Source organism: Neobacillus pocheonensis (assembly GCF_050477905.1).
Taxonomy (GTDB): Bacteria; Bacillota; Bacilli; order Bacillales; family Cytobacillaceae; genus Neobacillus; species Neobacillus pocheonensis_A.
Window position 1 is genome coordinate 346,030 of the sequence record NZ_JBCNAD010000008.1, and the last position, 57,671, is coordinate 403,700.

The window sequence follows — 57,671 nt, forward strand, 5'->3', positions numbered from 1 at the left end:
AATCGTCGATTATCACAATATCGATCTTTTTATCAGTTTTAAGAATTTCCTTGATCGCTAAGTTGGATTTTGAGCTCCATCCAATTAGAATGATATGATTTTTTCCTGAATATTTCATTTTTCCTCCAACTTTTAGTTTTTCAATTAAATAATAGGAATTAATCACTTTTCCAAATACCAAACTGATAAGTCCAATTCCTGTAATATAAAGAATGATCGTGAACGCTTTTCCCAGATCCGTTACGGGTGCATAGTCGCCAAATCCAACTGTCGCCAACGTTGTTAGTACCCAATAAACGGAAGTTAAGTAGGATTCAAATGTTTTCGGCTCTAATAAATAAACCGCCAAAGCTGTCAAAAGGATATACATAAGGACAAAAGGAATAAAGATTTTATCCCTTAATTTTACAAGGTGATAGAGTAATTTTTTTAATTTCATTCCCACGAGCGTCCAACCTAACCTTTCGAATATGAATATCCTTATAATTCCCAATATCAAGAAATTATTTAAATTGGAAGAAATGTGTTAGGAGGCAGTATCATCCAAGGGTTTAAAAAGGGAAGGGGAGGAAAATAAAAAAAGAAAGTGGCGTAACCACTTTCCAAAGAAGGAAAACTTTTATGGGTAATACATCATATGAACAAGCATGGACTTGCATGTAGTGAACATGTCCATTTTAAAAAGATTTTTTCAACAAATTTTCTGAATCAACTCAACAGAGTTATTTTTAGGAGAATTGACCAGCGCAGAAACTTCGTAAGCCTCCATAAGGTTCTTATCAAAAGGGACCAATAATTGATTTAAAAAATGAACATCGGAAATCGAGGGATCCAACCACGTTTTTTCGTTTTCTGGCTTTAAAATGACAGGCATGCGATCATGAATGTCCGCCATTAGTTCATTAGGATTGGTTGTGATTACAGAGCAAGAAAAAATTGATTTACCCTCCGGTGATTTCCACTGCTCCCAAAGTCCAGCCATCGCAAATAATTCTTCATTTTTTAGCTTAATCCGCATCGGAGTCTTCGTTTTATCTTCCTGACGCTTCCATTCATAAAAGCTATCGGCGATGATTAAACAACGCTTCTTCTTAAATGCATTTCGGAAACTTGGCTTCTCGGATAAGGTCTCCGCTCGAGCATTAATCATTTTATTCGCAATCGACATGTCCTTTGCCCAAGGTGGAATTAATCCCCATTTTAAAAATCCCATTCTGTTTGATTTTCCATCATTGATTACCGCTAAAACGGACTGGGAAGGGGCGATATTATAGCTGGGGGAGAAAGCTTCTTCTTCTAAAAAGGAATCAATCAGAAACCGTTCGATAATTTCTTCCATACTTGCCGTTAACGTAAACCGGCCACACATATCCATCCCCCCATTAAGTAACTAATATCTACTATTTTACAAAAAAAGCATTATTTTTTCAAAATTAGTAAAAGAACTAGGAAAATTTAACCTATTTATTTTCCGAATATTTTGGTAAAATTTTTCCTTAGAGATGCTAAATAAATAGGAGTTTGAATGTAAGGATACACATAATTTCTTTATACAGAAAGGGTATTTTGACTGTGAAGGACAAGTATCAAGAGCAGGTAGATAGTAATAATCATTTGAGCCAGCTGGCATCAGTAGGACAAATTGCTGCCGGAATTGCCCATGAAGTTCGAAATCCGTTAACTGCAGTGAAGGGATTTTTACAACTCCTTGAACATGAGAACAAGTCAGATTATATCAGTATTGCACAATCAGAATTAGATAATGCTTTAACCACTTTAAATAATCTTCTTCAAGTTTCTAAACCGGATCAGGAAGAAGAAGAAATGCAATCCTTTTTCATTACAGTTGAGCTAGAGTCCATCCTGAACCTATTTCAGGACAAATTATACCGTATACATGTAGTGACTCAATTTAAAGACACGGACAATATGTTTTACGGTAAAAAGAACCAATTTAAAAAAGCTTTCTTCAATTTGATAAAAAATGCAATTGAATCGATTGAAGGGAAGGGCACGTTAACGATTAGTCATTTGGCTACTAGGGACGAGCTTATTGTACGTATTAAAGATACTGGAGTTGGAATACCAGCAGAAAAATTAACACTACTTGGTACTCCTTTTTATACCACAAAGGATCATGGAACAGGGATGGGGCTAACTCAAGTTTTTTCAGTTATTTATCAACATGGTGGAAAAATCATTGTAGACAGTGAAGAGAAAAAAGGGACAACCTTTACCATTCGACTGCCCAAACAATATATCCCACAAAAAAGAGGTGTGAAAAGGTTGGAACTAGATGTGGAAGAAAGAAGTACGATAAAGGATTTTTTTATCGCTAATAGAGACAAGTTTGAAAAAGGTTTATTAAGTGAAGCGATTAACGTGAGAGACAAAATTGAAGAAATACATACAATGGGTAATATTAATCTATTGAATAATGCACATAAGCTAGCCATGTTTGTTGTCGAAGAACATGAGCATGAATTAATCTCCTTTGCCAAACAGGAGGGAGTGGCATGGGCAAAGTATTCCTTAACCATTGCCTTCAAGCTTGAGTGGGTTCAAGCGATACGAAGAACTCTTTGGGATTTTCTTTATAATTATAAATTAGCAACGAATTCCAATACTAGTTTAGAAGAATTTTTCACACTTGAAAAAAATATTAATCAATTGATTGATCAGTTCATGAACTATTTTTTCATCAGTTATACGAAATATAAAGATGATCTGCTCTATTCGCAAAGAAAATTGGTAGAAAATCTTTCTGTTCCGATCATCCCTATCTCTTCCAATATTTGTATCTTACCGCTAATTGGCCAGATCGATCATAATCGTGTCGCAACAATCGAAGACAAAGTCATTTCAGAGATTGGAAATTCACATATTCAAACACTGATCATTGACTTCTCTGGTGTTGCTGACATGGAGTCAGAAGTCATCCGCTCGTTACTTAACCTTATTAATGGTATAGCCATGATGGGATGTAAAACGGTATTAACGGGCTTGCGAGGGGAGATTATCAAGAAGGTGATTCATTTGGGTATTAAATTGGATCAGGCAGCTGATTTTAAAGGTACGTTACAATTCGCATTAAAAGATTATCTGGCTGTAAATATTACTTAAATGGAACACTAAGAACATTGAAAAAGGAGATCTCTGCAAAAATAGCAGGGATCTCCTTTTGAATTACCGGGATCTTCGAGCAAAGTCGACAAAACGAAATTTATCAGGGCGGTGCCGTGATTCTGTGTATTGAAAAAGGCTTGCATCATCTAAGTAAACATAGTTTTTGATGACAACAATATTATGAAAGCCTTCAAAATCTAAAAGGTCGAGGTCTTCGCTTGTAGGCTCCTCCACGACAATTTCCTTTCTTGCGAAGCTGATATTCAAGTTTAAGTCGTCTTCGAGATACTGATAAATCGAATCCGCACAAATTTCTTCCGTTAAAGAGGGGACATACTTTTTACTTAAGTAGTCTTTATCTAAAATAATTTTTTCTCCGCCCATTTCACGCGTTCTAACCACTTTCCAAACAAGGTCTTTGCTAGAAAGGTGAAGCTGTTGCCTAATATAGCTTTCCGGTTTTATTAAAGAAAACTCATTGACAATTGTTATTGGTTTGCGGCCCATTTTTTGGGCCAACTCTTTAAAGCTGACTAGGCCGGAAACCGGAAAATCAAATTTTGAAATATCGATTACAATCGAACCTTTGCCTCTAACTTTTTGAATATAGCCATTTTGCGAGAGTAAATTCAACGCCTTCCGAATCGTTTCCCTTGAGGTATTGAATTGTTCTGATAATTCATGCTCAGAGGGAAGAAGCGTTTGTGGGGGAATTACCCCGCTTTTAATTTCCTCGACAATGGTGTTATAGATGGTTAGATACTTGTTCGTCATTAGATAATCTCCATTTCATTTTTTCAAATGGTACACAATCGACTCATATGGCCGCAACTGGATTTCCTTGCAAAGGGAAGGGGAATCCGTATAGTTAGAGATTAACATCTCACTCGTATATTCATCAAGGTGTAAATACGACGGCAAGACTGCGAGTTTCTCATTTCCATAAAAATTGTTGATGACAAGTAATTTATCCGTTCCGCTCGTTCTAACATAAGCAAAAATTTCTTCATCCTGATTTAAAATGATTTCAAAATCGCCTTCTGTAATAATTTCATATTTTTTCCTTAATTGAATTAGCTTTTGATAGTGATAGAAAACAGAATCTGAATCCTCAAGTGCGTTTTCCGCATTAATTTGCTTGAAATTTGCTGCCGTTTCAATCCATGGAGTACCCGTTGTAAAACCTGCATTTTCACTGGTATTCCATTGAACTGGAGTTCTCGAATTATCACGGGATTTTTGCATAAGGATTTCGATTATTTCTTGTTCATCCATGCCTTCATTTTTTTTGATGTTAAATATATTTAATGATTCAACGTCGCGGTAATCATCAATTGCGTCAAAGTTTGGGTTCGTCATCCCGAATTCTTCCCCTTGATATATATAAGGAGTTCCTTGCATCATATGAAGCACGGTTGCCAGCATTTTGCCCGATTCTTTGTGAAAGTTTTTGTCGTCTCCAAAACGAGAAACAGCACGCGGTTGGTCATGGTTGCACCAGAAGAGGGCGTTCCAACCGCCACCTTCGTTCATTTCCACTTGCCATTTGGAAAGAATTTGCTTTAAGGATTGAAAATCAAACGCCGCTTTTGTCCACTTGTCTCCATTTGGATAATCCACTTTCAAATGATGGAAGCTAAAGATCATGTTTAACTCTTTATGTTCAGGGTTGGTATAGCGAATACAATTATCAATGGAAGTAGAGGACATTTCACCAACTGTCATAATATCGTATTTCGAAAAGACCTTTTCGTTCATTTCATGCAGAAACTCATGAACACGCGGTCCATCTGTATAAAATTTTCGACCATCACTGTCATCCTGTGGGAACTGCTGGTCTTTGGAAATAAGGTTGATTACATCGAGGCGGAAGCCATCGACGCCTTTGTTTAACCAGAAATGCATCATTTCGTATAAGGTGTCACGAACCTTTTCATTCTCCCAGTTTAAATCAGCTTGAGTAACATCGAATAAATGGAGGTAATATTGCTCCGTTTTCTCATCAAATTCCCAAGCGGGACCTCCAAATTTCGATTCCCAGTTAGTAGGAGGCTCACCATTTGAGCCGTCCTTCCAAATGTAGAAATCGCGGTAAGGATTATCCTTAGAGGACCTGGCTTGCTTAAACCATTCGTGTTCTGTGGATGTATGGTTAATGACGATATCCATGATGATTTTTAGACCGCGTTTATGAGCTTCTTCTAGCAGACGATCGAAATCTTCCATTGTTCCATATTCATCGTGAATGCTGTAATAATCACTAATATCATACCCGTTATCACGCTGTGGCGATTGATAGATAGGGGTGAGCCATAAAACGTCGACACCTAATTCTTTTAAATAATCTAGCTTTTCAATAATTCCATTGATATCCCCAGTACCTTTTCCTGTTGTATCAAAAAAGCTTTTTGGATAAATTTGATAGACTACTGATTTTTTCCACCATGCGGATTCCATTTTTTTACACCTGCCAAATTTTTTTAGATTCTAATGTCAAAAAGGAGGGAGTCGGTCTCCCTCCTAATGGAGTTTTATTTTTTAAATGAAAGCTTTTTAATGCCTGTTTTTGCAAAGATTGTGGTTAAAACAAACGGAACGACAATCGCAATCACCATACATACTGCAAATAATGCCATATATTTTGGCTGAATGGAGAGGATGCCAGGGAGTCCGCCGACACCGATTGAGTTAGCCATAACACCGCTTGCTACTGATACCACACCGGCAATCATTGATCCGATCATGGCGGCTAAGAAAGGAAAGCCGTATTTTAGGTTAATCCCGAACATCGCAGGTTCTGTTACACCTAGGTAACAAGAAATTGCCGCAGGGATAGAAACTTGTTTTTCTTCTTCATTTTTACGGTTGATAAAGATCATCGCAAGAACGGCCGAACCTTGAGCGATATTAGATAAAGCAATCATTGGCCATAGGTTTGTCCCACCAAGTTCACTCATTAATTGAAGGTCAATCGCATTTGTCATATGGTGTAAACCAGTGATAACAAGTGGTGCATAAGCAAATCCAAAAATAGCCGCAAATAACCATCCAAATGCTGAAGTTAAGCTAGAATAAACCACATGGGAGATACCTGAGCCAATGGACCAGCCGATAGGTCCTAAAATGGTGTGTGCAATTAATACAGTTGGAACTAATGCAAAGAACGGTACAACAATCATTGAAATCGAATTTGGAACAATTTTACGTAATCTGGTTTCTAGGAAACCTAATGTTAATCCAGCTAAAATCGCGGGAATAACTTGTGCTTGATATCCAATCATTTTAATGTGAGCAAATCCGAAATCCCAAGTAGGAATTTCCTTTGCTCCTGCGACAGCGTAAGCATTTAATAATTGAGGTGATACTAATGTAATACCTAGAACGATTCCTAGAATTTGAGATGCGCCCATTTTCTTAGCAACGGACCAGGTGATTCCGACTGGAAGAAAGTGAAAGATTGCTTCACCAATCAGCCATAAGAAGGAGTGGACTCCTGCCCAGAACTGAGATACTTCAATGATGGTCTTTGTTCCGTTATCTAAAAGTTTAATGTCACCGATAATATTTCGGAAGCCAAGGATTAAACCGCCGACTACAAGAGCAGGTATTAATGGTGTAAAGATTTCAGCTAAGTGGCCCATCATCCGCTGAATCCAATTTTGATTTTGCTTAGCTGCTATTTTCGCTTCTTCTTTAGAAGTGCCATCTACACCAGCAATTTTTACAAACTCGTTATAGAAGCTTGGAACTTCGTTTCCAATGATAACTTGGAATTGTCCTGCTTGAGTAAATGTGCCTTTCACTAGTCCGATTGACTCGATTTCTTTTACATTTGCTTTACTTGGATCGTTTAACACAAATCGCATTCTCGTTACACAATGGGTTACAGCTGCAATGTTTTCTTTACCGCCAATGTGTTTCAATAAATCCTTTGAAGGATCTATATACTTCGTCATTTGACTTTCCCCCTGATGAATGGGTATTAGACCCATACTATATTATTTTATTTTTATGGATATACAGGATATGTTGCCGTTTTCATTAAACGTCCGATAACCTGTATATACAAGTTTTGATTCCGTTTTCATTCTAGCTTGTATATACAAGTTTGTCAACGATGAATTTTGAAAAATAAAAAAGCCTTCGTAGAAAGGCTTTAACCTTTTCGATATATGGAAAGTAAGTCTTTTGAACCACTTTTACTCTTTAAAGCTTTAAACTATTGATAGAATTTTAAAAAAATGGTAAAATAATGATGTTTAAATTCTTCTGAGTTTAGACCTCCTAATGAGGGAACTTAGCCTTGACCACTAAGTTTTCGTTGGACCTTTGACTTTGTTCAAAGGTTTTTTTTTCGTTTTAGCCTGTTTTGTCCTCCTTAATGCTTTTGTTAAAATGGTCTTATAGTCACATACGGAGGAAACCACATGGAATTTAAGACGCTGTATCACTGGGATGATAAGATATGGGAATTGGTAAGCCCGATTTACCATCAGGCATTTGCTGAGAAGGGGGCAAAACCGGAGAAAATTATTAGAAATATGTTCCAAAAAGGGATCTGTTTTTTACATTTAGGAATTAAAAATGGGAAGGTCGTGTCGATGGCATTGACTGGAAAGCTAAAGGGAATTCATGCATTGCTCATTGATTATATAGCTGTCCATGAAGACTGGCAAAATCATGGCTATGGTTTAAGAATGATGAATGGTATTAAAGATTGGGCCTTATCCTCCGGCACTTTTGATAGTTTATTAATTGAAGTTGAGTCCGAAGTAACTTCCGAAAATTTGGCTAGAATTAACTTCTGGAAAAAATGCGGCTTCAAATTAACCGATTACATCCATCATTACATTTGGGTCCCTGAGCCCTATCAAGCCATGTATTTGAAGCTCCAGACAGATGCTGAAATAAATGGCGATGGGGAACTGCTTTTTAAGTATATTGGCCAATTTCACAAGGTTTCTTATCAAGGTTCTTAAATACATATTTAATATTTAACGTATTAGAAATTTATTTCTTTCTAGGAAAAATAATATATTGTTGATTTCAAACTGTATTTTGGTTAAAAAGGATTTTTCTTAAGTTGCGTCGAATTAGTAAGGGTTAAGGTTAAAAATAGAGGAGTGTTCAATTTGAAGGGACAAGCTACACCTTATTTAATGTTCGATGGTAATGCAAAAGCAGCATTAGAGTTTTATCGGGAAGTATTTGGAGGAGAAGTATCCAACCTGCAAACTTATGGTGAAGCAGATTATCCAACACCTCCTGAGGCATCAGATCGCATTATCCACGCACAATTTAAAAAAGACGATTTATTTTTAATGGCCTCAGATGCATTTCCAGGAAATCCGATAACAGTGGGGAACAACATCTCCTTGACACTTGAGTTTGAAAGCGAGGAAGAAATTCAAAATATCTATCAAGCTCTTAGTGAAAAAGGTACGGTTTTTATGGAATTACAGGATACTTTTTGGGGAGCTACATACGCAAAAGTTAAAGATGCCTTTGGAGTCATTTGGGATCTTAATTATACAAAGTCTTAATAAGGACAAAAATAAAACGCACCATTTTTGGTGCATTTTATTTTTGTCTTTTATATAAATCAATCCAAAAATCTGCTTTTCCATTCTGGAGAGGGAAGCATGCAGCTTTCTTTTTGGCCGAACCATTTATAGCGGTTTTTAGCAATTATGTCATAGACGAAATCTCTTATAAATCTAGGAATGACAAGGAAGGCGGAAAGTATGCTCCATGCTCCCTTCAGTCTCATGCAAACACGTAAGGCAGCCGTTGATTTTAAATAGGCTTGGTTGTTTTCGATTAATACAAAACTATTCATATCAGTCGATAAGCCGAATTCTTTTAGAAGCAATTGTCCTTTTACTCCCTGGAGCGAGGCAAATTTAAATGAGGAACTAGCATCTCGCTTTAAAATAAAGTGAACACTGTTATTGCAAAGATTACACACACCATCAAATAAAATAATCCGCTCCATATATTCACCAACCTATTTGTTGTACCAATGTATAATTGGGTTAATCATATCACATTATTAAACTAGATTTTATAAAATGGGGTGTATTCATCTTGTGGAAAAATGAATTAACAAAATTGTTAAAGGTTCAATATCCAATTATTCAAGCGCCGATGGCAGGGGGAATTACTACATCTGAATTAGTGGCAGCAGTTTCAAATGCAGGAGGACTAGGGATGATTGGTGCTGGCTATATGAATCCAGAGCAAGTCCTGCTTCAAATAAAGGAAGTAAAACAATTAACAGATAAACCTTTCGGAGTTAATCTATTTGTCCCCTCACCATTTGAAGTTGATAAGGAGAAGCTGCAATATACGAAAACATTATTACGTCCAATAATCGAAGAACTCGATGCTGAGGTGGAGAGGGAGTTGCCAAATTTTGAAGAAGAACAACATGCTTTCCATAAACAACTAAATATTTTAATGGAAGAAAAGGTTCCGATTTGTTCTTTTACTTTTGGTGTCCCACCAATTAATGCGATAAGAAAACTCAAGGAAAAAGGAATTGTCCTAATTGGAACCGCTACAACGGTATCAGAAGCCATACTTAATGAAAAGTCAGGAATGGATGCAGTTGTTGTCCAAGGATCAGAAGCAGGGGGGCACCGCGGAACATTCCACCATGAAAATAAAAATAGCTTAATAGGGCTAATGTCATTCATACCACAGGCAGCTGATCATCTCATGATTCCGATTATCGCGGCAGGGGGGATTATGGACGGAAGAGGATTGATGGCAGCGAAATGCCTCGGGGCTCGAGGAGTACAAATGGGATCTGCTTTTCTTGTTTGTGATGAAAGCGGGGCAATCCAAGTTTATAAAGAGGCAATCCTTCATGCAACCGAGGATCAAATCGTTTTGACCAAGGCATTTTCAGGTAAAATGGCTAGGGGAATTAACAATCACTTTATCGAGAAAATGAAATATGATGAGATTAGATTACCAGATTACCCAATTCAAAACGAGTTAACGAAAGCGATTAGAAAAAAATCTGCGACTATGGGGAATCCTGAAAATATGTCCCTTTGGTCAGGCCAAAGCCCAAGGCTTTCCAAGAAAATGAAGGCAAGTGCACTGATAAAGTCCATCATTAGCGAGGTGGAAGGGATACGAGCTAAACTATAAAACAATGAAAAATGATCCAAAACTTCTAATAGTGGAAAATTTATGCATTTATTTGTTATGATGATAATATGAAGTGATGAACGACAATTTTTATGAATAGTAAACTTGTAAAATCGTAATATTTTTGGGGGTGACAACGTGAGAGAACATTTGAAGAAAACACCCTATTTGCTATTCATGTTGGTAATTCCTCTCCTTGCCAAGATTTATCAATTATTAAATGAACGTGCACAAAAGGGAGTAGACATATCCACTCCCATTGATCATGCAATACCTTTTTTACCGATTTTTATTATTCCCTACATCCTGTGGTATGGATATATATTTTATTATTTAGTCTATTTTTGTTTTAAGGATACCACGATTTATCTTAAAACCCTAATTCTAATTGTGGTTGCTGAATTCATCTGCTACATTATTTTTTTCTTTTTTCAAACAACCGTTCCAAGGCCCACACTGGTGGGTAATAATCTTTTAACGAACCTTGTTCAATGGATTTACACGAATGATCGTCCTTTTAATTGTTTTCCGAGTATTCATGTTTTGACAACATTTGCGATAATGCTAGCTTCACTGCTGATAAAAAATAAACATCTGTTAAACCGTTTATGTATTCATATTACAGGTGGCTTTATTATCATCTCAACCTTGTTTGTCAAACAGCATGTTATTTCTGATATGATGGGTTCAATGTTTCTAGTTACCTTCCTGTTTGGAATCATATTTGAGCGTTCATACTACCGTGTTCCTCAAAAGTCCGAAACCGTTTATGTAAAGAATAAATAATTTTCTTTTAAAAAGAGTGTCTTTTTGACACTCTTATTAGGTTATGCAGGTTTAAAAAAGCTTGTTTAATTCATGTCCAAAAATAAAGGGCGAAGGTTATGTCATATGAACTGTTTTAATATGTTGAAGATTAACATAAACTGGATCTTCTTTGGCACTAATTAATTCCACAAAATTATTCTTTATTCCTTGTATTTTTCCAATTACATTTTCATTTTCCCCGATATTGAAAACAATCAATTCTCCGGTTAATTTTTCAATTTGGACTTCGAACGATCTAGCAAAAGTGAGGTTGCTAGGGTTTACCGGGAGACTTGCATTGCTCAATCCATATGGTCGTTGATTATTAGTATAGGGAATCAACCATTTTAGGTGGTTAAGGGAGATAAACATCGTTTTATAGATAGGGGAGTAAAAAACAAAGTAGTTATTCATGATGCTAATAATATAACCATGCAATGCTTGGTTACTGGTTACATATATTTCTGAAAAAATTCCCTTCGCTGCTGTAAGTGTTTTTCTTAATGAAATTTCTTCATTATGATTGTAGATCGGCGTCAATTCGTCACTAACGTGTATTTCATCAATCTCGTCTTGCTTTAAAAAATGCCAATTTTGGCAATGAATTGTTGGAATGTAAAGGTAGTCATAACCATTAAAAACAACCCATAGATCACTGCCAATATCACAAAGTAATCCCTTAATAAATTTTCTTCCTGATATTTCCAGTTTGATATATTTGCCGATATTATCTTTTAGATTCATCAACTCACATCCTTTCCTCATTATTTCAATTTACAAATAGAGCTGGGCTGACATGGATTACGGCAAATAGACTTTATTTCATACCCAACTCACCTTTGTAAATGTCTTAGGATGTTAAAAGGTTTAGTGAAATCGTTGTGATTTATGAGGTATTTCCACATTGGTTTCATTCATTCATGAAGTTCGATGGATTAAAATCTTGTTCTGTTGCTTCGATTTGGCCAACCGGCGAAGAATGACGTTTTTTCGATTTCACGTTGGGTTACCGGTTCACCTGTAAAGCGGAAGCCTCTTACTGGCTGCTCTACTTTTCTCGTTTCATCCTTTTTAGTTTCAGTGGTTTCATTCTTTGTAGCCTGTTTTTGTACAGAAGCTATTTCCTTTGACTTATCTTTTGTAGCCTGTTTTTGTATAGAAGCCATTTCCTTCGGTTTATCTTCTGTAGCTGGTTTTTGTACCGAAACCATTTCTTTTGACTTATATACTGGCGCTATTGGTTCTTGTTTTTGCGTTACGGTTACTTCTTTTGCTTCTGCTACCACTTTTTGAATGACTGGTTTTTCTTCTTTGGTGTTTTTGTTCTCAGGAGCTTTTTGTTTTTCCTGTTTAATGCTGTTTAAAAATGGTTCAACTTTTTGTTTTTCCTGTTTAATGCTGTTTAGAAATGGTTCAACTTTTTGTTTTTCCTGTTTAATGCTGTTTAGAAATGGTTCAACTTTTTGTTTTTCCTGTTTAATGCTATTTTGAACTGGTTCATCTTTTTGATTTTTCAATTCATTATTAATTTTTTGCGTGGTAACTTCATTTAACTTTTGTGTTACGTTTCTGATGGATTGTGACCAAACTTTTATTTGTTTTTCTTTTTCTCCTTGAATGACTTTTACGTTTTCTTCAGAGTTTTTCTCAACTTTGTTCTCAACCTTGTTCTCAACCTTGTTCTCAACCTTGTTCTCAACTTTGTTCTCAGATTTGTACTCAGATTTGTTCTCAGATTTGTTCTCAGATTTGTACTCAGATTTGTTCTCAGATTTGTTCTCAGATTTGTACTCAGATTTGTACTCAGATTTGTTCGCTTTTGATGAAGAAACCTCAGATTGTTTGGCATATTTTTTGTTAGTCATTTGTGGTGTTACGTCTTCAGTTTTATCATTTTTACTTTCTTCTGCTTTAGCATTATCTTGGCTTTCAGATTGGCTGGAATCGGAGTTTTCATTTTCATTGATAAAACCTTTTAAAATATTAGAAATATGAGTTACCCTAATTAAAATTCTTTCTTCTCCGCTAATCAATGTAGCGTAATCAGCATCAACATGGCTCAAAACACCATTAAATTTTCTTTTGTTTAAGCACAAAATAGTTACCCAAGATTGTTTTAATGAATTCAATACTTCCATTAAGCTTTGCGTTTTTAAGAATTCCGATTCTGTTTCTTCGCCTTGGAATTGTTTCGTATTCTTTGTGATTGCTTGAACCTGATCAAGACTATAATAATAGATATAGCCGTTTTCATTTTCTAATATGACATGATCCGGTTCAACCCCAATAAGTTTTCCATTAAATACTTCTTCACCCACATATAGATTTACGTTATAACCCACTAATAAATCCAATGTAGATGAGAAATTTTCTGTACCCATCTATAATCCTCCTTTTATAATGTTGTCGCTTCTCACCTGAGAAGCGACAAGGATTTTATCTGTGTTTATTTTGCATTGCTTTTTGAGGATTCGGATTTTACAACACGTTGTTTTGATTGTTGTTTATCAGAAGAAGAAGAAGAAGACATTTTTTCTTGGCTGCCTTGGTTTTCTGATTTTTCTTCCTCAGCCTTTTCAACTTTTAATCCATAGCTGATATTGCGGATATGGAACATGGAAAGGCGGACGATTTCCTCTTTGTTGATTAAGGAAACAAAATCATTATTAATATCGCTTAGGACGCCTTCTAATTTTTCAGGACCCCCGCGGTTGATTTTGACCCATTGGAACTTCAAGGAATCTAACAGGCCATGGAAGCTATCTGCCTGTTTGTAAGTGAAACCTTCAGGAACTTCAATGTTAAATTCTAACTGTTCCTTTGCATTCTCCGTCACACTTTTAATATGATGAGTGTTGTAGTAAACGACACCCTCATCTTCAGTGAGAAGGACCAGGTGATCTTCATTCACATCCAATAACTTTCCAATTCTTGATTCTGGACCACCGCGGTCAATTTTTATAATTTTACCGACCAAAGACTTCATCATGTCTTTATTCATAAAAGTTTTTTCCTCCTTTAAATTAAATAAACATTTACACTGCATCTATATGTATCACGATGGTATGTTGTACTAATAAAGTAGCCTTTTTTCACTAATTTTGAAAAAAATAGGCAAAAAAAAGTATATGATACATGACCATATACTTCTTAGCTGATAAATGTTGTTAATTCTTCTTTAATGTAAGCATTTCTCTTTCGAATAAAATCAAAAATAACCTCTTTTTCTTGCTCCAATGCGTCTGGATTCGAAGTAATATACGGGTCTATACTCATATAGGGTTTTAAGGTTTCAAAAAGATCATGAATAATGGGCTCTTGTACTTTAGAATTAAAATCATTTTCCAAAATTTTTGAAAGGATGTCCTTATATTTCCTCTTAAAAGGTGTGAGATGAAGGAGTCTTGCTGTAAGGGTGTTATATCCAGTAAATGGAACGTAATCATATTCCATCAGCCGTCCGCGAATATTTCGTCCCCATGTGCCATCATGATCCCATGGGCTGATTTCATATAATTGGGTTTTACCATTCTTATATAAGGCATAATTATGGATAAAACCATCATAGTTTTGGGTACAGACTACCCCGGCAACCCATTTTAAATATTGATCGACATCTAACACTTTTGGAATTTCGTTTTCAAAATCTTCATTACTTAAAGTGTTAATCATGGCGATAAACTTTTCTAACTCCGCTAAATCTTCGCTATTACCATACTTCAAAGTATAACCCTGACTTAAACGGGTTTTTAGTTCCTTTTTTTTGGTTAGTAACGAAAAATTTGCCCGATTATTAGTCGCGTAAATAATTGGACCATCTGGTAAATTCCTTTTTTCAAGGAGATATTGGTCGAAAGATTCAATCTCTAGGTAAATGCCTTTACTATATCCATTAATATAAAGAAGAACATGCTTCGAATGAGGAGCAATGACACCAATGCGATCAAATAAATCAAAGGAGAGTTTGTTTCTGCTCATGGTTACATCAATGTATTCCGCATTTAGGATGATTTCATGTGCTCCATCAACTATAGATGGTTTATCGAAGACGATTCGATAGGATTTTTTTTTCTTATCTCTAATGACGTTTCCTCTATAGGAAATTTTTACTGCATAGCGATTTTCTCCGATTCTTAATTCTGCTGGCACTAATTCATCTTCCCAAATGTCTTTATTCAATTTTCTTAACCACTTCGGATTGATAAAAATTTCATATTTTAACACTTGAATTCCCCTAAACAATATTTTTTTTAGATATATGCGATTTAGGAATTGTATGTGTTTAAAAACTAAAAAAATATCAAGCTAAAATTATATGTTTGTCTATGGCAAATACGGTAAATCTACATAAATTGGAATAGAAAATAAAATTTTTTAGAAAGTGGTGGAAAGATGGTTTTAAAACTTGATATTACAGAGTTGCTTTCGCAAGCAAAAGAAAATAATGTAGTTGGCTTTATGGATAATAATCCTACAGGCAAAAACAAAAACAACTGTAGAGCACAGGCAAGTTCTTCAAGCTCAAGCAGTACAGGAAGTACTGGAAGCACCCGTGGCTCTCGCACTAGGGGTTCAGGCAGTGGTTCTGGAAGCAGATCAGGAAGCGGTTCAAGCGGCTCTGGTCGCAGCGGTGGTAAAAAAGGACCTGGTAAAAGGGGAAGCAGCGGCAGCACAGGAAGCTCTGGTAGCAGAGGCAGTTCAGGCCGTTCCGGTACTCGAGGCAGCAGGGGCAGCTCTGGTAGCAGTTCAGGCCGTTCCGGTACTCGAGGCAGCAGAGGCAGTTCAGGCCGTTCCGGAAGCAGAGGCAGCAGAGGTAGTTCAGGAAGCTCTGGCAGCAGAGGAAGCTCAAGCAGCAGAGGTGGAAAAAAGGGACCTGGTAAAAGAGGAAGCAGTGGCAGTAGCGGCAGCTCTGGCAGTGGCCGTTCAGGCAGCAGAGGCAGTTCTGGTAGCAGAGGCCGTTCAGGCAGCAGAGGCAGCTCTGGCAGCAGAGGCCGTTCAGGCAGCAGAGGCAGCTCTGGCAGCAGGGGCCGTTCAGGCAGCAGAGGCAGCTCTGGCAGCAGGGGCCGTTCAGGCAGCAGAGGCAGCTCTGGTAGCAGGGGCCGTTCAGGCAGCAGAGGCAGCTCTGGTAGCAGGGGCCGTCGTTCAGGCAGCAGCGGCAGTTAAGTCAACCACAAAAAGTTGAAACAAGAAGTAACAGCACAACTTTAATTTTTACAAACCATCAAATCAAACGCCGATACTGATCATCAGTATCGGTTATTTGTTTTTTGTCCAAAAAGTCAAGGAAATGGATAAATCAAATTGAAAGAACCGACTGCACTTTTCTAATTTCTGGTACATATGTCTAGTAATCTTTCATAGAGATATTCGTCTATATCAAAAAAAACGGGTAAAAACCTATATGAATTTATATAGATTAATGCTGATTTATTAGAATACCGAGATATCCGTTTAGGTCAAGCCTCACAGGAAGGACGTACTATAAAGCAAAGGACAAGAAATTAGGAAACGGAAAATAAAGAACGAAACTCTTTGAAGGGAGTAAATTAATTTTTATGTATCATCAATCGACGGTTCTCATCACTATATTTGCTTTTCTTCTAACAATGGTTATGATCTTTATCCGTCCAAAAAACATGAACGAAGCAATTCCGGCAACTATAGGGGCCATCCTAGTTTTTATAAGTGGAAGCGTTTCAATAGGGGACCTACTAGACATCAGTTCAAAGGTAACCGGTGCTGCGATTACCATTATTGCAACCATCGTAATGGCAATCGTGCTTGAAAGCTTCGGGTTTTTTAGCTGGACTGCCGCTCTCATGTTAAAATTATCAAAAGGGTCGGGTATTCGCTTATTCTGGTATACTTTACTGCTCTGCTTTCTCATGACTCTTTTCTTTAATAACGATGGAAGTATTTTAATAACTACACCAATCCTTATTTTAATATTAAACAGTTTAGGTTTAAAAAACAGGCAAAAAATACCATTCCTATTGAGCGGAGCGTTAATTGCTACAGCGTCTAGTGCACCCATCGGTGTCAGCAATATCGTTAATCTAATCGCTCTCAAAATTATTGGGATGGATCTTTATCTTCAAACGGAAATGATGTTTGTACCAGGGGTAATAGGGTTACTTTTTCTTTCCTTTTTATTATTCCTTGTATTCAAAAAAGACATCCCCCGAGAAATAGGCAACCATTCCTATTGTATACCCTTACAAAAAAATCGCAGATATCATCCGCTGCAGAATAAAAGAGAAGATTTATTCAATCAACAAAAGAAACTAATGGTTAGAATGCTACTCTTTGTGTTTATTGTAAGGATTAGTCTATTTGTAGCGTCTTTTATCGGCATTTCCGTTTCCTTAGTTGCTGTAATCGGGTCTATCATTTTATTAATCTGGAGATGGGTCTATTTAAAGGTCAATCCCAAGGATGTCATCAAAAAAATTCCTTGGCATATATTGATATTTGCTTTTAGTATGTATGTAATCATTTTTGGATTACACAATATTGGCCTATCTAGCTTTTTAATAGTACATCTAAAACCAATTGTCAATGACAGTCTATTGCATGCTAGTTTAATAATGGGGATGATCACTGCATTACTTTCTAATATTTTCAACAATCATCCTGCATTAATGATTTCAACCCTCGCACTAACCGACATGGGATTAACTCCGATGCTTTTGAAAACCGTTTACCTCGCTAATATAATTGGCAGTGATGTCGGCTCACTCATTCTTCCAATTGGAACCCTGGCAACGCTTATTTGGATGCATATCCTGAAAAAGAATAAGATCAGAATCACCTGGATGGAATATATCAAAGTCACAATCCTTGTCATTCCACTTACGTTAATCTTTACCTTAGTCAGCTTATATCTATGGCTCTTGCTTGTATTCGTATAACGATTAGTAGGATTCATCTAGGGATGAGTCCTTTTTCATTTACAACACCCCTAATAATTTATTTTTCACTTTCTTCCACCTTTGATAATAAAATAAATGGATAATGCAGTGTTTACAAGGATGTGAATAGGATGTGGTTAATGCTCCAATTAACCAATCAGAATTAACTGAAAAAATTTTCACTATTTACGAACAAATTATTAAAGAATCTGAGCAGGCGATAGAGAACTTACCGGTCGAAGGAGGGTTGGAAAATCGCGATAACTTACTAGCCTTTTTGGCTCTCCGAAAACGATGGACAATCGACTTAACAGAACAATTAGCGGCCATTGGACTTTCATCCATTGAGCATGCTTCTGATTATGTTTTATTTACCTTAGAAAAAATATTAACCAACTTAATGTCAGACATAGAAAAACCGTCTAGCGTCACTATTCCGGATCCTTTAGATGCAAAAACCATTTCGAATCGGCGTGCTGAGGAGCTTCTTGGAAAAAGGGATCAACAGCTTCCAGCAGCTGTCATGGTTACATTAGATGCCAAAATGATCTATGAACCTGAATTGATGAAAGAGTTATTAATGAATGGGATGGATATTGCTAGGATCAATTGTGCTCATAATCATCAGGAGATTTGGAAAAAAATCATTGAAGTTTTGCGTGAAGCGGAAAACAAGCTTAAAGAAGAGGGGAACTACCATACCCGCACTTGCAAAATTTATATGGATTTGGCAGGACCAAAAGTGCGGGTGGGTAAACTCCAGCCGGTTGAAATTTCTGTTATCAAAGGGGATTTTATCCGATTATATCTGGATCCGGAAAAGATAGGTCACCCAGCAGCCTCAGATCGACCAGCTGGGATTCCTGTAACACTAGCAAAAGCCTTCCGAAATGTCCGAAAAAAGGATCGTATTTTTATCGATGATGGAAAAATTAACGGTATTGTCCAACAAGTAACAACGGATTATATTGAGATTGAAATCCTTGCACCGACCCTTAAACCGCTCCGTATTAAAGAAGGCAAAGGTTTGAATCTGCCGGATTCACTTCTAAGTTTAAATGTTCCAGCCTTAACTGAAAAAGACATTGATGATTTACCGTTTATTCTCGGGAATGCCGACATTTTGGGAATTTCCTTTGTCCATACGCCAATAGACTTGAAGAAACTTCGCGAGGAAATGGAAAGAATCGCTGGTCCAAGGATCTCAGTCGTGGCGAAAATTGAAACAAAAGATGCCGTCCATCAATTAGGAAGAATTATCCTCGAAGGATTAAAGTTTAAGAGCTTTGGCATTATGATTGCCAGAGGTGATTTAGCAGTGGAGGTTGGCTTTGAAAACTTACCATTTGTGCAAGAAGAAATACTTAATATTTGTTCCGCGGCATATATCCCGGCGATTTGGGCAACCGGCGTTTTAGAAAAAATGACCAAAACCGGAATTCCGTCACGTGGAGAAATGACAGATGCATCAATCGGAAAGCAGGCCGCCTGTATCATGCTCAACAAAGGCCCATATATTAATGAGTCCTTAAAAATGCTCGTGCAATTATTGAAAACAGAAGCAATCATTTCATCTAGAAAACAATCAAGTAATTATCAGCTAACTTCTCAAATTTTATAGCTGAATAGAGTCGCTAAAAAGCGGCTCAGATTGTCGAGAAAGGAGACTTTTCTCGGCAATTTTTTATGTTGTCAGAATCTAAATACCAATTTCTTAGATGTCCCTGCGATTGGGCCTGTTGATTTCCGCTCCGGGCACTCGCCTTCCGCGGAAAGCGAAGTGCCTGGAGCGCCAATCACTAGACATGTCACAAAGCCTAAACTAATAATATTAAATTACCGCAGTGAATTGTTTAAAGAAACAAATAAAATTCTAGGCTATCGAAAGCTTTTCAACAGTTAGAGAGTCACTAAAGTGCGGCTCTTTTTGCTAATTAGGAGAATGTCTATTACCATTATGTTCTTTTCGAATATGATTAAAATAAAAGGCAGGTGAGTATAGTGTATTTGGTGGGCTTCTATTCACCAAAAGCAAAGTCAGGTGTGACAGAATTATCGTTGTCGGTCTTTCAATGGCTAAAAACCAACACCAATTTATCGGTTGCATTTATTTCATATGGATCATTAGAAAAAGAAGATCTCTCCAATCATCTCCTCCACGAATTCTCCAAACTGTCATTAGCCGAGCAAAAACAAAAAGTGAAAAAGATGAAGAAGGAACAGGATATCATTATTTATGATGCCTCCAGTCAGCTTTCGGAAGGGGTCTTAAAGCTATTGCCAATCGTTGACCGGTTATTTGTTGTCGGCGAAGAGCACAAAGACTTTGCGGTAAAACTGCATCAAATCATTCAATTTAACAAAATTTTTGATAAAAGCGTTAAAAATTTCATTACCCATTTACAAGGAAATAAAACTTTTATTATCCGTGAAAATAAAGAAGACCGTGTGATTGGTTTCAATTACTCTAAAAAAGAAACAAATGATATTGGTCAGATGATTTATACCGATTACGTGACCCATTACTTAAATGAAAAATTTATCGAAAAAAATGAAAAGATTTATCGAAAAATTAAAAAGATCCCAAAGGATGACCTGTTTAGAGGTCTTTATGAACTTGGAATTGATTTTGAAAAAGCCCTCCTTTTTAATAAATATGTGATTCTCCGCGAAGTATTAGGCCAAGATTACTATGAAGCACTTGAAAATCTTTTTCCCCATTTGATTAATTCCAAATTCGAAGATTTGCTAGAAATGTTCCAAAACGAATTGTTTTTTATTACAAAGCTCAAAATCTAAGACAAACGCCATTCTCAGTCGAATGGCGTGTTTTAATTATTTTCCAAGTTGATAATATTGGTCTAACATTTCTTTTGGGACCATGCTGCCTCCCGTTGCCCAGACAATATGAATAGCCTTATTCTCCTTGTTCTTGATATAATGGGAGCCATCCTTCATTAATCTAATAGGTCCAATCATCCCAGCTAATGCCGATGGTTCTAAATGAATATTCTCCGAATCCACTAAATCCTTTAGCAACTTAAACAGTGTCTCATCCTTGATAGTGAAAATTCCGCTTAAGAATGGTTCTATGGTTTTACCAACGAATCCGGAAGGTCTGCCAACCGCAAGCCCATCAGCAGCCGTAATATTATCAATCCCAATATCCTGAACAGAGATTTTATCATGCAACCCAGTCATCAAGCCAAGTAACATGCAGGGGGAATGCGTAGGTTCAGCAAAGAAACAATGGACGTGATCCTGAAACACAAGCTTTAACCCAAACGCTACACCACCTGGACCGCCGCCGACACCGCATGGAAGGTAAACAAATAAAGGATGTTTTTCATCAATGATAATCCCCAACTCATCCAATTGTATTTTTAAACGAAAGGCTGCCACAGCGTATCCTAAGAAAAGATCATGAGAATTTTCATCATCGACAAAATAACAGGTTGGGTCTGCAGCTGCTTGTGCGCGTCCTTCTTCGACTGCTTTACTATAATCGTCCTCATATTCAATCACATGGACATTTTTACTACGAAGCAAATCTTTTTTCCATTGCTTTGCATCGGCAGACATATGGACCGTAACGCTAAAACCTAACTTTGCGCTTATTATGCCAATACTTAAACCTAGATTTCCAGTTGAGCCTACAGCAATCGAAAATTGCGAGAAAAAGGTCCGAAAACGCTCACTATCTAAAATAGAATAATCATCTTGAAAGGTTAGCATTCCATTTTTTAGTGCCAATGTTTCTGCATGCTTGAGAACTTCGTAGATCCCGCCTCTCGCTTTTATCGATCCCGAGATTGGAAGATGGCTGTCACATTTTAAAAATAACTCACCAAGTATGGCCTGTCCGTAATCCTGTTCCAGTTTTTGTTTCATTGCTGGGATTCGCTTTAAGGGTGACTCAATAATCCCTTCAGTTTCTCTCGTTTCCGGAAAAACCGCGGCAATATACGGTGCAAAACGCTTTAATCTTTCTTCTGCATCGATCACATCCTCTAATGAAAGAGGTGATTTTTTAATCCCTTTATGAAATGGCTCAAATTGAGGATTCAGCCATAAGACTTCCTTTAATGATTTAAGGCTTTCTACACCAATATTATCCAATTTTTCGACACCCCTTTACTTAATAAATTCAGTTTAACACTAAATTCTTGCGTTTTTTAGACGCTTTAACAAATAATAAAATTAAAAGGAGGTTTACACTTGAAGCAAACCAAACTAGACCCAAAGGTTCCTACGGTATTAGAAGATAAAATCCAACTCATTAAAACCCAAAAGGGGGCAATCTACTTAGTTGGTCCAATAAGACTTCCTGTTAATCTATATGGTGAAACGGTAGTTTTTAAATGGTATTGCTGGCTGAATTGCGATGAGGTAACAGAAGATTTTGAAAGGATTATTGAAAAATTATCGTCTGTCAATTTAGCGGAATTCCAACAGTCCAGCGTGCTTGCCTACGGTGACTTTGAGTTTGACGATGATGCCATTATTCGAATGCATTCTATTTGTCACACCGGTGACATTTTTGGCAGTAAAAGATGTGATTGCGGCTATCAATTAAAACAGTCCATGAAGATGATTGTTGAGCATGGTACGGGAGCCTTATTTTACCTAGCTAACCATGAAGGCAGGGGGATTGGCTTATTTAGCAAGGCTATGGCCTACATTCTTCAAGAAAATGGCTATGATACGGTTGAGGCGAATCAAGCACTTGGATTTGTGGATGATTCCAGAAACTATAGCGATGCCATTCAGGTTCTGAAAGCATTAAGATCAAAACCGGTAACCTTAATGACGAACAATCCGAAGAAATTAGAAGCCTTGAAAAATTCAGGATTGCCAGTGTCCGGTAGAAAACCGCTATGGGGAGATGTTTCCGAGTATAACGAAAAATATCTTCAAACTAAAATCAACCGCTCTGGACATATAAAGGATGAGGGGTGCTGTCCGGATGACTAATCATGAATTTTATATGGATTTGGCACTAAAAAATGCTAGTGCAATGAAAGGGCAGACAGACCCCAATCCACTAGTAGGTTCGGTCATTGTGAATGATAACCGAGTAGTGGGAATTGGAGCCCATTTAAAGGCAGGTGAACCACATGCGGAGATACATGCACTTCGTATGGCTGGTGAGAAAGCAAAGGGCGGCACCATTTATGTCACATTGGAACCTTGTTCACATCACGGAAGAACAGGTCCTTGTGCGGTTGCGATCGTAGAGGCAGGGCTTAAACGAGTGGTGATTGCGACACTTGACCCGAATCCAGTTGTTTCAGGCAATGGTGTTAAAATTCTTGAAGATGCAGGGATTGAAGTCATTACTGGTGTTCGGGAAAAGGAATCGCAGCAGATGAATGAGGTTTTTAATAAATTCATTGTGCAGAAAAAACCGTTTGTAACATTGAAATCTGGAATCACTTTAGATGGCAAAATTGCCACCCATACGTCTCACAGTAAATGGATTACCTCACCGGAAGCAAGGGAGGACGTCCATCATTTAAGAAATGAAAATATGGCAATCCTAGTCGGGGTCAACACAGTCATCAAAGATGACCCGGAGCTTACCACGCGTATCCCGAATGGACGTAATCCCATTCGTATCATATTGGACTCGACTTTAAAAGTTCCACTAGAATCAAAAGTGTTAACTGATAACCTAGCAGAGACATGGATTTTTACTAGTGAAAACTATGACAAAAAAAAGGAACAGACACTAAAATCCTTAGGAATAAAAGTTTTTCAAACAAGCGGAAAAAAACATGTTGATCCAAATGATGTCGTACATACACTTGGTGAAAATCTTATTTCATCCTTATTAATCGAAGGTGGCGGGACGATTAACGCTTCCTTTTTAGAAAATAAGTTAATTGATAAAGTTGTCCTCTACTTTGCTCCTAAATTAATTGGCGGACAGAATGCTCCGACCTTTCTAGAAGGAGCAGGATTTGAAAAAATGAGTGATGCCGTCGAACTTTCTGATGGGACCTTTACGAAAGTCGGTCCAGATTTTAAATTTGTTGGCTATCCGAATTACGATAAATGAGGGATTATTTAAATGAAATTCGGCTTTGATATTGATGATACCTTAATTAATTTACGAGAACATGCCTTTCATATTTACAATAAAAAGTTAAACCAAAATGTGCCGATTGATGCGTTTCATGAACTAAAAAGAGTTGAGATTCATGAGCCTTTCGGAATGACGGATGAACAAGGGAAAGAAATGTGGAAAGGTTCATTAGAAGAAGTCTACTTTACCTCCTGTCCTCCATATCCTGATGCGGTTGAAATGTTACAAAAACTTGAGGAACAAGGACATGAAATCTACTATATCACCTCAAGGCCCCAGGGACATAGAGAACGGACGATGGAATGGCTAAAAGAAAGAGGTTTCCCCATCCGTGATGATCGATTTTTCTATGGAATGCAAGATCATGAAAAAATAGACATTATTAAAAATTTAAACCTCGACTATTATTTTGATGACAAGCCTGCTGTTTTAAATACCCTGCTCAAAGAATCAACAAGGGTATTTGTCAAGGATCAATCCTATAATCGTCATTTGGATTTACCGCGAATTGTTGATTGGAAGGAGCTCGGCAACATTTTGCAAACCCAGCAATAGTAGAGAAAAGCCTGTTCCAAACTTAAGGAACAGGCTTTTTGGTTATACAAAATTTTGTGTGGTATTATTTCTGCTGAACTTATATACAGCAATCAGAAAAAAGGCGGCAGCAAAGGCTATTAGTATTAATAGATTTAAATATAAACTACTAAATGAATGGCCTTCCTGCAGTTTGGTCAATGTGTCCAATGTCCAATGCTGGGGAAGGAAGTCAGCTATTTTTTGCAATGTTTTCGGCATGACCTCGACAGGCCAAAAGCATCCAGAAATCATTACCGTCGGTGTAATGATCAAATTTTGCAGCGCACCTGCTGCACTTCGGCTGTTAGAAAAAGCAACAATCACTAAATTGAGCCCGACAGAAACGAATGAAAATAGAATCATCACAAAGACAGCTTGCCAAAATGATATGTTAATTCCGATATGAAAAAGGCTTTTCATGATCGTTAACGTGATTAGTACCTGAATCGTCATGATAATCATGTTCACCGAGACATTAGCAAGTAAATATTTTTTTGCATTGATGGGTGTCGAAAGCAAGCGGAAATAGGTTCTATTTTCTTTGTCAAGAAGAATAATCTCCGACATATTTCCGGCAGACATCAGCATGATCATAATCAGGAATCCAATAGTTTGATTGGTCATATTTTTGTTTTTGGACGTATCACCTAAAGAATGAGAAGTCAGCTTGTAATTGGTTTGCTGAAAATCTTGATACATCTGCTTAAAAGTTTTGGGATCACCAGACGATGCAATGCTTATCGTAGCTATATTATCAATATACTGATATAAATAAGATTTTATGAAACTCGTGATTTGAGCCCCTTTAATGGAGGTGATTTGAATATGTCCAGGATGACCCGATAATATGCTTTCCGAAAACCCTTTTTCAAAAGTAATGACACTATCCAACTCGCCCGAAGTGATTTTATCTTGAATCTTAACCGCTTGAACCTCTACAATCTGAACATTTTCTAATCCCTTTAAAAAATTAATGGTATCTGCTGCGATTTCGTTTTTGTCTTGGTTAACAATTCCAACATGCAGAATCACTTTTTGATCACCGCCATATACGAGCAAGGAAATCATGATCCCGATTAATGGCATACAAAGATATAAAATAATATTTTTCTTTTTTCGGAACGTCACGCTTAGCGTATTTTGAATTAACCAGAGGATATCCTTCATTATAGTCCCTCCCGTTTTTGTAAAGAGATGACTGCCACAACAAGGAACAATAGAGCACCAGTCATATTGATGGTCACTGCAGGCAAGCTTGCCGAAAAGTCATTCGCATAGATCATTTTTGTCATGGCTGAATTCATCCAGGTTAGGGGAGAGAGGTCCGTAATAAGCTTAAAGATTCCTTCCGGATTATCAATTTTAAAGTAGGCTCCGCCAAAAAATGACGCTAACTGGACAAACAGCATGATGATAATTCTTGGAGCTGCACTTGTCTTCGTGATAAAGCTGAGTCCAATTCCCATGCTAACGGCAAAAATAATTTCCGTCAGGAAGACGAGAATGACCATCCCTAAATGATCGCCCCAATTGGCTTTAAAAAATAGTTTGCTAAACATGATGACTAATAAGACACATATGGTATTGCTTACGAGACTCCCTAGAACTTTTCCGATAAAAATTTCGCTTTTCCTCACAGGGGAGGCTATTAAACGATCCGCCGTTTTTCTGACCCTTTCACTAATAATCAATGAACTTGACGACATGGCTCCATAAAGGACAATCATCGTTGTAATCACGATCGCATAATAATCCATCGAACCTGGCTGTTTATTCGGAAGAATCGAAGTTTCCTTAATAAAATCATTCTTCTGTCCGTGGGTAAAGGCACTTGCCAGCTTCTCCGGGGCAACCTTCATGATCTCTGAAGCAATATTGTATTTATCTACATAGGAAGTGAGCATTCCTTGAAGGATATTCCCTTCGATGCTGTTCCCGTTATTGACAAACAGCTGTAAGCCTGTTTGTGTTACTTCTACATATCCGTCATATTTGCCTTGTTTCACTTCATTTTTGGGAATGATTTTTTCGCTCACTTTTTGAAAGTGAATCCCAGATTTTTTAGCTGCATCGATAAATTGATTAAAATTTTCAGTTTGGGAAGTATCTTGATATAACACATGAAGGTCATCCACGGGAAGGCTATCCTTAAAGGTGTTCGATAAGGCAGATCCGAGTACAAGCATAAGCACAATCGGAAAAGCGAGCATAAAAAACAAGGTCCGAGTATCCCGAAAGTCCGTTTTAATTCCTTTCCAAGCAATATTGAGTATGTTCAAAGTAAATCCCCCTTATTGGTCACGCAAATTTCTTCCTGTTAATGTTAAGAAAACGGTCTCTAAGTTCGGCGCTTTTTCCTGGAGGGAGCGGATTTCAATATGACTATTGATAAAATGCTCAATGATTTTATTAAGATTGTTAACGCCGGTATCAGAGTTTATTTTGATAAGATTTTCATCAACCTGAACGGCTTCCACACCATTGATTGCTTTGATCAATTCCACATTCACTTTTTCTGTTGATTTGACTTCAATCCATAAATCCTTTGTATTGGTGATGATGGATTTAAGCTGTTCCTTTGTACCTTCGGCAATGATTTTGCCATGGTCAATAATCGCGATACGCGAACAGATTTCCTCGACTTCCTCCATATAGTGACTGGTGTAAATAATGGTGCAGCCCATTTCATTTAATTTTCGAACGGAATTTAAGATATAATTCCGGGATTGTGGATCAATTCCAACTGTTGGTTCATCCATGATGATCAGTTTTGGACGGTGAGCAATGGCACAAGCAATGTTCAGCCGCCGTTTCATGCCGCCTGAAAAACTATTAGGATAACTTTTATGTTTATCCTGAAGACCGACGAACTCCAGTGCTTCTACCACTCTTTCATTTAGTTCCTGACCGCGCAGACCATAGAGTCCAGCAAAGAATTTCACATTTTCATAAGCTGTCATGTCCTCATAGATCGCTAAATCTTGGGGGACCATCCCGATGTTCATTTTGGCAATCCGGCTGTTTTTGGCAGCATTTTTGCCTAGAATATTGATAACTCCTTCATTACTCCGGAGAAGGCCGGCAATCATATTGATGGTGGTGCTTTTTCCTGCACCATTGGCACCTAGGAAACCAAATATTTCTCCCTCGGCAACCATTAAAGACATATTATCGACAGCAATAAAATCACTGAATTTTTTGGTTAGATTTTTAATCTCTAATACGTTCATCTTTTCACCCCTAAATCGTTTGTATGCTCTAAGTATAAAAAAAAGAATGAACGGAGATAAGTGCAATCGTTCATTCTTTTCACATGAGAATCTTCATATTGTCTGCGTGAGTTATTCATGGATGAATGGGGAGGAGGGTGGTGACGGAAAAACCACGGGTTCCATCGACAATAATTTTCCCATTCACGGATGCCGTTCGCTCTTCCATCCCGATGATTCCAAGTCCTTTTTTAATTTTATCCGTTCCTGAACCATTGTCCTTAACTTCAATTCTAATCATTTTGTTCAACACCTTTAATTCAACTGAAACCAGTGTTGCATTGGAATATTTCATAGCATTGGTAAGGGCTTCTGTGATATTTTCATGAATGATTTTCCATTGGATTGGGGTAATAATATCCAAATTGCCATCATGAGTCAGGACTGTTTTAAGTGGATGTTTTGCGGAAAATTCGTCAATCATAAGTTTGATCCGATGAATCCCAACCTGCTCAGAAGGTGGCTTCATGTTTTTAAGTGTCAATCGAATGTTTTCAATCCCATCCTTCGAAATATTAATGGCATTTTGCAGCAGCTCTATTGCTTTAAGCTTGTCGGATTCGATTAATCGCTTAGATGCTTCCATTTGAAAAAGTGCCCCCGTCATCGAATGTCCGATTTTATCGTGGATTTCCTGTGAAATACGATTTCGTTCCTCTAATTTATAGGTGTATTCCGACTGGCGGATATATTCTGTATTCTCATTTAGGTTTTTGGTCATTTTTTGAAGCGTTTTTCTCATTGAGTCCAGTTGTTTTTCATCTTTTAACAGTTTATCCTCATACAGTAATGTAATGGTAAAAACCATGAAACAAAAAATCGTCACTAATCCATAAAGAGGCTGTAGTGTTTCATTAATGTTCATTATAGGGACGATGGAAATAAGCAGGATGATTACTTTTTTATTGTAAAAATCAGCTGCCAACTCCATCAAGGCTAATGGTAAAAGTAATATAAACAACGAATTTATCTCGAAATAGGATGTAATCGATATTCCGATTGAGAGGAATAGCAGGATTCTTTTTATAGAATTCCTTTTAAAGATATTCAGGGTGATATTTACACAAAAATAAAGCAGAATTGCGAAGACAACCCATGAAATATGACTGATGTCAGCCCTGATACAAGTAAAAGCTATAAAAATTAATAAGGCTAGCTTGCTAAAAATAATCCAAAAATCCATTTTATTCTACTTTCCCGGTAATAAAGTAAATAGCAATTTGGGTTCGATGCTCGAGTCCTGTTTTTCCCAGTATAGAGGTGATGTAATTGGCGACCGTTCCTTCTGAAATAAATAATTGCTTGGAAATGGCTTTGTTTGAATAGCCCTTGGCAATGAGAGACATGATTTCCCGTTCTCTTTCTGTAAACAAGGAGGGATCAAATTTTGTGTCCGTTTCTTTTTTCCTCGTTAAGTTTGATTTGATTTTATCCAAAACAACATCCTGAATAATGCTGTTTCCATTCATGACGCTTTTGATGGCATCGCGAATCCGTTCAGGATCATTGTTTTTCAGTAAGTAACCTTTTGCGCCATTTTTGATGGCATCCAATATGTACTCATCATCATCAAAGGTGGTTATAATGATTGGTTTTGTTTTCGTTTTTTCGCTGATGAGCTTTGTTGCTTCCACCCCGTTCAAATTGGGCATTCGGACATCAAGCAGGGCAATATCCACTTCATGTTTGGTGCAATAATCAAACGCTTCATTTCCGTCATTCACTGTATCCAAGACTTCAAATTCTTCGTATGTATTTAAAATGATTTTTAAACCTTCCCGGATAAATGAATTATCATCGGCAATAATCAATTTAATTTTATTAGGTTCTTGGGGAGCCATATCCTCGCCGGTCACTTCCTTTTTTCTCCATTATAACTCATTTAAGGGAAGGCAGTTAACTACGATGTAATGCCCCTCTTCAAATACAGGAGGGGCTTTATTTTATTTATTTAACTTTGTCGATCAAAAAGAGTGGTTCATAAAGCTCTTTTTTCCACAAATCTGCACGTGACGGTCGATAAGAGCCGTTCATAAAGCCCGTCTGACCAAAATTATGCGGTGAGGGTCGATAAGAGAGGTTCATAAAGCCCTTTTCACCATAAATTCCCCCGTGACGGTCGTTTAGAGCCGTTCACAATAGCCGACTTGCCACACATTAAATCAACAATCTTCTTTATAGTGTAAACTCTTGCGGCGGTTCACCATTCAGGTTTAAGATTCGGACCGTTTCAGGTTTTATTTGGATAAACACAAAGTTCGGATCTTCAGGACCATCGAACCATTGATTGAATGAGTCCTCCCAAAACTGATTTTTTATATCCTGAGTGTCATTAATCGACGATGTTCCGGAAATTTCAATATAGGAATCGCTTTGACCTTTCTTTTCATATCCCAACAAAACTGAAACGAATGAATTGTTTTCGATTTCTTCTATTTTCTCTGTAGCCTTTTTCGTTGGTGTATATAAAGTTGAGTTATCATAATAAAACGTCATATATCGTGAATGAGGCTTATTATTTTCAACTGTTGAAAGCACACCTGTTCGATGATCAGCGATAATTTTAACAAACTTTTCTTTTAATTCATGATGGTTCATTTATTCTGCTCCTTTTTTTGAGTAGCCTTTATTTTTCCACTTCAAGACTTACATTAAACTGTGAAAATTAGCTAATCAGGAAGGTAGCTTTTCCATAATCAAGCAAACATAAATGAAAGGCATTAAAGGGAAAATTTTAATAATGAGTCACTTAAAGATGTTGATGTTGAAGAGAAAAGGTGATGGAATGGACCTGACCAATGAAAATCAGACATATCGTGCCGGAGATGTTGTGTATGTCTTTTACCGCAACCCACATACTCAAGACGTAGCAAATATACAGGCAGCTGCCGTTGTCAATAATCCTGATAACCCGAATGAATTAGCCTTGTTTCTGTATGAAACCTATTATCCACTGTCAACTGATATGGCCGTTTATACAACAGAAGCAGAGGCAAACCAAGCCTATGAATATTATTACGGGGACGCAGCAGAAGGGGGGCTGGAATGAATAATCCTTTTACACCAAGGCTGGTCTATTTTGAACCTGATGCGTTAGATTATCCATTAGGGAAGGAGCTTCAACAAAAGTTTGAAAAGATGGATGTTGAAATTAGATATACTACTTCCCATAATCAAGTCAGGAATTTACCTGGTGATAATGATTTACAAAGATACCGTGTTGCCAAATCTACTCTTGTGGTAGGAATTAGAAAAACCCTTAAATTTGATACATCAAAGCCCTCCGCAGAGTATGCGATACCTTTTGCAACTGGCTGTATGGGTCATTGTCATTATTGCTACTTACAAACCACGATGGGAAGCAAGCCGTATATTCGTACATATGTAAATGTCGATGAAATTTTGGAAGCCGCCGACAAATACATGGAAGAGAGAGCACCGGAACAGACTAGGTTTGAGGCATCCTGTACTTCAGACATTGTTGGGATTGATCACTTGACCCACACGTTAAAACGAGCAATTGAGCATTTTGGAAAATCGGAGCTTGGTAAATTAAGGTTCGTAACCAAATTTCATCATGTAGACCACCTTCTTGATGCCAACCATAATGGTAAAACGAGATTTCGTTTTAGCGTTAATGCTGATTATGTTATTAAGAATTTTGAACCAGGAACCTCTCCCTTAGAGAAAAGAATTGAGGCTGCGGGAAAAGTCGCAAGAGCAGGCTATCCACTTGGGTTTATCGTTGCCCCCATTTACATGCATGAAGGGTGGGAGGAAGGCTATCTTCATATGTTTGAGCGGTTAAATGCAGAATTGCCGCAGGAAGCTAAAAAAGATTTAACGTTTGAATTTATTCAACACCGTTTCACTAAGCCTGCTAAAAAAGTGATTGAAAAAAACTATCCAATGACCAAACTAGAATTGGATGAAGAAAAACGGAGATACAAATGGGGGAAATATGGCATTGGCAAATACATTTATCAAAAAGAGGAAGAAGAAAACTTAAAAAATCATCTTTTTAACTATATGGAGAAATATTTCCCAGATGCTAAATTAGAATATTTCACATAAAACGGAGGTTACACAAATGTCAAAACAACAAGCAAATATCAATGAAAAACAACAAGGCAACGGGCAAAAAGGCTCAGGAACTAAATATCATGAAGAGCATGCAGGAAGTGTCCCGGGTTACGGCAATAATCAAGTGGATCAAATACAAAAGAGTTAATGAATTTAATACCAATTATTAATTAATTGGAGAACAGGCTTACGATTAGAATCGTTAGCCTGTTTTACTTTATATCACTCAATCTTGACACCTACATCAAATACATAAGGCTGTTGGGGAGCAGCAATTTTGGACATCTGTACTATTTTTATGATTGGGATAGAACCACCATCATATTGGGTTTGTTCAATCGTACCTGTTACTTGAACCCAACTATCTTTTTGCAGGGCTGCCACATTCCCCTTTGCCATTATTCCATATACGGAGGCATCAGCAGCACAACAGGTAATTCCAAATCGAGCAACGATGATTTGATTTTGCATAAAATTCTTTTCCCTATAAACAAATCCTTTCGTGGTAACGGTTTTACCAATCATACTTTGCAGATTTTCTTGAATGATATTCATCATGGGAACATATTGCCCGTCAGTAATGTTTATCTTTTTTGACTGTAACATTTTTTCATTTAATTTGGAGTATTCCTTTTCGGTTAAAGGATCAGGTTGATAATCGAGTAAATTGGTTTTGGAATTCCTATTATCAGTATTTGAAATTGAATTTGTTTTGGCTGATTTAATCGCTTTAGTTTGATTTGTGACTTGTGAACTTGCTCCAAGCTTGATGTTTCTGTTCATCGCTACTGAGCTGTCAAGAACATTATTTGCAAAAAGAAATCCCGTTGTTATCGGGATGATAAACAATAAATAAAGAAACAAACTTTTAGCGATTGTGGCTGGGTAAGTATGGTCGCCATCACAATCACAATGGTAAGCTTGCTTTTGATCCGAAGTTCCCCTTATGATCAAAAGAACTCCTAAAATGAGTAAAACAAAAAGCGTGAAGTAAATGAAATGAACCATTTTAGGTGCAATAAGCAATGAGATGTTATTTGTAAGCAATAATTTAAATAAGAGTAACATAAACCCAATGAGAATGATTCCTCTTACAAGGTGATGGAAGGAGAGATCATGCTTTTTATTTTTGTTTTTGCTCATCATATAGCACCGCCTAACTAATAAATTTCTCCAAGACATAAACAGATAAATAAACAACAATTGGCGTTACTACTAGTAAAAATATGACAAATCTTTTCTTAAAATAGGCAAATAACATTAATGTGTTTTTTATGTCAATCATGGGTCCAAAGACCAGAAAGGCAAGGAGCGCTCCTTCTGTAAAGGTTGATCCGAAGGAGGAGGCAACAAAAGCGTCTGCGGAAGAGCACACTGAGAGAACATAGGCAAACCCCATCATAACCCCTGGTGCAAACGTTGTACTTGTCCCAATTGATAGCAGAGCATTTCGATCGAAGAATGCTTGAAACAGGCTTGCCAAAAATGCTCCTATGAATAAATATTTTCCAGTATCAAATAATTCATCACTAGCATGGTACAGCGTTTCTAGAAATTTATTTCCTTTTGGATGATGGTGTTCATGGTGATGAACATCTTCCTTTGTTTTTAAAATATTTTCACTCCTAAATTGTCTGTAAATCATTAATCCAATTACCACAGAACTTATTAATGCTACTAGCATTCTAGCATTTGCCATATAAGGTGTACTTTTAAAAGCAAAATAGGTGGAAGCATAGACAACTGGGTTAATGATAGGAGCACTTAGCATAAAGACAACACCAACATGTGAAGGCATGCCCTTCTTTATTAGCCTGCGAACCACTGGAATTATTGCACATTCACAAATTGGGAAAATAATACCCAACAAAGCAGCGGGTATCATTGCTAAATATGCATTTCGAGGCAAGAGCTTTCGAATGGCATTTTCAGAAACAAAAGCTTGAATAATAGCAGAAACAAATACGCCCAATAAAATAAAAGGAATCGCTTCTAAAATGATACTTAGAAAAATGGTATTAATATTAAAAAAAGAACTTGGAATTCTAGTAAAAATGGGGAGGTTTTTAATCGCCTCTGCAAAGAGAAAGAGAAACATGAATAAACAAAATAGAATTAAAATGAGACTATCTTTTAGAAACTTATTTATATAGGTCATAACAAAATCTACCTCCTCAACTCTATCATTCCTATCATATGGTTATGCGCTTCTAGTGAATTTATTTCATTAAATTTATTGACATAAATCATAAACCGTTATAAGATACAATTCGTAACGTTTACGATTTAGCAAATCTAAAAATCATAAAGTCTACAATATAATTATTTTATGTAAATCGGAATAATTCCTAATTAAGTTTAATTTATGGAGGAAAAGGAAACATGAAAAGACTTCTGGGTACATTTATTATTTTTCTATTAGTTTTAAGTGGCTGTTCCAACTCGGTTTCAACGAAAAATGAACAAACTAGTGACGGTTCAAAAAAGCTGGAAATTGTCACCACTTTTTATCCAATGTATTATTTTGCCCAAAAAGTGGCGGGCAGCTCTGCAAACGTAGAACTATTAATACCGAACGGTGTTGAACCACATGATTGGGAGCCAACTGCAAAAGACATGGCTAAAATTCAAGACGCAGATATGTTTATCTACAATAGCCGTTACTTTGAAACCTGGACTGAAAAAGTATTAAAAAGTATTAATGATTCAAATTTAAAGGTAATTGAGGCCTCAAAAGGGATTGAATTGATGGACGCACTAGAAGCAGATGAAGAAGAGGAGAAGCATTCCGAGCATACCTCTTCCAAAGATCCTCATGTTTGGCTATCGCCAGTCTTAGCTAAACATGAGGTTGATAATATTGCTAAGGCTTTAGATCAGGCAGACCCAAATAATAAAGACCAGTTTGAAAAAAATGCCACAGCATTAAAGTCTCAACTCAGCAATCTAGATCGCTTATACAAAGAGACCATTGATAAAGCGCAGAAAAAAGAATTTGTTACCCAACATGCTGCATTTGGTTACTTGGCAAAACAATATGGTTTAAAACAAATTCCGATTGCAGGATTATCACCTGATGTAGAACCTACATTAGGAAAATTGGCTGAATTAACGGAATTAACGAAGAAGGAAAATGTAAAGATAATTTATTTTGAGGAACTGACCTCTTCAAAAGTTGCTCAGACGTTAGCTAATGAAATCGGTGCTAAAACGGAAGTTTTAAATCCATTAGAAGGGTTAACAAAAGATGAACAAGAAAAAGGCTTAGATTATATAGATGTGATGAAAAAAAATCTTGAGTCTTTAAAATTATCCATTTTAGAGTAACATTTCTCTATATTCTTGTACCAAATTAAAAAAAGCCGTCAAAAACGGCTTTTTTTGTCCATCTATTTTTTTAATCGATACGGGACAGTTGTAACGATAACATTTTTTTGATAGATCAGGTAAAGTCGCAATAATAAACTTGATTGATTATGCAAAAAATCATGCCATCTCCTTTTTGTGATAAATTGGGGAATGAGAACGGATATCGTGAAATTGTTTTCCGCAGCCTTTTCCTCAGCTAAATCAATAAACCGGGCAACAGGTCTTAGTAAACTTCTGTAAGCAGAATAAAGCGTCACCAGCCGGACATCCGGTTTCCACTCCGCCCACTTCTCCTCCATCTTTTTTTCACTTTCACGGTCAAAAGCCACATAAACAGCAATGACTGTATCTCCAATTAAGTTCGCATAGTGCAAAGAGTTTTCGACCACTTTTGTAATTCCAGCAACCGGTACAATGACGACATTTCCTTCAAACTTCAAAGGCGCTTCGCTCGACATAATCCTTAGTTGTTCGCCCACTGCATCATAATGTCTTTTAATACGATGACACACAAACACAATAATCGGTAAAAAGATGAGGACAAACCATACTTGAGAAAACTTTGTGGCGAAGAATATAATCACCACTGTTAAGGTAATAAGGGCTCCAATTAAATTAATGGTTAATTTAAATACCCAACCTGCAGGTTTCTCTTTCATCCATTTGATAATCATTCCGGTTTGTGAAAGAGTGAAAGGAATGAATACCCCGACTGCGTACAATGGAATGAGCTGTTCTGTGTTTCCTCCAAAAACGATAATCAGCAAAATGGATGTGATACTTAGCGTGATAATACCATTTGAATAACCAAGTCGATCCCCGCGATTTAGGAACATTCTCGGCAAGTACTTGTCTGATGCTAAGTTAACAGCTAGCATCGGGAAAGCAGAAAATCCAGTATTGGCAGCAAGCACTAATATGAGGGCAGTGGTCCCTTGAACAAAGTAATACAGAAAATTCCTTCCAAATATTTTGGCAGCCATTTGGGATAAAACCGTTTCTTCACCTTTAGGTGCTATTCCTAAGTAATAGGCCAAAAACATAATTCCAGAAAACAGGATGGCTAAAATAATCCCCATCATTATCAACGTATTTACGGCGTTTTTTGCCTCAGGTTCTTTAAAATTTGGGACTGCATTCGAAACCGCTTCTACACCTGTAAGAGCCGAACAGCCAGATGAAAAAGCTCTCAGCAATAAAAATAAACTTATCCCCGGAACAACTGTCCCAATAGGGGTATGTGACTCCGCGGGAATATGACCAGTTGCCACTTGCCAAATCCCCACGACGATAAGAATAACTACAGCCAAGACAAACAAATAAACTGGATAGGCAAGGACAGAAGCTGACTCCGTCACACCGCGAAGATTTAAAATGGTAATCAAAATAACCAACACAGAAGCAATAACCACATTAAAAGGATGTAATTGAGGGAAAGCGGATGTAATAGCATCCGTCCCGGCAGAAACACTCACGGCTACTGTTAATATATAATCCACTAATAAAGAGCCGCCTGCTACGAGTCCAGTATTTTTCCCAAGATTGCTTTTCGAGACGATATAGGCGCCGCCGCCATGAGGATAGGCAAAAATAATTTGCCGGTAGGAAAGAATTAAAGCAGTCAAAAGAATTAACACACCAATTCCAATCGGTATCGAATACCAAAATGCAATCAACCCAATCGTCGATAACACAATTAACACTTGTTCAGGTCCATAGGCTACAGAAGAAAGGGCATCTGAAGACAGGATGGCAAGTGCCTTTAATACACCAAGTCGTTGCTCTCCTAATTCGCTCGTTTTAAGCGGCTTACCGATAAGAGCCCTTTTAAACATCGTATAACGCATTATATTTACCTCCGTAACTATATTGAAATGGACATCACTATCTATAATAAATATGAAAGACAGATAATTATATACTACCCCTCAATTTAGCATGATATTAAATACATTTAATTCCCAACCGAATCATTCCAAATTTATCTATTTTAGGGTATTCCAAAAATAGATACTATAACCATTGTATTAAAGGGCATAGTAAAAGAAAGTTAATCCTTTTTTAGGAAGATTTTACGAACATAATGAGGTGGAAAGAAAATGAAATGCCCGCAGTGTGTTTATGTTAATCCGGAAGGTGTCAAGTTTTGTTTAAACTGTGGAAATAAAAATTTAGATCCTAATAGTCCCACTCAAGATTCAAATAGCCTTTTTTACGAATTCGCACATTATGTTGACATGGTACCAAGGTTTGAACGTTCGGTTGAACCCAAATTTCGGAATATATTCTCGAGGGTGTTCAAAAACCATAGTATCCTGGAGGCTGAAAGGCTTTTCATCGTAGGAACCGCGCTTACTACCCCCAAAATTGACGAGGTAAAGGAAACGTGGCCGAAACCATGGCTTTTTGCTAGAATATTCATCTTTGCACTTATTGCCTATTTTGGCTTATTTTTGGGTGTAAGCGTGTTCAAAAATATTAACTTTTTACCAGGTCTAATCATCGTCGGTTCATTTGCTGTACCCATCACGGCGCTGACCTTCTTCTGGGAAATGAACGCTCCTCAGAATGTTGCAATCTATAGAATCGTTTATGTGGTGTTTATCGGTGGTATCCTGTCGATGCTTGTGGCGCTCGTTTTTTTCAATATCCTAAAACATAACATAAATCCCATTACGATTGGAATTGTTGAGGAATTTGCCAAGATCGGAACCGTTATTTTTTTTGTGCGAAACCTTAAATACAAGTTTGTTCTGAATGGACTGCTATTAGGTGCAGCGGTAGGGGCGGGCTTTGCGGCCTTTGAAACTGCCGGATATGCATTAAGAGCACTTCTATCAGGGAGTTACCGCGGCCTTTATTCCACGCTTCTTTGGCGAAGTTTTTTAGCTCCCGGCGGGCATATAGCCTGGGCAGCTTTGACAGGAGCAGCATTTTGCGGGGTACAAAAAGACAATAAATTCGATATTAATATGGTGATAAAGTTAAAATTCCTACGTATATTTTTTATCGTAGTTTTGATGCATGCTTTATGGGACTCACCAATACCAGCCATTTTTCCATTCGGACAAATTATGCTGATGGTAGCATCATGGATACTAGTTTTCCGAATGATTCGTATCGGCCTAAAGGAAATTGCAGAGAAGAAGGGAAGATTAACAATATAGCGGGACAAAAGCAAAAAAACATCGACAAATGTCGGTGTTTTTTTGTTATCAGTATAGTTTATTTATAGGTTAGTTGTACTTCTGCTTTGGTTGATTGTACTTATATTTTTGGTTGCTGATTTTTTATGCAGCCATTCATAAATGATTGGAATGATTATAAAGCTATTAATAGTCGATGTTACCATACCGCCAATTACGACGATACCAAGGGTTTGAGAAATAACCGTATCGGCATTATGCGAAAATGCGAGAGGTAACAATGTAAGGACTGTTGCTGCAGCTGTCATTAAGATTGGTCTTATCCTTGAAAGACTACCATTCAAAACAGCATCTTTAACAGGCATTCCTTCTTTTCTATTTCTTTCAATTTTGTCAATTAACACAATACCGTTTGTTACTACAATACCTGTAAGCATTAAAATACCGATTAAGGCTGCAAGATTCCATTCACCGTGGAATAAAACCAATGCGATTACCACACCACTTAATGCCAGCGGAATGCTTAATAATACCGATAGTGGTGCTCTCCAGCCTTTGAAAATAGAAGAAGTAATCAGCAATACTAAAAGAATCGAAAATGCAACCGCAACAGACATATCGAAAATCATATCTTTTACCTGTTGAGTAATTCCGCCCAATGAATACGTCACATCTTTAGGTAGCTTCATATTGCTTAGAGCTTTATCTGCTTGACTCGACACTTTACTAATATCATTAGAAGTAATCTGTGCTGTCACAAGAGAGAATGGCTGACCATCTCGTTCACTAATGGTTGAAGGAGATTGGTCTTTTTCAATCTTTGCGATTTGGTCAAAACGAACCATTTCACCATTATTTCCAGCAAAAGTTTCAGCCGCAAGAGATGCTAAGACATCATCCGCAGAAGCATTTAATGAAATTGTAGAGTTGGCTCCTGATGCAATTTGATCTAAAAATTGGTCTACAGGAAGGGCTTTATGATCAATCGTAATCGTTGCATCTTTAGATGCAGACATGTAACGACCAATCACTGCTAATATATCAGAAATTTTAACACCATTATCTTCAATTGCTTTTTGATCAAAAGTCACTTTATACTTTGGTGAACCATTAGTTAAATCAACTTTTCCGTCAACACTTAGGCCTGCAACCTTGGATAGGTTTGTTCTCGCCTCTTGAGCAACTTGGTCTAATGTTGTTTGGTCTGAACCTGTTAATAAGATACGCATTTGTGAATCATCACCAGAAATGTTCTGGCTTGTTACTGTATAAGTAACATCTTTAGATAATGTCGGAAGCTGGTTTTGTAACTGATTAATTACAGAATCGGCATCCTTTTCATTCTTCAGCACAACAGTAAGATTGGCGACATTTGGATATGTGATAAAGCCTCCTCCTTGGTCAAACACGTCATCACTTTGAGGTGTCATGGTTGAGCCAAAGTTGGCTGAGTACGCAGTAACTTTCGGATTCTCTTTTAATGCTTTTTCAATTTTTTGCACTTCCGAATCGACTTGAATTAACGTGCTTCCTTTAGGCAATTCAGCTTTAATCGCAATTTGTCCGATTTTTCCACTAGGTAATAAACTTACTGGAAGGAAAGCAGAATAGATACCAGCACCTAAAAAGATTAATATCGAAACAATAATCATCGCTTTTTTGTGTTTGAAAGCAGATTGCAATAAAGGTTTCATTGAATTATCAAGTTTGACCGTTTGTTTTGTTGTATTGCCGCCTTTCCATCCCATAAAAGCTAGGGCAGGAATGACAAGCATAGCTACAAAGAATGAAATGATAAGTGCAATTACGACTGACCAAGCAAATCCGCTATAAGAAGCACTAATTACGCCGCCAACAAATGCAATTGGTATATAAACTGCAATCGTTGTTAACGTAGAACCTAGAATCGCAGGAATCATTTCAACGACAGATGATGCTAGAATGGATAGTAAAGATTTATCCTTGGATTCTTCCCGTTTACGATACATATTGTCCAAGATAACAATTGAATCATCGACAATACGACCCATTGCTACAATCAAACCTGATACCGTTAAAATATTTAACGTAATACCCATTGATTTTAAGAAAGCAGTAGTGGCTAACAATGAAATTGGCAGCGAAATAGCAATTATTAATGTGCTCCTTACATTTCGGAAAAAGAAGAACACACAGATCATAGAGAATAAACATCCAAGTAATCCTTCCCGAACTAATCCGAAAAGGGAGCTGTTTAATTCTTTTTCTCGGTTAAGTAAAACTTTAAACGAAACATTTTTTGGATTTACTGTATCTAATTGAAGATGTGCAACTCGGTCTTTTACCTGATCAGCAACATCTGTTATATTCGCTGATGGTGTTTTGATTACATTTAAAGTCACGCTTGGTGCTCCGTTTGTTCGAGAAACAGTTTTAACGTCATTCAAAGAATGCGTGATCGTACCGAACGCTGAAACAGGAATGACTTTTCCTTCTTTATTCTTAATCGCTGCATTTTCCATTTGCTTCTCAGTTAATGGAAACCCATCAAAAGAGACAGGAATCGATAATTGGTTGTTAACAATATTTCCTTGTGGCATGGATGGAACAGCCAAAGAAAACGATTTGTTTACATCATCTAAAGTTAATCCATTTTTCACTAGGTCTTTCATGCGGACAGTTAATACATAACCATCTTTGGCTCCCCCAATGACAGATACATCTGATACACCAGGAACAGATTTTAATTGCTTCACAATTTCCTGTGTAGCAGTGGAACGTAGTGTTTGTTCATCCAGTTTTGAGCTTGTTAGACTATAAGTCAAAATTGGGAAAGAACTAGTTGTCAATCGTGTCACCGATGGAGTGCTTGTAATAGTTATCGGTAAATCTGCATTTGCCAAGGCTTTATTTACTTGATCCTCCGCTTGCTTCATGTCTGTATTCATCGGAAAATACAGACTCATAAACAAGCCGCCATCATAGGAGGTAGATTCTACATTGGATAGACCATCTACGACCTTGACAGCACTTGCCAAATTATCGGTCACTTGCTGTTTTACCTGAGCAGCTTGATACCCAGGAACTCTCATACTTACTGAAAGGGTGGTATTGTTAATCCCAGGTAAATAATCTCTTTGCATCTGGTAAGCAGAAATACCGCCCCAAGCCAATATGATCACAACACACACAATCATTAGAATGGCCCTTTGCATGGTTGCCTCAACTAATTTTTTCATTGCCTTGCCTCCCCAATTTTTCATATAAATTAAACCCAATATCGATATCGGTTTTTGTCGTGAATTTAAGAATGGTACGGCAATCAAAGTGGGCAATTTAAAGTCTACTAAACCAACTTGTACGTTCCCTGAATAAAACATTAAAAATCCATTAAAATGCAAAAAGGATACTTTTAGGCATAACTGAAGAATAAATAGAAAATACTACATAAATGGGGGTTTGGTTAGCGTCAGGGGGGATTAACTTGTTAAATCATGTGGTAAAAGCCATTCCTAATTTATTTACAATCGGAAATTTAATATGTGGTGTACTTTCCATTACCTTAAATATGAGCGGCTATTTGGAAGTAGCGTGCCTTTTTATTTTCTTATCGGCTTTGTTTGATCTTCTTGACGGAAGGATTGCGAGAAAATTAAAAGTAAACAGTGAATTTGGCGTAGAATTGGATTCCTTAGCTGATATTGTCAGTTTCGGAGTGGCTCCTGCACTTCTTTTTCATTCGATTGCAGCACCATCGATTTTAACTTCCTTAGCATTTATCCTATTCCCAACAATGGGAGCATTAAGACTAGCTAGGTTTAGTGTTAAACCAACCATTGGGTATTTTAAAGGATTGCCCATCCCTGCTGCAGGATTACCATTGGCTGGTATGGGATTTTTTTTATATAGCAATGCATGGATTACGTTGATCCTCGCTCTTTTAATGGTAAGTCCAATAAGGGTAAAAAAGCTTTAATTTTATCATCCTTTGTAAAAAAGCTAGTGACCTTTTTGAAAAGGCAGTAGCTTTTTTAATTATCCATATAACTTTTTATTCCCTTAATACATGATTAAGAATTCATTAACATGGAAAATGAATACTTTTATCATGCTACATTGTAATTAAAACTAAAGTTGTACTTTAGTGTTTCTTTTATAATATATGGAGGCATATACTATGTCACATTTAATCACTTTATTTGAAAATCACAGTTATTTGATTCTATTTATAGGGATTTTTCTAGAGCTCATGGCACTGCCCATTTCGGGCGAATTTTTAATGAGCTATGCAGGGTACTTTGTATTTCAAGGGAAAATGAATTATATTTTGGCGCTCCTAACAGTCTTTGTTTCAGGCGGTGCGGGTATTACGGTAACCTATTGGATTGGGAAGGCAGGAGGATATAAACTTATTGAAAAATACGGAAAGTATATCCATCTGGGACCAGAAAGATATAAAAAAACAGCTGCTTAGTTTGAGCGTTCAGGCAGTAAATTGTTGGTTTTTGCTTATTTCATTCCAGGGATTAGGCATTTCACTGGTTATATTTCAGGGATTTCTAAAATGCCGTTTAGAAGATTTATTATTCCTGCTTATATAGGTTCTTTTTTATGGGGATTTTGTTTTATCACCCTAGGAAAAGTATTGGGCCCACGCTGGGAGCTTTTCCATCGAGCAGCCAGTAAATATTTCATAATATTTATTATTGTTATTGTTATATTGTTGGCAGGTTATTTAACCTACCGGTTTTATAAAAATCAAATCAAGGACTTTTTTATTCGATTCATTTCACGTTTATTGAGTCATCTAAAAACCATTAGAAAAACAGAGATATTTCTTATTATTCTCACATTAATTTTAATCGGTATGGTCACCTTGATGCTGGGCATGGCTCAAGACTATTTAAATGGTGAGTTTGGTGAGTTTGATGAAGTCGCTGAATATTTGGTTGAGGCAGCTATTAATATGAGTTGGATGAAAATATTTATTTTGTTCCAATCTCCCTATGCCTTGGGTGCAATAATTGGGATCACCGTCATCAATATTTGGAGAAAAGGAAAGAACAGGCTGCTTGAGTATCTGCTGCTCATCGTATCAATTCTAGGAGCAAGGCTGTTTCATGAATCCATCATGCAGATTCTTTCCTATCTTCAATCAATAGGGTTTGTAGGAAAATTTCATTCAGATAATTTTCCTGATATACATTCCACTATAATAATTATTATTTACGGGACTTGCTTATTTTTACTTGTCCGTCATCCAAAAACCACAATTACGCCAGTATTAGGCCCTATATTTACATTAATCTTATTAATAGGGTTAACCATAGCTAAGGTTCTAACCACCGATATACTTCCGAGCGATATTGTTGGTGGCTATGTATATGGCGGTGTTTGGATATTTTTTAACTTCTTGATGTTTGAAATGATAAGACTTGTAGTGGAAAAGAATTGAATAGATTCTCGGAAAGTTTACAAGGACTTAATCTAATTTTACGAACGCTTAACATAATATAAACCCTAGATTAACATTCATATTATTTAATAAATATGTGAAGATAAAGTATTTACTTACTAGGGGGAGAACAATGAAAAAACAACGTTTTAGCAAAAAAGCGGCTACGATTGCACTAGGACTAGCACTTACAATTCCAGCTTTAACACCGGCTGCTGCGGCAGGAAATGGTCATGTTACGATTGATTCAGTAAAGTTTAACGGGATGGAAGCACCGAAAACGATTGATAAAATGGTTCAAACCTATACGAACGCATCTATGGACGTAAAATATAGCGATGGTAAAGTAAAGAACTTTCCACTCTCTTATAAGAGGCTTTTTAAATCAGAAGATAAGGTAGCGATGAACAAAGGTAAGTTGATTCCTGCCGGAACACCGATTGATGTAAACGGTGATCCGATTATGGATACAAGTGTGGAAGGAAAACCAACTTATTATGTATCAGATGCTCCAGATTCAAACAGTTTATTAAACCCAATCCATGGACAGCTATACATGGTTACTCATTATGAATATCAGACGATTGATGCAGCTGGTAAATCAGCATATGGAATCGTTCCTGCATCCATGTCATTATCTACTCTGGACCAAGATAAGAAAACTGGTGAATTAACACCGAAAGCCGTTAAGAAAATTGATTTTTCAAGTGTAAATGGCCTATGGATTCCATGTAATGGATCCCTTTCTCCATGGAATACCCATTTAGGTTCCGAAGAATATGAGCCAGATGCTCGCAGTTTTGAACTGAATCCAAATTCTTCAGCAAGGACTGGGGTAGAAAGCTTTGCCAAGCTTTATTTTGGAGACAAATCGAAAGCAAATCCTTATTTCTATGGTTTTGTCCCAGAAATTAAGGTAAACAAAGATGGAGATGCTTCTGTATCAAAACATTATAGTATCGGCCGATTCTCTCATGAATTAATGAAGATGATGCCTGATCAACGTACTGCCTTTTTTGGTGACGACGGTTCTTATACCACTATGTTTATGTATGTAGCGGATGAAGCGAAAGACCTTTCAGCGGGTACTCTTTATGGAGCAAAATTCCACCAAACAGGTACTGAGAATGGCGGTGCTGGTAATTTAGAATGGATCAAGCTTGGACATTCAACTGATAAGGAAGTTAAAAAAATCATTGACAGCGGTATTAAGTTTAGCGATATTTTCGAAACATCTGATGTACCAAAAGAAGGCTTTAAAGCGATTAAGCAATACTCATACGGTAAAACTGAGTACTTAAAACTGAAGCCGGGTATGGAAAAAGCGGCCGCGTTTTTAGAATCACGCCGTTATGCAGCAATGCTTGGAGCAACATCTGAGTTTAATAAAATGGAAGGTGTCACTCTAAACGAAAAGGATAAAAAAGTATATATTGCCATTTCCGATCAAAGTAATGGCATGCTCGAAAATTCTGCTGATCCAGTCGATGATATGAAACTACCAAAAATTAAATCTGGTGTAACCTATCAATTGGATTTAACAGATGGACAAAAAGACAACACAGGCCGAAAGATTAATAGTAAATATGTGGCTGCTAGTATGTCTGGTTTAATCGCTGGTAAGGATATGCCATCTGCGGATGCCTATGGGAATACAGCAGATGTGAATTCAGTAGCTAATACAGATAATTTAAGCTATTCTGAATCACTTAGAACCTTATTTATTGGTGAAGATAGCGGAATGCATACCAATAACTTTGTCTGGGCTTATAATGTTGATACGAAGGAACTTACAAGGATTTTATCCGTTCCTGCTGGTGCTGAATCAACTGGTTTATTTGCAGCGGATGATCGCAATGGATTTTCTTACGTTATGAGTAATTTCCAGCATCCAGGGGATGAATTAGAAGGCAAGAAGATTACTGCAGTTGATAAAACGGAATTAGAGCAGGCTATGGAGAGAGAAATCGGAATAGATCGAACCGGTGGAGTAGGGTATATTTCTGGACTTCCTTCTCTTAAAGACTTGCAAAATACCAATCGTGATGTAAAAAACGATTTAAACACAAAATAAACAGAATTTGGCTGTTTATCAAAAGTATTCTATTTAAACTCCGGTAATCTTAGGTTACCGGAGTTTATGGTTCAATTGCCATCCTTTTATAAAATCATCATCTAGGAGTGTTTACATGAAGAAAAGAGAGATTATTCTGCTTTTTTCTATTTTTTGCTGTTTAGTAGGGCTAGCTGTTTTCATAGTAAATGCCAAGCGAGAGGCGGCTTCAGTTCAACCAAATAAAGGTCAAACCAAAGTGTTTCATTTATATGCTGCAGATATGGAACAAGAAGTGTCTCAAGGAACCACCCTTTATTCCTGGGGTTTTGGTCTGTGGGATCCTAAGAAAAATGCTCCAGCCTCTCCGCCGAGTGTTCCTGGACCTGAAATTCGGGTTAAAGAGGGAGATCACGTAAAGGTAGTGTTTCATAATCAACAAAAAGAGGTTCATACTATTCATTTTCACGGAGTTGACAATAGTTTTGCAGGGGATGGGACAACTGATATAAGTCAACATCCAACCATGAAAAACGATTCCTTTACCTACGAATTTGATGCTAAAAAAGCAGGCACCTATTATTATCACTGTCATGTTGAACCGGACAGGCATCCAGAAATGGGTTTATACGGTGCGTTTATTGTGGAGCCGAAACAAGCGAAATATAAAACAGACGGGGAGTTTACACTGCTTCTTTCAGAAAGAGATCCACTTTTAAGCTTAGCTGAAGGAACAGAAGCGCATCAGTATGTCGGAACAGCTGCCGAGCATCTCCATTTAGACGGTGAATATGATACAACCGAACGAAAAGCTAAGTACTACACTATAAATGGTAAAGTAGATCCAGAAATCCCGCCTCTCCATGTTAAAGAAGGAGGCACCTACTTGATAAGGTTAATAAATGCGGGTTCAGAAGTCCATACATTTCATACCCACGGGCATCATTTCAAAGTGGTTGCTTCTGACGGCAGAGACATCTCACATCCGATGACGAAGGATTCGATTACCATCGGTCCAGGCGAAAAATATGATCTATTGCTGAAAGCAGACAATCCTGGTATTTGGCCGATTCATTGTCATATGGGTCCGCATGCTACTCATGGTATGCATATGATGATGGTTTACGATCAATACCATGACAAAATGAATCATGGCAGTATGAGCCCGGTCAGTGAGGTAAAACACCATTTGGCATTGCTAAAACAATATAAATTCGAAAAGAACTATGAATCAATGAAACCAGAAATAAAGGATATCATACAAGGAATTCAAGGGTTTTATAGTATCGCAGCATCCGAGCACTTTGAAGAATGGACTGCTCTCGATAACGCTGCAGCTGCTGTAAGCAAAGAACTGAATAGTCCTATGAATCCAACAGTTATGGAGAAGGCAATTAATAATCTAGAACAAAACATAAATGCAATGGAGCAAATTCTACAATCTGGGGATATGAGCTAATTCATATTATGAATTAAATAGAAATGGATGTATTAAAAGAACCCGAATGATGAAATCGGGTTCTTTTCTTATTCACGAAACACATATTTTTGGCTATACCATAGATAAAGTTAAAAATAGTTTAACATGATGATGACTGTAATTGGGAAGGAATGAACCTGCAGATATTAAGAAGAAATAGGGTTTTTGATAGGATAATTTGACGAAATAAAAACCTTAATTTAAAAAGGGAAGGAAAGGATAGTTTCATTACAAAATGAGAGTTAATAAATTTGTCTAATTCCAGATAAACGGATGGAGTGTAACACTTGTTTTTCGTCCTTTAATGAAAGTAGTTGATCTTTAAGATTAAGGCAATAAACACGTCCTTTAAGAGTCTTTAAAGCTCCATTTTTAGAATAATCAATCGTTATCAGACCATTTTGAACTAGTTTTTTCAAGTACATATAAATCCTCCTTATTTAGAAATGAATTTCACAGTATTCATTATAAGATTAGTATTTAATGAGAACATGAACTAAATGTTAAAGATTTATTAAAAGATGTAATTACTCTGTGAATGGTGATTTAAAAACAACATAGCAGAATGGAAGAAATCAACTAGTCCTATAGTAATGGATAAATAGTCAGAATTTTATTTATTTGTAATTTACAATTTATCAATTAGAGCTTAATAAAGTAAGAGTATTCTATTGTTGTAGGAAATAAAAGGGAGTGAGAGAATTGTTAAAGAAATTTAGAAAAAAGAAAAGGCTGCTTGCTGGACTAACATTAAGTACCATGCTATTGGGTTCTGCTGGGGCTTATGCCGCTCAAGACGGCGCTTTTGGAAGTAATTTAGTGGGTGAACAAGCTGATGGTTCGGTTCAAACACCGGTGAACCAATTAATCACACCGGCTGGAAAACAAATTGAATTTGGCGGTAATCCAGTTTCCGTTGCCGTTAATCCAAATGGAAAAACAGCTGTAACTATGGTTGGACGTAACAACTACGGCGGCAAGGGAATCAATGTTGTCGATCTTGCAACCGGAAATTTATCTCTAAAGGATTTATCTTTAGGTCTTTCTAGTATGTGGGGATTAGCTTATTCTAAGGACGGAAGTCAGTTATATGCTACTGGTTCGTCAGGCGGCAAAGGTAAAGTTGTTGTCATGTCTGTAGGTACAGACGGAAAACCTGCTATTCAAAAGACTTATACTCTTCCAAGTGCAGCAGTAGGTGGAAATATCAATCCGCTTGACTTAGCGGTTGGACCACAAGGCCAGCTTTTAGTAGCTCTTAACCGAGACAACAGCCTTGGTGTGATTGATCCGCAAACAGGCGCAGTAACTGCAAAAATTGCAGTGGAAAATGCTCCTACAAGTGTTTTAGTTGATGGTAATAAAGCTTACGTTACCAACCAAGGTGGGAGAGTAGCTAAAGCAGGAGATACTACTGTAGACTCTTCAGGAACTCAAGTTGTTGTAGACCCTAAGACAGGCGCAACTTCAACAGGAACAGTTTCAGTTATTGACCTTAGCACGAACACCGTTACAAAAACGATTGATGTCGGCGTCCAGCCGGAACGTATGACACAATCAGGGCAATACATATTCGTAGCAAATACAAACAGTGACACGGTTTCAGTTATTGACACTAAAACGAGTACTGTAACACAAACGATTGACATTAAACCATATCCTGATGCTAAAAAAGGTTCTGCACCGAACGCTATCAAGGTAGTAGATAACAAATTAATGGTCAGCCTTGGCCGTGATAATGCGATTGCGGTTTATGATTGGCAAGGCCCTAATAAGACTCCTGAACTGCAAGGACTATTACCAACTGCCTGGTTCCCGGTTGATATTGCAGTCGACTCAGAAAATAAAAATTTAGTTGTTGCTAATGCTGATGGAATTGGTTCACGCGGACCGGCACGTGATTTAACGATCCAAGGGGTTAAGGTATCAGGACACTCCTCATATGCCCAAATAGGTTCTTTATCATTGGTTCCATTCCCTTCAACTGAAGACCTTGTTAAAGGGACAAAGGAAGTGTATGCGAATAACAACTGGTTTGGCTTAAAGAACTTGAATGCTGAGGCGAGAAACAACAAGAAACCAGTTGCCATGCCTGAGCGTATCGGCGAGCCTTCAACTATTAAACACGTATTCTATATTATTAAAGAAAACCGGACTTATGACCAAGTACTTGGTGACTTAGGAAAAGGTAATGGAGAAGTCGCCTTAACGCAGTTCCCAAGAAAGGTGACTCCGAACTTCCACAAATTAGCCGAAACGTATCCACTTTTAGATAATTTCTATGTTTCCGGCATCCAGTCAGCAAGCGGACACCAGTGGGTTATGCAAGGAACAAACACAGACTATGAAGATAAAGAAACGGATGCAGCTAACGTTCGCAGTTATCCAGGCGGTGCCGGAGACCCAATGGCCTATGCACCTACGGGCCATTTATGGGATCAAGCTATTAAACACGGTGTATCAGTAGAAAACTTCGGCGAAGACACGACTGATTTTAGCGGTACAGCACCACGCGGCACTTGGACTGATTGGTATAATGATTATTTAATTCTTTCTGGTCAAAAGCAAGGCGACCTGCATGTTCCAATTGGAAACTACGAAGCAAAGTATGACATTCCGTCACTTGGACCAATTACACATAAACCGTACCCAACGTTTGATATGGGTATTCCAGATCAGTATCGTTTTGAAATTTTCAAGCAGCAGTTTGAACAACACGTAAAGAATAATGATCTACCTGCATTAAACACGTTGTGGGTGACGAATGACCATACCAACGGAAATGCTACCGGGTTTCCTACACCTCAGGCAATGGTAGCGGACAATGACTTGGCTGTCGGTAAAATTGTTGATCTCATTTCCAACAGCAAGTACTGGAAAGACTCCGTTATCATTGTTACGGAAGATGATGCACAAAATGGGCTTGACCACGTTGATGGTCACCGTGAACCGGCATTTGTCATCAGTCCATGGGTGAAAAAAGGAATTACTTCCAGCCACTACTGGACTGTTATTAACATGGTTCGCAGTATTGAGCAGATTTTAGGACTTCCTGCAATGAACCAGAACGATGCTGCTGCGGAACCAATGAGCGAAATCTTTACAAATGAACCAGACTTTACACCATACGAGGTTGAACAAAACCAAATTCCGCTTGACACCTTAAACGGTCAGCCAAATTCAAATACGGCTGCACTTGCAAATACAGAAAAGGTGACACCGCAGGCCCAGGAACTTTCTAAAAAATGGACAGAGTGGTCTAACAAGAACAAAGAAAAGTTAACTGGCAGACATGCAGCTCCGGATGAAACGAATGCCAATATGCTTAATCATGCTGTTTGGTACGCGACTGAAGGCTTTGATAAACCATACCCAGGTGATAAAAAGGTTCATACACCAGATGAAGTAGAAAAACAGCCTGAAAGCTTTGCTCCTTCTCCTGCTGACAATGACTAATAGTTTTAATCTACTATTCTAATAGGAAGTTGCTTCTAAGAACCGTTGAGTGACACAACAATAGCTATCCATTAGGGTAGCTATTGTTGTTAATAGTAGTGTGATTACATAAAAGAGGGGGGACGGTTTCGGGCTATCATTGCTCGGAAAAACTCATATGAAACGATTGATAAATGAAACGATGAAGCGTTCTATTCTCATTGTAACTTTGATTGTTCTTTTACTTTTGTGGGGTGGAATGTCTGCACGACAAATTCAGAGGGATTACCTGCCGGAAATTAATAATTCAACCCTGTCTGTTACTGTACGTGCTGACAATTACCAAGCCGATCAAATAAAAGCAAAGATAACAGAACCGATTGGGCAGGCACTCCGGGTAGTAGACGGTCTTCAAGATGTTGAAACAAACTCATTCAATGGCGGTTCATTGATCAGTCTGAACTTTACTATGAATTATGATATGAAGCAAGCGGAGGAACAGGTTACAAAAGCTTTAGCTGATATCAAACTGCCTGCAGGAATTGAGAAACCGCTAGTAACCCGCCTTAGTACTCATTCCATGCCAATTATAAAAATGAGTCTGATGAGTTCTTCTGAAAATATAACGGAAAATATGCTCCGAACTTCTATTCAAGAGGATTTCGTCAATCGATTGAAGACAGTCCCAGGGGTTAAAGATGTACGAGTATCCGGAGGTGGAACAGCCGGTTATGCGATTAACGTTCGAATGGCAGATTTAAAAAAAGCTGGTTTAACAATAAATGACGTAACGCAGTCTCTCGAAGTAGACTATACAACAGGCATAGAAGGAAAGGTATCAAACAACCAGGTTTCTATTCCTGTCCAAGTTTCGGGCTGGACATTAAATCAACAAGACTTGCTTCAGTTACCTATTCATAACGGAGAGGGTAAAACTGTTCCACTTTCGGCCGTGGCTAATATTTCAAACTCCATTGTAAACCTGGAGACGATTTCAAGGACAAATGGGAAACCTAGTGTTCTACTAGATGTGTTGAAGACTCCATCATCTAATATTACCGATGTATCTGATCGAATAAAGAGCAAAATCAATGAAATTCCTGCATTGAAGAATAAGGATATCCAAGTTTCCATTTTATTTGATCAAGGTGTACAGGTTAATGAGTCTTTAAAAGGTTTAATAAAAGAGGGATTATTAGGCTGCTTGTTTTCGATGATTTGTGTTTTTCTGTTTTTCCGTAAAGTCCGTTCTACCTTATTAATTGTCATTTCCCTGCCAATTTGTCTATTAGCTACAACTGGTATATTAAAAACGATGGGAATTAGTCTAAATTTACTTACCGTTTCAGGACTTATCGTTGCCATGGGCAGGGTCGTCGATGACTCGATCGTCATCCTTGATAATATGAACCGGAAAGTGAATGAGGCACAAGGAAAAACCAGTGTTCACTTGTTAACACAGGCTGTAAGTGAAATGATTCCGGCAATTATTTCATCAACCGCCACCACTGTTGCCGTTTATGTTCCGATTGCACTGATAGGCGGTTTGGTGAGCTCAGCTTTTTCAGGATTTGCCTGGTCTGTTGTAATTGCGTTAATTATTTCATTATTTGTTTCCATATTGGTTGTTCCAGCGCTTTACAACCTTTTTTGGAAGGGAAAACCAATTTCGATTAGTGATGAAGTAGAACCGTTTGCCCACAAAATACTTACTTGGGTATTTAGGCGCAAGAAAAAAGTAGTTTTTGCCTTTCTTGCCTTATTTTTATTAACCTCAGTGGAAGCTGCATTCCTTCCCGTGAATTTTTTACCTACGGGGAATAACACGGGCCAAATCGCAGTACAAGTGGAACTTCCGCAAAATACTTCATTAGCTGAAGTTGACGCAGAAGTGAGAAGATTGGAAGCCTTATTGGAAACCAATTCAAAAGTGGACTCATTTTCATCAGGGCTAGGTTCATCGTTTACCCCTCAATCGGATGATGTATTTGATGCAGGTGGCGGATGGCTTCAGAGACCGAATAATGCCAATTTGTCAATAAAAGTTAAGGAAGGTAATGACGTAGATGCCTTTATTATAAGTTTACAGAAACAATTAAATGCTTTGTCAAGCAAAGCTGTTTATGCAGTTTCAAATCAAAACATCGCAGGCGATGATTCCCAGCTAAAAATTAATCTTACGGGATCAGATAGTCAGACCTTGGAATCAATGGCTCAAACAATGCGAAACGAACTTAAACTCGTTCCCGGACTATCCGTACAGGGGATTGCGGATGATGACGATCATATGACTCAATATCACATTACGCTTAACCGCAAGGCAATCGAACATTATGCTATTAAACTCGATGATGTTATAAATCGAATTCAGCAATATACCGCTGAAGGAAATAAAGGTTTCATCTCCATTAATCAAAATACCTTTCCAACTGTCATTCATACGGATAAACAAACTGGCAGCACAAAGGATATTTTTACTTTAATGGGCGGGGAGACCTTCCTAACTAAAGAAGGACAAAAAGTGACCTTGGATCAGCTCGCTGTTTTGGAGCCAACTGGTTCATCGGTGATTCAAGAGAAGGATGGACAACCGTACGCTGTGATTACCGCAAACATCATTTCAAATGATATTGGACAAGTGACGAAACAAGTCAAAAGTGCCCTTGGTAAAATTCCACTGCCAGAGGGTATCGAGTATTCCTTCGCGGGTGCTCCGGAACAGGTATACGAAATGATTTATGAAATGTCAATTGCCTTATTCCTTTCCATTTTGCTTGTGCTGGTAATCATAAGTTCTGTTTTTCGGGGATGGAGAGCACCTCTTTCTGTATTAGTCTGCATTCCGTTAGCCTTTATCGGATCTGTAATCGGAATGTTTATTTTTAAACTTGAATGGAATCTTGCGGCATTAGTGGGATTATTGATGTTGACTGGGATTGTCGTGACAAACGGGATTGTCCTTGTCGATAGAATTGAACGAAACCTTAGGGATGGATATGAAGCAAAATCAGCAATCCTGAAGGGTACTGCTACTAGGGTTAGACCGGTTTTAATGACAGCAGGAACGACAATATTAACTTTGCTTCCTTTAGCTGTATCAGGTAAAGGAGATACCATCGTGTCACAAACATTGGGTGTAGTAGTTGTAGGAGGCATGATCAGCTCGACACTAATTTGTCTTTTTGTTATTCCAATCATGTATGAATGGATGTTTAGAAAAGTCAAAAAACCAAAGGCTTCGCAGCAGTCTCAAATTTCAGCATAGATTTGATTTAGAATATCATCAAAAAGGGATCATCGCCAATTGTTTATCATAATAGGCGAATGACCCCTTTTCCATGTTATCGTTGAAGTCCAATATATTGCCAAATTGCTGAAGTTCTAAAAAGATTTCGAAAAATTACAAGCTTTTAATCATTATGTAACTTCTTTCAGTAAGATAATAATCCCTTATATAAGTTGGCATTATTTTAAGCCAGAAGTCTAACAACTCCTGGCTAGCCCTCCAGGCTATCATGCCCACCCCTCAATGTAAATTCGAAATAGATTAGTTCACGTGATTTATTTTTTGCAAAAAATATTATTTCTTATTTACAGAATCTTTGCAATCCCTTAACAAAATAGAAACGCGGCGTTAATATTCATTTTGTTTAATAGAGACGTAGAACATATATCAGACCGTTTTTTCTATTTATTGGCTACCTTTTAGTATTTTTTGTTTCCTTCATTATTGTAACTTGAGAAGATGCTTCAGCTTTACTGCATATTCAAGTTATAAACCTCCAAACAAATCAGGGTACCCTTAGGTTCCTTAATTAATCCACAGGGCCCCGTGTTCTTTTTTTCTATTTTTACCAAAATAATATCATTCTTATTATAATAATTAGGTTATCTTGAATAGTGGGTGAAATTATGAAAAATAAAGTACTTGTTGTTGATGATGAACAGTCGATCGTTACGCTTCTCCAATATAATTTGGAGCAAGCTGGTTTTGAAGTCATTACAGCGATGGATGGTGAGGCTGGAAAACGATTAGTAGAAATCGAGTCTCCTGATATTATCGTTTTAGATTTAATGCTTCCAAAATTAGATGGATTAGAAGTATGTAAACTGCTTCGCCAGAATAAAATCATGACTCCTATTTTAATGCTGACGGCAAAAGATGATGAATTCGATCGAATCCTAGGACTTGAGCTTGGAGCAGATGATTATATGGTAAAGCCATTTAGTCCAAGAGAAGTGATTGCCAGAGTAAAAGCGATTTTAAGAAGAACCCAGGCTCAAGCGGAAGATGCACTAGCGCATATAAATGGCCCACAATTAAAAATTGGCAGATTAACAATCTATCCTGAAAAATATGAAGCTTACAATAAAAAGAATCTTCTAGAGTTAACATTAAAGGAATTTGAGCTGCTTCTTTTCCTGGTGCAAAATAAGGGGCGAGTCCTAACTCGCGATCAACTGCTTAGTACCGTATGGAATTATGACTTTGCAGGAGATACGAGAATTGTGGACGTGCATATCGCCCATTTAAGAGAAAAAATTGAAGAGGATACAAAGCGGCCAGTATATATTAAAACCGTTCGTGGTCTTGGCTATAAAATTGAAGTGCAATAAAGAGAATTGACAAAAAGATGATAATTCAATAAATCTCCTAAAATTTTACAGTATTCCTATAATAAGGAGTACACCTTTACATAACCTTTACATTCTATTAAAACTGGATTAATACTTTTATCCTATAGTAGATAAAGTAAGGAGTAACAAAAAATTAATTACTCTTAGGAGGAACAAAGAAAATGAAAAGTATTAAAAAACTAAGCCTAGTTACAATATTTGCAGCATTAATGGTATTCATGGCTGCATGCGGAGGCGGAGCTACAACTGAGAAGACTGAAGGTAACACTAGCAAAGAAACACCAAAAACTGAAGAAAAGAAAGAACTTTCCGGCTCATTAGTCGTATCTGGATCATCAGCAATGCAGCCATTAGTGGCAGCAGCGGCTGAAAAATTTATGGCAGAAAATCCAAAAGTTGATATTCAAGTAAATGCAGGCGGATCTGGTACAGGTTTATCACAAGTTGCTGAAGGAACTGTTCAAATTGGTAACTCAGACGTTTTTGCTGAAGAAAAAGAAGGCGTTCCAGCTGACCAGCTAGTTGACCATCAAGTAGCGGTTGTAGGTATGACAGCTGCAGTTAACCCTAAAGTTGGTATTAAGGATATTAAAAAAGAAGATTTAATTAAAGTATTTACTGGAAAAATTACAAACTGGAAAGAACTTGGCGGTAAAGACCAAAAGATTGTCCTTGTAAACCGTCCTGATTCTTCAGGTACACGTGCTGTATTCAATAAATTTGCTCTTGATGGTGCAACACCTGCTGAAGGAGTAACAGAAGATTCTTCAAACACAGTTAAAAAGATTATTAACGAAACTGACGGTGCAATTGGATACCTTGCATTCTCATACTTCACTGATGATTCTGTAACACCTCTTTCAATCGATGGTGTTGAACCAACAGCAGAAAACGTACAATCTGGTAAGTTCCCTGTATGGGCATACGAACACTCTTATACAAAAGGTGAGCCTACAGATTTAACTAAAGCGTTCCTTGACTATATGATGTCTGATGAGATCCAAAACACATTATTAAAAGAGCAAGGATATCTTCCTGTAACTAAAATGGAAGTAGCACGTGATGCAAAAGGAAATCAAACAAATAAATAATTAATTAAAAAGGGTAAGTGCCTCGGCATTTACCCTTTTTTAATGGTATTACTCTTCTTAATATCCACACCTCTTATTCCTGTTTTATTAAATCATCTGAAGGTCCACAACCGGACCTAATCCTTCATCCTTCAGTCTATTTTCCTAGGAAAATAGATACAAAAGTATTAATAAATTTTCAATGTTAACTTCATATACGCTTTACATCCAAAACTTAAACTTGATTTAGTAGAACTTACTGAATGAAATAACTAGATTAAAGGTGTGAGTAGCATTGAAAAAAATAGTAGCTGGGTTTGCTGCGTTAATTTCCTTTATTACATTAACGCTTTTACCAATTAATGCATCAGCCCACACTGATAACAGTGAGGGGTATTCAAAAATTAAGATGGAAAGGGATAAGCTTCATGTAGAATTACACCTTGATTTTTTCGAGCTTGGGCGGCTGATCGATTTTAGTGTTCGTCCAGGTGCTGAGGAAGACCTGCTGACTAGTGCTTTAGCAAAGCAACGTGGGGCTGTTGCTGAATACCTTGATTCCCACTTCGAAGTCTTTACCGATGGAGCCAAAGCGAGGGGATCCGTTATTTCAACAGATATCGAAAACAGGGTAGGGAGGGACTACGCCAAAATAGGGCTTGAATTTCCTATTCCAACAGACAAATCTGCCATACAAATAAAATATAGTGTTTTTTTTGATGACAATGATTCCATGCATCGAAATATCATGACATACGACTTAGAAAATAAAAATGGCCAATTTATTTTCAATTCCGAAGACAGAGAATTTAATGCTGGAAAGGAAAGCTTGGCAGGCCAGTTTTTCCGGTTCGTTCAGCTCGGTTTCCACCATATCATGATTGGTTATGATCACATACTGTTTGTCATAGCCCTCGTATTTGGGGCTCGCCGAATCACAGATGTTCTTAAAGTCATTTCAGTATTTACTTTAGCCCACAGTATTACCCTTGGGTTAACTGCGTTAAAGCTGGTCCAATTCCCTG

48 protein-coding genes and 1 pseudogene (2 of these 49 only partly in view) are annotated in these 57,671 nt (G+C 37.4%); 27 read left to right on the plus strand and 22 right to left on the minus strand.

Features of this window, described 5'->3' with window-relative positions; all coding sequences use genetic code 11:
* Together ABES02_RS06245 and ABES02_RS06250 are read right to left on the minus strand one after the other, a co-directional pair.
* Window positions 1-499, minus strand: the beginning of a protein-coding gene (locus tag ABES02_RS06245; protein WP_430132239.1) for an ion channel. The gene continues 611 nt to the left of window position 1, outside the view; only the first 499 of its 1,110 coding nucleotides appear in the window; the start codon lies at window positions 497-499; the stop codon falls past the left edge of the window.
* Between the two features lie 192 nt (window positions 500-691).
* A complete protein-coding gene (locus tag ABES02_RS06250; RefSeq protein WP_430132242.1) occupies window positions 692-1,369 on the minus strand; it encodes an SOS response-associated peptidase in 678 nt (225 codons plus the stop codon).
* 203 nt (window positions 1,370-1,572) lie between these two features.
* Between ABES02_RS06250 and ABES02_RS06255 the strand changes: the two genes are divergently transcribed.
* Window positions 1,573-3,123, plus strand: a complete 1,551-nt coding sequence (locus tag ABES02_RS06255; protein WP_430132245.1) for an ATP-binding protein — start codon at window positions 1,573-1,575, stop codon at window positions 3,121-3,123.
* Window positions 3,124-3,186: 63 nt separating this feature from the next.
* On the opposite strand, the gene treR is transcribed toward ABES02_RS06255, so the two are convergent.
* The 3 genes from treR to treP all read right to left on the minus strand — a co-directional run bounded on the left by treR (window position 3,187) and on the right by treP (window position 7,082).
* A complete protein-coding gene (treR, locus tag ABES02_RS06260) occupies window positions 3,187-3,900 on the minus strand; it encodes a trehalose operon repressor (protein WP_430132247.1) in 714 nt (237 codons plus the stop codon).
* A 15-nt stretch (window positions 3,901-3,915) separates the two neighbouring features.
* The gene (gene treC / locus ABES02_RS06265; RefSeq protein WP_430132249.1) at window positions 3,916-5,583 is read right to left on the minus strand and encodes an alpha,alpha-phosphotrehalase; all 1,668 of its coding nucleotides are present in this window, start codon (window positions 5,581-5,583) and stop codon (window positions 3,916-3,918) included.
* Between the two features lie 74 nt (window positions 5,584-5,657).
* The gene (treP, locus tag ABES02_RS06270) at window positions 5,658-7,082 is read right to left on the minus strand and encodes a PTS system trehalose-specific EIIBC component (RefSeq protein WP_430132251.1); all 1,425 of its coding nucleotides are present in this window, start codon (window positions 7,080-7,082) and stop codon (window positions 5,658-5,660) included.
* A gap of 471 nt (window positions 7,083-7,553) precedes the next feature.
* On the opposite strand from treP, the gene ABES02_RS06275 reads away from it, so the two are divergent.
* Together ABES02_RS06275 and ABES02_RS06280 are read left to right on the plus strand one after the other, a co-directional pair.
* Window positions 7,554-8,105, plus strand: a complete 552-nt coding sequence (locus ABES02_RS06275) for a GNAT family N-acetyltransferase (RefSeq protein ID WP_430132253.1) — start codon at window positions 7,554-7,556, stop codon at window positions 8,103-8,105.
* A gap of 153 nt (window positions 8,106-8,258) precedes the next feature.
* Entirely contained in the window at window positions 8,259-8,669 is a 411-nt protein-coding gene (locus tag ABES02_RS06280) for a VOC family protein (RefSeq protein WP_430132255.1), read from the plus strand.
* Between the two features lie 59 nt (window positions 8,670-8,728).
* Here the strand turns inward: ABES02_RS06280 and ABES02_RS06285 are convergent, their stop codons facing one another.
* Window positions 8,729-9,121 carry a thiol-disulfide oxidoreductase DCC family protein gene (locus ABES02_RS06285; protein ID WP_430132257.1) on the minus strand — a complete coding sequence of 131 codons (393 nt, stop codon included), beginning with the start codon at window positions 9,119-9,121 and terminating at the stop codon, window positions 8,729-8,731.
* A gap of 92 nt (window positions 9,122-9,213) precedes the next feature.
* Here ABES02_RS06285 and ABES02_RS06290 point away from each other — a divergent pair, with 92 nt between their 5' ends.
* Window positions 9,214-10,287, plus strand: coding sequence for an NAD(P)H-dependent flavin oxidoreductase (locus ABES02_RS06290; protein WP_430132259.1), 1,074 nt, complete (start codon window positions 9,214-9,216; stop codon window positions 10,285-10,287).
* A 138-nt stretch (window positions 10,288-10,425) separates the two neighbouring features.
* Entirely contained in the window at window positions 10,426-11,073 is a 648-nt protein-coding gene (locus ABES02_RS06295) for a phosphatase PAP2 family protein (protein WP_430132261.1), read from the plus strand.
* Window positions 11,074-11,169: 96 nt separating this feature from the next.
* Here the strand turns inward: ABES02_RS06295 and ABES02_RS06300 are convergent, their stop codons facing one another.
* The 4 genes from ABES02_RS06300 to ABES02_RS06315 all read right to left on the minus strand — a co-directional run bounded on the left by ABES02_RS06300 (window position 11,170) and on the right by ABES02_RS06315 (window position 15,318).
* Complete coding sequence (locus ABES02_RS06300) at window positions 11,170-11,838, minus strand: DUF2642 domain-containing protein (protein ID WP_430132263.1); 669 nt, start codon at window positions 11,836-11,838, stop codon at window positions 11,170-11,172.
* A gap of 191 nt (window positions 11,839-12,029) precedes the next feature.
* Window positions 12,030-13,475, minus strand: coding sequence for a hypothetical protein (locus tag ABES02_RS06305; RefSeq protein ID WP_430132265.1), 1,446 nt, complete (start codon window positions 13,473-13,475; stop codon window positions 12,030-12,032).
* 65 nt (window positions 13,476-13,540) lie between these two features.
* On the minus strand, window positions 13,541-14,095 hold the full coding sequence (locus ABES02_RS06310; RefSeq protein ID WP_430132267.1) for a hypothetical protein: 555 nt from the start codon (window positions 14,093-14,095) through the stop codon (window positions 13,541-13,543).
* A gap of 149 nt (window positions 14,096-14,244) precedes the next feature.
* Complete coding sequence (locus tag ABES02_RS06315; protein WP_430132269.1) at window positions 14,245-15,318, minus strand: CotH kinase family protein; 1,074 nt, start codon at window positions 15,316-15,318, stop codon at window positions 14,245-14,247.
* A gap of 226 nt (window positions 15,319-15,544) precedes the next feature.
* On the opposite strand from ABES02_RS06315, the gene ABES02_RS06320 reads away from it, so the two are divergent.
* The 4 genes from ABES02_RS06320 to ABES02_RS06335 all read left to right on the plus strand — a co-directional run bounded on the left by ABES02_RS06320 (window position 15,545) and on the right by ABES02_RS06335 (window position 20,804).
* Window positions 15,545-16,276, plus strand: coding sequence for a hypothetical protein (locus ABES02_RS06320; RefSeq protein ID WP_430132271.1), 732 nt, complete (start codon window positions 15,545-15,547; stop codon window positions 16,274-16,276).
* Between the two features lie 373 nt (window positions 16,277-16,649).
* Entirely contained in the window at window positions 16,650-18,005 is a 1,356-nt protein-coding gene (locus tag ABES02_RS06325) for an arsenic transporter (protein ID WP_430132273.1), read from the plus strand.
* 133 nt (window positions 18,006-18,138) lie between these two features.
* Window positions 18,139-19,626, plus strand: coding sequence for a pyruvate kinase (locus ABES02_RS06330; protein ID WP_430132275.1), 1,488 nt, complete (start codon window positions 18,139-18,141; stop codon window positions 19,624-19,626).
* Window positions 19,627-20,012: 386 nt separating this feature from the next.
* Entirely contained in the window at window positions 20,013-20,804 is a 792-nt protein-coding gene (locus ABES02_RS06335; protein ID WP_430132277.1) for a hypothetical protein, read from the plus strand.
* Window positions 20,805-20,840: 36 nt separating this feature from the next.
* Here the strand turns inward: ABES02_RS06335 and ABES02_RS06340 are convergent, their stop codons facing one another.
* The gene (locus tag ABES02_RS06340; RefSeq protein ID WP_430132279.1) at window positions 20,841-22,124 is read right to left on the minus strand and encodes a D-serine ammonia-lyase; all 1,284 of its coding nucleotides are present in this window, start codon (window positions 22,122-22,124) and stop codon (window positions 20,841-20,843) included.
* Window positions 22,125-22,223: 99 nt separating this feature from the next.
* On the opposite strand from ABES02_RS06340, the gene ABES02_RS06345 reads away from it, so the two are divergent.
* Genes ABES02_RS06345 through ABES02_RS06355 form a run of 3 tightly spaced genes read left to right on the plus strand, consistent with a single transcriptional unit; the run spans window position 22,224 to window position 24,648 of the window.
* A complete protein-coding gene (locus ABES02_RS06345; protein ID WP_430132281.1) occupies window positions 22,224-22,979 on the plus strand; it encodes a GTP cyclohydrolase II in 756 nt (251 codons plus the stop codon).
* Complete coding sequence (gene ribD / locus ABES02_RS06350) at window positions 22,972-24,066, plus strand: bifunctional diaminohydroxyphosphoribosylaminopyrimidine deaminase/5-amino-6-(5-phosphoribosylamino)uracil reductase RibD (protein WP_430132283.1); 1,095 nt, start codon at window positions 22,972-22,974, stop codon at window positions 24,064-24,066. Before ABES02_RS06345 ends, ribD begins: the two co-directional genes overlap by 8 nt.
* A gap of 12 nt (window positions 24,067-24,078) precedes the next feature.
* The gene (locus ABES02_RS06355; RefSeq protein WP_430132285.1) at window positions 24,079-24,648 is read left to right on the plus strand and encodes a 5' nucleotidase, NT5C type; all 570 of its coding nucleotides are present in this window, start codon (window positions 24,079-24,081) and stop codon (window positions 24,646-24,648) included.
* A gap of 42 nt (window positions 24,649-24,690) precedes the next feature.
* Here the strand turns inward: ABES02_RS06355 and ABES02_RS06360 are convergent, their stop codons facing one another.
* From ABES02_RS06360 to ABES02_RS06385, 6 genes are all read right to left on the minus strand, one after another.
* A complete protein-coding gene (locus tag ABES02_RS06360; RefSeq protein ID WP_430132287.1) occupies window positions 24,691-25,836 on the minus strand; it encodes an ABC transporter permease in 1,146 nt (381 codons plus the stop codon).
* Window positions 25,836-26,948 carry an ABC transporter permease gene (locus ABES02_RS06365; protein WP_430132288.1) on the minus strand — a complete coding sequence of 371 codons (1,113 nt, stop codon included), beginning with the start codon at window positions 26,946-26,948 and terminating at the stop codon, window positions 25,836-25,838. Before ABES02_RS06365 ends, ABES02_RS06360 begins: the two co-directional genes overlap by 1 nt.
* A gap of 12 nt (window positions 26,949-26,960) precedes the next feature.
* Entirely contained in the window at window positions 26,961-27,899 is a 939-nt protein-coding gene (locus tag ABES02_RS06370; protein ID WP_430132290.1) for an ABC transporter ATP-binding protein, read from the minus strand.
* 115 nt (window positions 27,900-28,014) lie between these two features.
* Window positions 28,015-29,121 (minus strand): sensor histidine kinase, encoded by a 1,107-nt coding sequence (locus ABES02_RS06375; protein ID WP_430132292.1) that lies wholly within the window; start codon window positions 29,119-29,121, stop codon window positions 28,015-28,017.
* 1 nt (window position 29,122) lies between these two features.
* Window positions 29,123-29,779, minus strand: a complete 657-nt coding sequence (locus ABES02_RS06380; RefSeq protein ID WP_430132384.1) for a response regulator — start codon at window positions 29,777-29,779, stop codon at window positions 29,123-29,125.
* Between the two features lie 334 nt (window positions 29,780-30,113).
* Window positions 30,114-30,536, minus strand: coding sequence for a pyridoxamine 5'-phosphate oxidase family protein (locus tag ABES02_RS06385; protein WP_430132294.1), 423 nt, complete (start codon window positions 30,534-30,536; stop codon window positions 30,114-30,116).
* Between the two features lie 187 nt (window positions 30,537-30,723).
* Here ABES02_RS06385 and ABES02_RS06390 point away from each other — a divergent pair, with 187 nt between their 5' ends.
* Genes ABES02_RS06390 through ABES02_RS06400 form a run of 3 tightly spaced genes read left to right on the plus strand, consistent with a single transcriptional unit; the run spans window position 30,724 to window position 32,169 of the window.
* Window positions 30,724-30,987 (plus strand): transcriptional regulator SplA domain-containing protein, encoded by a 264-nt coding sequence (locus ABES02_RS06390; protein WP_430132386.1) that lies wholly within the window; start codon window positions 30,724-30,726, stop codon window positions 30,985-30,987.
* Window positions 30,984-32,012 (plus strand): spore photoproduct lyase, encoded by a 1,029-nt coding sequence (gene splB, locus ABES02_RS06395; RefSeq protein ID WP_430132295.1) that lies wholly within the window; start codon window positions 30,984-30,986, stop codon window positions 32,010-32,012. Before ABES02_RS06390 ends, splB begins: the two co-directional genes overlap by 4 nt.
* 16 nt (window positions 32,013-32,028) lie before the next feature.
* Window positions 32,029-32,169: a hypothetical protein gene (locus tag ABES02_RS06400; RefSeq protein ID WP_430132296.1), complete on the plus strand. Its 141-nt coding sequence runs from the start codon at window positions 32,029-32,031 to the stop codon at window positions 32,167-32,169.
* A 74-nt stretch (window positions 32,170-32,243) separates the two neighbouring features.
* Here ABES02_RS06400 and ABES02_RS06405 read toward each other — a convergent pair whose 3' ends face one another.
* Window positions 32,244-33,164 (minus strand): TIGR03943 family putative permease subunit, encoded by a 921-nt coding sequence (locus ABES02_RS06405; protein WP_430132298.1) that lies wholly within the window; start codon window positions 33,162-33,164, stop codon window positions 32,244-32,246.
* A gap of 13 nt (window positions 33,165-33,177) precedes the next feature.
* The gene (locus tag ABES02_RS06410; protein ID WP_430132300.1) at window positions 33,178-34,179 is read right to left on the minus strand and encodes a permease; all 1,002 of its coding nucleotides are present in this window, start codon (window positions 34,177-34,179) and stop codon (window positions 33,178-33,180) included.
* Window positions 34,180-34,403: 224 nt separating this feature from the next.
* Between ABES02_RS06410 and ABES02_RS06415 the strand changes: the two genes are divergently transcribed.
* The gene (locus ABES02_RS06415; protein WP_430132301.1) at window positions 34,404-35,348 is read left to right on the plus strand and encodes a metal ABC transporter substrate-binding protein; all 945 of its coding nucleotides are present in this window, start codon (window positions 34,404-34,406) and stop codon (window positions 35,346-35,348) included.
* A gap of 62 nt (window positions 35,349-35,410) precedes the next feature.
* Here the strand turns inward: ABES02_RS06415 and ABES02_RS06420 are convergent, their stop codons facing one another.
* A complete protein-coding gene (locus ABES02_RS06420; RefSeq protein WP_430132303.1) occupies window positions 35,411-37,237 on the minus strand; it encodes an APC family permease in 1,827 nt (608 codons plus the stop codon).
* 252 nt (window positions 37,238-37,489) lie between these two features.
* Here ABES02_RS06420 and ABES02_RS06425 point away from each other — a divergent pair, with 252 nt between their 5' ends.
* Window positions 37,490-38,557 carry a PrsW family intramembrane metalloprotease gene (locus ABES02_RS06425; RefSeq protein WP_430132305.1) on the plus strand — a complete coding sequence of 356 codons (1,068 nt, stop codon included), beginning with the start codon at window positions 37,490-37,492 and terminating at the stop codon, window positions 38,555-38,557.
* Window positions 38,558-38,619: 62 nt separating this feature from the next.
* Here the strand turns inward: ABES02_RS06425 and ABES02_RS06430 are convergent, their stop codons facing one another.
* Entirely contained in the window at window positions 38,620-41,754 is a 3,135-nt protein-coding gene (locus tag ABES02_RS06430; protein WP_430132307.1) for an efflux RND transporter permease subunit, read from the minus strand.
* 245 nt (window positions 41,755-41,999) lie between these two features.
* Here ABES02_RS06430 and pssA point away from each other — a divergent pair, with 245 nt between their 5' ends.
* The 5 genes and pseudogenes from pssA (at window position 42,000) to ABES02_RS06455 (ending at window position 47,482) form a co-directional block, all read left to right on the plus strand.
* Window positions 42,000-42,491, plus strand: a complete 492-nt coding sequence (pssA, locus tag ABES02_RS06435) for a CDP-diacylglycerol--serine O-phosphatidyltransferase (RefSeq protein WP_430132309.1) — start codon at window positions 42,000-42,002, stop codon at window positions 42,489-42,491.
* Window positions 42,492-42,692: 201 nt separating this feature from the next.
* On the plus strand, window positions 42,693-42,989 hold the full coding sequence (locus tag ABES02_RS06440; RefSeq protein WP_430132311.1) for a DedA family protein: 297 nt from the start codon (window positions 42,693-42,695) through the stop codon (window positions 42,987-42,989).
* 12 nt (window positions 42,990-43,001) lie between these two features.
* A pseudogene (locus tag ABES02_RS06445) lies at window positions 43,002-43,970 on the plus strand (VTT domain-containing protein); the annotation flags it as partial.
* A gap of 133 nt (window positions 43,971-44,103) precedes the next feature.
* A complete protein-coding gene (locus tag ABES02_RS06450) occupies window positions 44,104-46,044 on the plus strand; it encodes a PhoX family protein (protein WP_430132313.1) in 1,941 nt (646 codons plus the stop codon).
* Between the two features lie 115 nt (window positions 46,045-46,159).
* The gene (locus ABES02_RS06455; protein ID WP_430132315.1) at window positions 46,160-47,482 is read left to right on the plus strand and encodes a multicopper oxidase domain-containing protein; all 1,323 of its coding nucleotides are present in this window, start codon (window positions 46,160-46,162) and stop codon (window positions 47,480-47,482) included.
* Window positions 47,483-47,745: 263 nt separating this feature from the next.
* Here ABES02_RS06455 and ABES02_RS06460 read toward each other — a convergent pair whose 3' ends face one another.
* Complete coding sequence (locus ABES02_RS06460) at window positions 47,746-47,928, minus strand: hypothetical protein (protein WP_430132317.1); 183 nt, start codon at window positions 47,926-47,928, stop codon at window positions 47,746-47,748.
* Window positions 47,929-48,205: 277 nt separating this feature from the next.
* On the opposite strand from ABES02_RS06460, the gene ABES02_RS06465 reads away from it, so the two are divergent.
* The 5 genes from ABES02_RS06465 to ABES02_RS06485 all read left to right on the plus strand — a co-directional run.
* Entirely contained in the window at window positions 48,206-50,959 is a 2,754-nt protein-coding gene (locus ABES02_RS06465) for an alkaline phosphatase family protein (RefSeq protein ID WP_430132318.1), read from the plus strand.
* Window positions 50,960-51,116: 157 nt separating this feature from the next.
* Entirely contained in the window at window positions 51,117-54,203 is a 3,087-nt protein-coding gene (locus tag ABES02_RS06470; protein WP_430132320.1) for an efflux RND transporter permease subunit, read from the plus strand.
* Between the two features lie 647 nt (window positions 54,204-54,850).
* Window positions 54,851-55,555 carry a winged helix-turn-helix domain-containing protein gene (locus tag ABES02_RS06475; RefSeq protein ID WP_430132322.1) on the plus strand — a complete coding sequence of 235 codons (705 nt, stop codon included), beginning with the start codon at window positions 54,851-54,853 and terminating at the stop codon, window positions 55,553-55,555.
* 182 nt (window positions 55,556-55,737) lie between these two features.
* Entirely contained in the window at window positions 55,738-56,667 is a 930-nt protein-coding gene (locus ABES02_RS06480) for a phosphate ABC transporter substrate-binding protein (protein ID WP_430132324.1), read from the plus strand.
* A gap of 274 nt (window positions 56,668-56,941) precedes the next feature.
* Window positions 56,942-57,671 carry the 5' portion of a HupE/UreJ family protein gene (locus tag ABES02_RS06485; RefSeq protein ID WP_430132326.1) on the plus strand. Its footprint extends 353 nt past the window's final position, so the window shows 730 of its 1,083 coding nt (coding positions 1-730); it begins with the start codon at window positions 56,942-56,944; the stop codon falls past the right edge of the window.

Bases quoted from the DNA above. Each gene is read 5' to 3' on its own strand.
- ABES02_RS06250 (WP_430132242.1), bottom strand. From the start codon at position 1,369: ATGTGTGGCCGGTTTACGTTAACGGCAAGTATGGAAGAAATTATCGAA.
- treR (WP_430132247.1), bottom strand. From the start codon at position 3,900: ATGACGAACAAGTATCTAACCATCTATAACACCATTGTCGAGGAAATT.
- treC (WP_430132249.1), bottom strand. From the start codon at position 5,583: ATGGAATCCGCATGGTGGAAAAAATCAGTAGTCTATCAAATTTATCCA.
- treP (WP_430132251.1), bottom strand. From the start codon at position 7,082: ATGACGAAGTATATAGATCCTTCAAAGGATTTATTGAAACACATTGGC.
- ABES02_RS06275 (WP_430132253.1), top strand. From the start codon at position 7,554: ATGGAATTTAAGACGCTGTATCACTGGGATGATAAGATATGGGAATTG.
- ABES02_RS06285 (WP_430132257.1), bottom strand. From the start codon at position 9,121: ATGGAGCGGATTATTTTATTTGATGGTGTGTGTAATCTTTGCAATAAC.
- ABES02_RS06300 (WP_430132263.1), bottom strand. From the start codon at position 11,838: ATGAATCTAAAAGATAATATCGGCAAATATATCAAACTGGAAATATCA.
- ABES02_RS06305 (WP_430132265.1), bottom strand. From the start codon at position 13,475: ATGGGTACAGAAAATTTCTCATCTACATTGGATTTATTAGTGGGTTAT.
- ABES02_RS06310 (WP_430132267.1), bottom strand. From the start codon at position 14,095: ATGAATAAAGACATGATGAAGTCTTTGGTCGGTAAAATTATAAAAATT.
- ABES02_RS06325 (WP_430132273.1), top strand. From the start codon at position 16,650: ATGTATCATCAATCGACGGTTCTCATCACTATATTTGCTTTTCTTCTA.
- ribD (WP_430132283.1), top strand. From the start codon at position 22,972: ATGACTAATCATGAATTTTATATGGATTTGGCACTAAAAAATGCTAGT.
- ABES02_RS06355 (WP_430132285.1), top strand. From the start codon at position 24,079: ATGAAATTCGGCTTTGATATTGATGATACCTTAATTAATTTACGAGAA.
- ABES02_RS06360 (WP_430132287.1), bottom strand. From the start codon at position 25,836: ATGAAGGATATCCTCTGGTTAATTCAAAATACGCTAAGCGTGACGTTC.
- ABES02_RS06370 (WP_430132290.1), bottom strand. From the start codon at position 27,899: ATGAACGTATTAGAGATTAAAAATCTAACCAAAAAATTCAGTGATTTT.
- ABES02_RS06375 (WP_430132292.1), bottom strand. From the start codon at position 29,121: ATGGATTTTTGGATTATTTTTAGCAAGCTAGCCTTATTAATTTTTATA.
- ABES02_RS06380 (WP_430132384.1), bottom strand. From the start codon at position 29,779: ATGGCTCCCCAAGAACCTAATAAAATTAAATTGATTATTGCCGATGAT.
- ABES02_RS06385 (WP_430132294.1), bottom strand. From the start codon at position 30,536: ATGAACCATCATGAATTAAAAGAAAAGTTTGTTAAAATTATCGCTGAT.
- ABES02_RS06390 (WP_430132386.1), top strand. From the start codon at position 30,724: ATGGACCTGACCAATGAAAATCAGACATATCGTGCCGGAGATGTTGTG.
- splB (WP_430132295.1), top strand. From the start codon at position 30,984: ATGAATAATCCTTTTACACCAAGGCTGGTCTATTTTGAACCTGATGCG.
- ABES02_RS06400 (WP_430132296.1), top strand. From the start codon at position 32,029: ATGTCAAAACAACAAGCAAATATCAATGAAAAACAACAAGGCAACGGG.
- ABES02_RS06405 (WP_430132298.1), bottom strand. From the start codon at position 33,164: ATGAGCAAAAACAAAAATAAAAAGCATGATCTCTCCTTCCATCACCTT.
- ABES02_RS06410 (WP_430132300.1), bottom strand. From the start codon at position 34,179: ATGACCTATATAAATAAGTTTCTAAAAGATAGTCTCATTTTAATTCTA.
- ABES02_RS06415 (WP_430132301.1), top strand. From the start codon at position 34,404: ATGAAAAGACTTCTGGGTACATTTATTATTTTTCTATTAGTTTTAAGT.
- ABES02_RS06420 (WP_430132303.1), bottom strand. From the start codon at position 37,237: ATGCGTTATACGATGTTTAAAAGGGCTCTTATCGGTAAGCCGCTTAAA.
- ABES02_RS06425 (WP_430132305.1), top strand. From the start codon at position 37,490: ATGAAATGCCCGCAGTGTGTTTATGTTAATCCGGAAGGTGTCAAGTTT.
- ABES02_RS06430 (WP_430132307.1), bottom strand. From the start codon at position 41,754: ATGAAAAAATTAGTTGAGGCAACCATGCAAAGGGCCATTCTAATGATT.
- ABES02_RS06440 (WP_430132311.1), top strand. From the start codon at position 42,693: ATGTCACATTTAATCACTTTATTTGAAAATCACAGTTATTTGATTCTA.
- ABES02_RS06450 (WP_430132313.1), top strand. From the start codon at position 44,104: ATGAAAAAACAACGTTTTAGCAAAAAAGCGGCTACGATTGCACTAGGA.
- ABES02_RS06455 (WP_430132315.1), top strand. From the start codon at position 46,160: ATGAAGAAAAGAGAGATTATTCTGCTTTTTTCTATTTTTTGCTGTTTA.
- ABES02_RS06460 (WP_430132317.1), bottom strand. From the start codon at position 47,928: ATGTACTTGAAAAAACTAGTTCAAAATGGTCTGATAACGATTGATTAT.
- ABES02_RS06470 (WP_430132320.1), top strand. From the start codon at position 51,117: ATGAAACGATTGATAAATGAAACGATGAAGCGTTCTATTCTCATTGTA.
- ABES02_RS06475 (WP_430132322.1), top strand. From the start codon at position 54,851: ATGAAAAATAAAGTACTTGTTGTTGATGATGAACAGTCGATCGTTACG.
- ABES02_RS06480 (WP_430132324.1), top strand. From the start codon at position 55,738: ATGAAAAGTATTAAAAAACTAAGCCTAGTTACAATATTTGCAGCATTA.